Raw genomic sequence first — 56,773 nt, forward strand, 5'->3', positions numbered from 1 at the left:
CGCCGACCGCGTACCGGCTGCCGGGCCGCTCACCCCGGAGGCCGTCGCCGCGTCGTCCGCCTGTCTGGGGCTGCTGCGCTGGGACGCCGGGGAGTTCCTGCTCCAGCCGCTCGCGGTGGAGCGGACCGTGCGGAAGAAGGCGGTCGCGGTGCACGCGGGTGCGTGGGCCGGGGGTACGGCCGACAAGGCCGGGGTGCGGGCGGAGAAGGCGGCCACGGACGCCGTGACCGTGCTGCGCGAGCGGGCGGGAAGGCTGCTGCGGAAATGACCCAGGAGACCGCCCGGGACCTCACTCCCGGCACCGCCCAGGACATCACTCCCGGCACCGCCCAGGACATCACCCCCGGCACCGCCCGGGACATCACCCCCGGCACCGGCCAGGGCGCCCCCGTCGGCAGCGGCCCCGCCGCCCCCGACCCCCAGGAGAACCGCCGCCAGGTCCTCTACTGGCGCCTGCTCGCCCGCCTCTTCGACCCCGAGGAGCAACCCGGTCTCGAGTCCGCGTCCCTCGCCGTGGTCGAGGACATCGGCCTGCCGCCCGCGCTGCTCGACCCGGACGCCTCCGTGGACTCCGTCGTCCAGCGCCACCCGGAGCTGGCCGCCGAGCTCGACGGGCTGATGACGCCCGAGCCGGACCCGGACGGCACCCGCGACCGGTCCGCCGAGGTACGGCGCGCCGCGCTCGCCTCCAAGCTGCTGCTGAACGTGTTCGCCTCCCGCCCCGGCGAGGTCACCGCCGGACAGCTGGCCCGCTGGCAGGCCGACGCCGACTGGCTGGAGCGGGCGTTCGGCTGCGAGCCGGGCGAGCTGCGCGGCGGCAAGGCCGGGAGCAGGAGCGGGGGCCGTGCGGCAGGAAACTCCGGCACCGGATACGGCTCTCCCACCCCCGACCTCAGCCGCCTCATCCCTGAGATCGGTCCGGAACTCGGCGCCATCGAGGCCGGCCTCGTCCAGCGGATGCGCCTGCGCGAGGTGCTGGCCGACCCGCAACTGGCGGCCCGGCTGACGCCGAGTATGTCGCTGGTCGAGCAGTTGCTGCGCGACAAGGACAACCTCTCCGGGGTGGCCCTGGCGAACGCGAAGTCGCTGATCAAGCGGTACGTCGACGAGGTCGCGCAGGTGCTGCGCACCCAGGTCGAGAAGGCCACGGTCGGTGAACTCGACCGCTCCGTGCCGCCCAAGCGGGTGTTCCGCAACCTCGATCTGGACCGCACCATCTGGAAGAACCTCACCAACTGGAGCCCGGAGGAGGAGCGGCTCTACGTCGACCGTCTCTACTACCGGCACACCAGCCGCAAGACGATGCCCCAGCGGCTGATCGTCGTGGTGGACCAGTCGGGTTCCATGGTCGACTCGATGGTCAACTGCACCATTCTGGCGTCCATCTTCGCCGGGCTGCCGAAGGTCGACGTCCATCTGATCGCCTACGACACGCAGGCGCTGGACCTCACCCCCTGGGCGCACGACCCGTTCGAGACGCTGCTGCGCACCAAGCTCGGCGGCGGCACGGACGGCACGGTGGCCATGGCGCTCGCCCAGCCGAAGATCGCGGAGCCGCGCAACACGGTTGTGGTCTGGATATCCGACTTCTACGAGTGGCGCTGCCAGGAGCTGTACGACAGCTTCGCCGCCGTGCACCGCTCGGGCGCGAAGTTCATCCCCGTCGGCTCGGTGACCAGCTCCGGGCGCGGCAGCGTCAACCCGTGGTTCCGGGAGCGGTTCAAGGACCTGGGCACACCGGTGATCTCCGGCCACATCAAGAAGCTCGTGCACGAACTCAAGACGTTCCTGACCTGATCAGCGGGCCTGTGTGGCGACTCACGCCCTTCCCCTGCGATCCCCCTGTACCGAAAGGCACTTCACCCATGTCCGACCTGCTGCGCGCCCCCGCCGAGATCAAGTACGCCGAGGAGCTCGACTGGCTCGAGTCCATCGACGACAACCCCAAGCCGTTCTCGTGGCGGCTGTCGCCCAAGATGGTCCGGTTGTTCATCCTCGGCTCCGAGCGGGCCGACGGGCTCGACCGGGAGATCTCGCAGAAGTGGTTCGGCGACCGCAGTTTCGTGGAGCGGTCCATCGTCACCCTCGCCTCCGACCGGGGTCTGCTGCTGATCGGCGACCCGGGCACCGGCAAGAGCTGGCTGGCGGAGCTCCTGTCCGCCGCGATCTCCCGCAACTCCACGCTGGTGGTGCAGGGCACGGCCGGCACCACCGAGGACCACATCAAGTACTCCTGGAACGTGTCCATGGTGATCGCCAAGGGCCAGTCCCGGGAGTCGATGATCCCGTCCCCGATCATGACGGCGATGGAGGGCGGCGCGATCGGCCGCTTCGAGGAGCTGACCCGTTCCACCAGCGATGTGCAGGACGCGCTGATCTCGATCCTGTCGGAGAAGTACATATCGGTGCCCGAGCTGGAGAGCGACAACATCGTGTTCGCCAAGCCCGGCTTCTCGATCATCGCCACGGCCAACAGCCGCGACCGGGGCGTCAACGACCTGTCGTCCGCGCTGAAGCGCCGCTTCAACTTCGTGCGGATTCCGGTGGTGACCAACAAGAAGAGCGAGGCGGAGATCGTCCGCTTCCGCACCGAGGAGCTGCTGCGGCGGCACTCGATCGACCTGGACGTGCCGCCGACCCTGCTCGACGTGCTGCTCCAGAGCTTCGCCGACCTGCGCGCGTCCGCCGCCTCGGCCGGCAGCGACGACGAGAAGCTGGAGTCGGCGCTCTCGACGGCCGAGCAGATCGGTGTGCTGGAGGACGCCGTGCTGCACAGCAACTTCTTCGGGGAGCACACGCTCACCGCCCGTACGCTCGCCTCGTCGCTGATCGGCTCCCTCACCCGGCGCGAGCCGGAGGACCTGGCCATCCTCAACAAGTATCTGCACGGCGTGGTCGAGCCGCGCAGCAAGGAGGAGGGCGGCTCCTGGCCGGAGTTCCTCGAGGGCGGCCGCGACGCGATCGCCACCCTGTCGTGAGCGGGGCCCAGGCCGCCACGAGCGGCACCCCGGAAGGCGCGTTCGGCGCGCTGCGCGGACAACTCCAGCGTGCGGCCACCGAGTTCGCGAGCGGGCCCGACGCCCTGGAGGGCATCCTCCTCGGCATGGTGGACGACGTGGACCGTGCGGTCCGCGAACCGCTGGAGATCTTCCCGGTCTGCCACCACTCCCCCGCCTCCGCGCTCGCCATGGCCCGCAGGCTGCGCGAGAAGCAGCCCAAGGTGGTGTACCTGGAGCTGTGCGAGGACATGGCCCCGCTGCTGAGCGAGCTGCGCAACTGCCGTCTGCCGGTGGCGGTGCAGGCGTTCGCGGGCAAGGTCGACGGCTTCCCCGCCGAGTGGGCGCCGCTGTCGGTGGTCGCGCCGATCACCGAGGCGTCCGCCGAGTACCAGGCCATCGCGTACGCCCTGGACACTCCGGGGGTGGAGCTGGTCCTGGTGGACCGGTCGGCCGACCATGTGTACCAGTGGGACACGAGCCGTACGGCGCCGGAGTCCGCCACGGACGACGAGGCGCCCGAGGAGGCTCAACTCCACGGCGAGGCCGTCGGCGTGGAGATCGGCGACCTGCGCCCGCGCTTCGCCGAACTGGAGGAGCATCTGCTGCGGCACGGCCGGGTGCGGCACTGGTCGGAGTGGTGGCACCAGTACGTCGAGGTCCCGCTCGCGGGCAGCGACCACGACACCTACCGCCAGGCCATGTTCCTCATCGGCAGCCTCTTCCGGCGGCTCGCCCCCGGTGACGAGGGCCGGGTGCGGGTGGACGAGGACCGCGAGCGGTACATGTGGACCCGGATGCGCGAGCACCTGGCGGCGTCGGGGGCCGACCCGGCGGACTGCCTGTACGTGTGCGGGGCGTTCCACGCGGCCAGCCGGGTGGACGAGTTCGGCGTCGAGGGCACCGACACGTTCGCCATCTCCCCGCGTACGGCGACGACTTGGCAGTACGGACTGATCCCGTCCAGCCACGCGGCCATCGAGGCGCAGTTCGGCCTCGCCGCGGGCTCGGTGTCGATCGCCGCGACGGAGTGGGCCAAGGGCCTGAAGCGCTCGCGGATACGGCCGTACCGGCTGGCGGGGCAGAAGGGCGCCCCGAAGAAGGCGGCGGCCCCGACGAAGGCCCTCATTCCCTCGCCGGGCTCCACCCCGGACCGCCTCACCGGCTTCCTCCAACAGGCGCCCGTGCTGGACACGTTGGACGAGGCGGAGCTGCTCGGCTGGTCCGTGGACATCGTCCGCGCGGCCCGGCGCAACGGCTATCTGGCCTCCACCGCCGACGCCATCGCAGTCTTCGAGACCTCCATCCTGCTGGCCGGGATGCGCGACCGTGCGAAGCCGACGCCGTACGACTTCCAGGACGCGGCGGTCACCTGCATCGAGAAGGACGCCGTACCCGGCCGACGGGACGTACGGCACCTGGTCGAGATCATGCTGGGCGGCGACCGGATCGGCCAGGTCGGCTACGACGCCCTGCCGCCGCTGGCCCGGGACGTGCACGACCGGCTGGCACCACTGGGGCTGAAGCTCCAACAGCGCGGCGTACAGCGAGCGTTGCTCGACATCGTGTCGCATCCCGAACTGGCGGCCTGCTCGGACGTGCTGTGGGTGCTGCGCCGCCTGCTGCCGCACGGCGCGGCCCGCCCGATCATGGGTGAGCGCAAGCTCGGCGAGCGTTCCCTCCAGGAGTCCTGGGACCTCGCGATCGGCACCCACCAACGGGCCCTGATCGAGCTGGGTTACGAGGGCGTCAGCCTGGAGCAGGTCCTGGAGCAGCGGCTGCGGCGCGAGGCGTACGGTCCGCAGGCGACGGCCGCGACCGTCCTGGCGGCGGTCGAGGACGCGACGCTGTATCTGGGTGGCGGGCGTCTCGCCGACGAACTCGGCACCCACGCGCTGAAGGTGCTGGCCACCGAGCGCAGGGTGGACGGGGCGCCGGAGGTGCTGCGCCGGGTGCGGAGACTGCTGGCGTACTACCGCACCCACGCGCCGGTGCTGCCGCCCTGGATCGAGTCCTTCGCGAAGGCGGGGTACGCGCACTACTGCACGCTGCTGCCGACGGCGTTCCGCGACGAGGAGGCGACGGTCGGGCAGGTCGCGGCGATGCTCGGGTTCCTGTTCAGCATGGAGAGCCTGGCGCTGTCGCTGGGCTGCGACCGGGCCCAGCTGGAACTGGCGGTGGCCCAGTCGCACCCCGAGGACCCGGCGAAGACGGCGCTGCTGTGGGCGGCGCAGGTGCAGCTCGGCACGCTGTCTCGCGCCGAACTGCGCGCGCGGTGCGTCGAGTTGCTGGACAACCCGCTGGTGGTGCCCGCCTATCCGCGCTACCTGAGCGGCTTCGTGCACGCCCTGGAGCCGGTGCCCGGGCTCGCGGACGTGGTGGTGGAGGCGGTCTCCAACGCCTTCGGCCGGCTGCCGGACACGGTGCTGCTGCCGTGGCTGCCGCTGCTGATCACCACGCTCCGCGCCCAGGCGGGCGAGCTGGCGCCGCTGCTGATCCGGGAGGCCGCCCGTATCTTCCCGGCCCGGCTGGCGGCGCTGGACACGTGGACGCCGCCGTGGCTGGCGGAGGCGCAGGTCGCGGTACGCCCGGAACCGCGGGCCCCGCGTGGCGTGGCCCTGCTCCCCGCGCACCCCGCGACCTGCGACGCGCTCGCGGAGCTGCTGGGTTGCACGGACGGCTGGACGGACGGCTGGACGGCCACCGATGCCCCGGTCGCGCGGGGCACCGCGCTGCTGGCCGCGCATCCGGCGACCTGCGACGCCGTGGCGGAGCTGCTGGGCTGCGACGGCGACTGGGCCGAGCCGGGCGGTACGGCTTCCACGGCCGCTTCGGCCACTTCGGCCTCGGCGCTTGCCGACCGCCACCCGGCCACGGCGGCGGCCTGGGAGTCCCTGCTCGCGCACACCTGAGGGGCGGCGCTCACGTACACCTGACGGCCCCGGGCCGGGTCCGGCACTGCGGACCCGGCCCGGCGCGCGTCTCAGCCGGTGGCGAGCTTCCGGTGCGCGTCCACGATCTCCGCGTACCGCCGTCCGCTGCTCTTCACCGTCCGCCGCTGCGTCTCGTAGTCCACGTGGATGAGCCCGAACCGCTTGGCGTAGCCGTAGGCCCACTCGAAGTTGTCGAGGAGGGACCAGGCGAAGTACCCGGCGAGCGGGGCGCCCTTGCGGGCGGCGGAGGCACAGGCGGCGAGGTGGGACTCCAGGTAGGCCCGGCGCTCGGGGTCGTGGACCGTGCCGTCGGGGCCGACCCTGTCGGGAAAGGAGGAGCCGTTCTCCGTGACGTAGATGCGCCGGGCGCCGTAGTCCTCGGTGAGGCGCAGCAACAGGGCCTCGATGCCCTTGGGTTCGATCTCCCAGTCCATGCCGGTGCGGGCGATGCCCTCGCGGCGTACGGCGCGGGCGTGCGGGACGGGGCCCTGCGGGTCGTCGATGACGTACGCCGGGAAGTAGTAGTTGAGGCCGATCCAGTCGAGCGGCGCGGCGATGGTCTCCAAGTCGCCGGGCTTCTCGGGGAGTTCGACGCCGTAGAGCTCGCGCATGTCGGCGGGGAAACCCCGGCCGTGCACGGGGTCGAGCCACCAGCGGTTGACGTGGCCGTCCTGGCGGCGGGCGGCGGCCGCGTCCTCGGGGCTGTCGGTGGCGGGGTGGACGGTGGAGAGGTTGTTGACGATGCCGACCTCGGCGCCGGGCGCGGCGGCGCGTACGGCCTGGGCGGCGAGACCGTGGCCGAGGAGCAGGTGGTACGAGGCACGGACGGCGGCCGTGAGGTCGGTCAGGCCGGGGGCCATCGTGCCCTCGAGATGCCCGATCCAGGCGGAACACAGGGGCTCGTTGAGCGTGGCCCACAACTTCACGCGGTCGCCGAGGCGTTCGGCGACGACGGAGGCGTACTCGGCGAGCGCGTGCGCGGTGTCGCGCTCGGGCCAGCCGCCCCGGTCCTGGAGGGTCTGGGGCAGGTCCCAGTGGTAGAGGGTGACCGAGGGGGTGATGCCCGCCTCCAGGAGGGCGTCGACCAGCCGGTCGTAGAAGGCGAGCCCCTTGGCGTTGACGGGGCCGTCGCCGCCGGGCAGGACGCGCGGCCACGCGACGGACAACCGGTAGGAGTTGACGCCGAGTTGGCGCATCAGCGCGAGGTCCTCGGGCCAGCGGTGGTAGTGGTCGCAGGCGATGTCGCCGGTGTCGCCGCCCGCGGTCTTCCCGGGTGTGTGGGAGAAGGTGTCCCAGATCGACGGTGAGCGGCCGTCCTCGGCGACGGCGCCCTCGATCTGGTACGCCGCCGTGGCGGTGCCCCACAGGAAGTCGTTCGGGAGGGCGGCGAGGTCGATGGGTTCGGACACGGAAGTCCCTTCACGGTGGAGGGTGTTGGTCACTTGACGGCGCCCGCGGTCAGTCCGGCGACGAGGTAGCGCTGGAGCAGCAGGAAGCCCGCGACCACGGGCACGCTCACCACCAGGGAGGCCGCCATGATCTGGTTCCAGTAGACGTTGTAGAGGGTGGAGTAGCCCTGGAGGCCGACGGCGAGCGTGCGGGTGGTGTCGTTGGTCATCACGGAGGCGAAGAGGACCTCGCCCCAGGCGGTCATGAAGGCGTAGACGGCGACCGCGACGATGCCGGGCACGGCCGCCGGCACGACGACCCGCAGCAGCGCGCCAAGCGGCCCGCAGCCGTCCACCAGCGCGGCCTCGTCGAGGTCGCGGGGCACGGAGTCGAAGTACCCGATCAGCATCCAGATGGAGAACGGCAGCGAGAAGGTCAGATACGTGAGGATCAGTCCGCCGCGCGAGCCGAACAGGGCGATTCCGGTGGCGTTCCCGATGTTCACGTAGAGCAGGAACAGCGGGAGCAGGAAGAGGATGCCGGGGAACATCTGGGTGGACAGCACGGTCACCGTGAAGACGCGCTTGCCGCGGAACTCGTAGCGGCTGACGGCGTAGGCCGCGAAGACCGCGATGACGACCGAGCAGACGGTGGCCGCACCCGCCACGATCAGCGAGTTCACGAAGTAGCGGGCGAGCGGGATCGTGGACCAGATGTCGATGTACGGCCGGATTGTCAACTCGCTGGGCAGCCAGCGGAATTCACCCGTCACGTCGGCGAGCGGCTTCAGTGAGCTGGAGACCATCACATAGACGGGCAGCAGGACGAAGCCGGTGAGCAGCGTGAGGAAGATCCGGCGGGACCACAGGAACGAACGGGGCCGGGACAGCGGGGACTTGGATATTGACTTGCCCAACGGCCTGGTCATGGTCGGCGTCTCAGACATCGGCGCCCCTCCGTCCGCGCGAGGTGAACAGCAGATAGCCGCCGGTCACGACCAGCAGGAAGAGCAGCAACAGGACGGACATGGCGGAGCCGGTGCCGAAGTCCCAGGTGAGGAAGGTCGTTTGGTAGATGTGCACCGAGATCAGGTCCGCCGCCTCGGGGGCGCTCCGGCCGAACAGCACGAAGGGCGTGTTGAAGTCGTTGAACGTCCAGAGGAACAGCACCAGGACGAGTACCTGGTTGACGGGCCGCAGCGCGGGGAGCGTGATGTGGCGGATCTGCCGCCACATCCCGGCGCCGTCCAGCGCGGCGGCCTCGTACAGCTCGCCCGGGATGTTCTGGAGCCCCGCCATCACGATCAGGAAGGCGAACGGCCAGCCCTTCCACACCGAGACGGTGAGCAGGGCGTAGAAGCTGTTGTCGCCGAGCAGCCAGAAGGAGCGCTGATCGGTGAGGTGGAGCTGGTCGTGCAGGACGTGGTTCACCAGGCCGTTGTCGTGCTGGAACATGAACACCCAGGTGATGACGGCCGCGTAGACGGGCAGTGCGTACGGCACCAGGAACAGGGCGCGCAGCAGGCCGCGTCCCCGGAAGGTGTCCTGCATGAAGACGGCGGCGGCCGTGCCGATCAGCCAGCACAGGGCGACGGACAGCAGCGTGAAGCCGACGGTGACGGCGAACGAGTGGAGCAGCGCCTTGCCGATGGGCGCGTCGAAGTCCACGGACACGCGGTAGTTGTCCAGCCCCGTCCAGGGCGCGGTGGACCAGTCGCGGATGTGGAACCGGGTGAGTTCCCGGAAGCTCATCAGCGCGCCCATGACCATCGGCACGAGATGGACGAGGAGTTCGAGGACGAGCGCGGGCAGCAGGAGCAGATACGGGAGGGTCACGCGCCGGACGCGCCCGGTGCGGCGCGGGCCCCGCGCGGCACCGGGCGCGTCGCCGCGCACCGGTTCCTTCAGAACGGTGGTGGTCATGGTCGTCAGGCCGCCGGCATCTGCTGCTGGGCCTTCTCCAGCTTGGCCTTGACGGAGGCGGTGGTGACGGCGCGGCCCGCGGCGGCGTCCGCGAACAGGTCCTTGACCGCGGTGCCGACTGCGGTTTCGAACTGCGACTCGTCGGCGACCTGGGGCAGCGCGGTCGCGCTGGTGGCGAGGGTGTTCTTGAGGACGGCGGTGGCGGGCGCGTCGAACGCGGGGTCCTGCTGGGCGGCCTTGACCGGCGGGATGGAGCTGTAGGCCTTGTTGAGGATCTTCTGCTCGCTGTCGCTGGTCATGAACTTCACGAACTGCGTCGCGCCGTCGAGGTGGTGGCTGTCCTTGAAAATGGCGAGGTTGATGCCCGCGACCATGGAGTTGACCTGGGTTCCGGTGCCGGGGGTGCCGGACTGGACGGGCACGGGGGCGATTCCGTAGGCGTCGTCGCTCATGCCCTGCGACTTGAGGTTGGCGGCGGCGGACTGCCAGAGCAGCATGGCCTGCTTGCCCTTGGCGAAGTCGCTGACCGACTGGTTCTGCGCGTACTCGGCGTTGCCGGCCGGGATGGCCTTGTCCTTGGCCATCAGGTCGACGTACTGCTTGACCGCGTCGACCACCTTCGGGTTGGTGAAGTCGGGCTTGCCGTCGGCGGTGAAGAAGTCGCCACCGTGCTGCTTGGCGAAGACGAAGACGTGGTGGATGTTCTCCGAGACGTTCGAACCCTCCGCGCCCAGCGGGGACTTGCCCTTCGCCTGGATCTTCTTCCCGTCGGCGACCAGCTCGTCCCAGGTGGCCGGGGGCTTGGAGATGCCCGCGTCGGCGAAGATCTGCTTGTTGTAGTAGAGCGCGTACGCCATCGAGTACAGCGGTACGGCCGCCGGGTCCTTGCCCGCGGCGCCGGTGGAGCCGAGCGCGGAGTCCACGAACCGGTCGCGGCCGCCGATCTTCGCGAAGTTCTTCGCGTCCCAGGGCAGCAGCGCGCCGGTGGCCTGGAGGGAGGCGCTCCAGGTGTTGCCGATGTTGAGCACGTCGGGGCCCTGGCCCGAAGTGGCCGCCGTGAGAATGCGGTTGAGCAGGTCGGACCAGGGAACGACCTCGACCTTCACCTTGATGCCGGTCTGCTTCTCGAACTTGTCCAGCTCGGGCTGGAGGACCTGCTTGTCCACGGCGATGCTCGCGCCCTGGTTGGAGGCCCAGTAAGTCAGCGTCTTGGACGACCCGTTGGCGCCGTCCCCGCCCGACGTACCCCCTCCGCACGCGGTGGCCGCGAGGGCGAGAGACATGACGACGGCGCCGGTGGCCGCGGCTCGGATGCTGCGCATGGCTCCAGAAGTCCCTTTCCGGGAGTCGAGACCCCGAGGACCGCTCACGACAGCCGACACCCGTTCGACCCCCGAAGGCTCCTCATGGCTTAATTTAGGACGTGAGTTAAACCCTCGTCGGAGGTGGAGTCAAGGGATCGGGCGGCTTTTGCAGCGGGGGGAGTTGGCACCCCCGGGCGCCGACTCCGTACGGCTCTGCGATGATCGTCGCCCAGTCGGCCCGGAGGGCCGCTCATCCAGGGGGACGCCCATGCTCTCGACCACTGTCCCGTACCGCGCGCTGCCGGTGCTGCTGCCCGCGCTGCTGGCCGGTGCCCTGCTGACCGGCTGCTCCGCCGGGCACGACACCGCCTCGACGTCCCCCTCCGCACCCGCACCCGCGCCCACGTCCGCGCAGACGATCGACTCCACGCCCAAGGTCCGGGACGCGCTCGCCGTGCTCCAGGCGACGTACAACGACGGCTGCACGACGCCGGACAACTGCGAGTACTTCCTCACCCGTGTGCACGACAACCTCGAGGACCTCGACGCCTCGATGAAGGCCGACCCGCAGGGCAAGAGCCACTTCGCCACGCCTCTGGCCTGGATGGACACCCTGCACGGGACGTTGGGGAAGGACGTGTCCTTCCCCAACCTGGAAAAGCACCAGAAGCTGCTGCTGGGCACCCGGGACAAGATCAATACCTGGATGAAGTCCCACCCGGAGGACTATCGCTGAGCGGGGCCTCCGAGGGACGTGGGGTCCTCGCCGGGGGCGGGATCAGCGCCGGTGGCGGGGTTCCCGCCGGGCGCCGGGTTCCCGCCGGGCGCGGAGGTCGTCCGCCAACCCGCCGTCTCGCTCCACTCCTCGAAGCACGCCAGTAGGCGCCACGCCTCCGGGCTCCACGCGAACACCGCGTCCTGACCGAACCGGCGCCCCAGGACGCGGGCCGCGGCGTCGGTCAGTCCGGTGACGGCCACACTCTCCTCGGTGTGGGTGCCGCAGGGGCTGCCACCTGTGGCGGGCCACCATGTGTGTCCGCTACGGCCGAGTTCGGCCAACAGCGATGCGTGGGCCCGCGCGTTGTCCTCGGGGGCGACGAGACGTCCACGGGGGTTGCAGGCGGTGATGACGTGGATGGTCCGGCCGGACGGCTCGGGGTACGGCCCCTCTGTCACTCCGACGGCGAGGGGCGCGACCCTCGTAACGCGTCGCTCCCCGAATCGGATGTCCGCCACGGCCTGTCGGTAGGCCGTCCATCGCTCCCGCATGAGCCCTCCTCCGGAAAGAGAGGACCCCCTTACACAGCCTGCAGGGAGATCCGCGCCCAGCCCCGCTCGGGCTCGGCGTGATCGTTTTCATGAACGAGCGGAATGGTGCCACAGGGTGCTGCGCAAGACCAGCGGAGGCAGTGCACACACATATGTCACCCCCACACATCATCCCGTCGATGTAGTGCGCGCACACATGTTGTCCCCCTCCACAGCCCGCCTAACATGTGCGCCCACCGCAGCGACACCGCGAAAGATACGGGGGGACACACCATGGGGCGCGAACACACAGGGCCCGAGCACACCGATCGCGACCACACAGATGACCCCCCGAAGCACGCCGAAGCACCCCGCACCCGCCCCATCCCCACCGACCGCCTCACCCTCCACGTCACCGACGTACGCGACCACGGCGACCCCGTCGTCTTCCTGCACGGCAACGTCTCCTCCGCCGCCTTCTGGCGCACCGTCCTCCCCCGTCTCCCTGACCGTTACCGCCCCCTCGCCCCCGATCTGCGCGGCTTCGGCGGCACCGAGCCGCTGCCGGTCGACGCGACGCGCGGCCTGCGTGACCACGCCGACGACCTGGACGCCCTGCTGCGCGCCCTCGGGATCGAGCGGGCCCATCTGGTGGGCTGGTCCATGGGCGGCGGCGTGGCGTTGCAGTACCTGAACGACCACCCGGAGGCGGTCCGCTCGGTGACGCTGGTCAACCCCGTCTCGCCCTACGGCTTCGGCGGCACGCACGGTCTCGACGGCACCCTCAACTCCGAGGACGGCGCGGGCTCGGGCGGCGGTACGGCCAACGCGGGGTTCGTGGCGCGGCTCGCCGAGGGCGACCGCGGTGCGGACTCCCCGCTATCCCCGCGCTCGGTCCTGGCCGGCACGTACGTCAAGCCGCCATGGCGTCCGCACCCCGAGGACGAGGACGCGTACGTCGACTCCATGCTCACCACCCGCACCGGCGACGACCACTACCCCGGCGACAGCACCGCGTCCCCTGCCTGGCCCGGCACCGCCCCCGGCACCCGGGGCATCCTCAACTCCCTCTCCCCGCTGTACTTCCGCCTCGACGCCCTGCACCTGATCGACCCCAAGCCGCCCGTGCTCTGGATACGCGGCGAGGACGACGTGATCGTGTCGGACACCTCACTGTTCGACCTGGCGCACCTCGGCGCGCTCGGCGCGGTACCGGGCTGGGACGGCACCCCGGCCCAGCCGATGGTGGCCCAGACCCGTCACGTCCTGGACCGCTACGCGGCGCACGGCGGTACGGTACGGGAGGTCGCCGTACCCGACGCGGGTCACGCGGTGCACCTGGAGAAGCCCGAGGAGTTCATGACGGCGCTGCTGGAGGTCCTGTCGGCATGACGGTGTGCACGACCGAGCAAGGCGCTGTCCGGGGCCGTACCGGCGCGGACGGCGTGGTGTCCTTCCTGGGAATCCCTTACGCAGCACCGCCGTTCGGCGAACTCCGCTTCAAGTCCCCTTCCCCACCGCACCCTTGGACCGGCGTACGCGACGCCACCGCCTACGGCCCGACCGCACCCCACGCCCCGTACGCCCCGCCGTTCGACGCCCTGATCCCCGAGGACAGCATCCCGGGCGAGGAGTGTCTGAACCTCAACATCTGGACGCCCGCGCCGGGTCCGGGCGCCCGGTTGCCGGTCATGGTGTGGCTGCACGGCGGCGCGTTCTCCAACGGCTCGGGTTCGGCGCCGGGTTACGACGGCAGCGCCTTCGCGCGTGACGGCGTGGTGTGCGTGACCCTCAACTACCGCCTGGGCACGGATGGTTTCCTCCGCCTGCCCGGCGTGCCCGACAACCGCGGCCTGCTGGACCAGCTGGCGGCGCTGCGCTGGGTCCGCGCCAACATCGCCTCCTTCGGCGGCGATCCGGACCAGGTGACGGTGTTCGGGGAGTCGGCCGGCGCCATGAGCATCGGCGCGCTGCTGGCCATGGGCGAACTGCGCGGCCTGGTGCGCCGCGCCATCCTCCAGAGCGGCTCGTGCCACTACTTCCTGCGCCCCGGCACGGCCTCCCGGATCGCGGCCCACCTGGCGGCGAAGCTCGGCGTCGAACCCACCCCCGACGCGTTCGCCGCCGCCCCCCTGGACGACCTGCTCACCGCCCAGGCGGACCTGCGAGCCGAACTCAACTCCCGCCCCGATCCCACCCTTTGGGGCGAGGCCACGCTCAACATGATGCCCTTCGAGCCGGTCCTGCCCGACCTCTCCCTCCCGGGCCCGGACTGCGGCATCGACCTCCTCATCGGCACCAACCGCGAGGAGTACCGCCTCTTCCTGGCACCCACGTACCGCCTGGACGCCTTCCCCGAGTCCCGCCTCCGCACGATGACGGCGGCCTACGGCCTCGACCCCGACAAGGCCCTCCCCGTCTACCGCGCCGCCCGCCCCACCGCCACCCCGGGCGAACTCCTCGACGCCGTGGCCACGGACTGGTTCTACCGCCTCCCCGCCGTCCGCCTCGCGGAATCCGTCCCCGGCTCCCACCTGTACGAATTCGCCTGGCGCTCCCCGCAGTTCGACGGCCGCCTCGGCGCCTGCCACGCCCTGGAACTCCCCTTCGTCTTCGACCGCCTGACCGACCCGACGTACACCCCGCTCCTCGGCCCCCACCCGCCCCAGCCCCTCGCCGACACGATGCACACGGCCTGGGTGTCCTTCGCCCGCACCGGCGACCCCGGCTGGCCCGCGTACGACGAGGCCACCCGCACGACGATGGTCTTCGCGGAGGAATCGGCGCCGGGGAAGGATCTGCGGGCGGAGGAACGGGTGTTGTGGGAGGGCGTGCGGTAGCCACGCCGCAGACTCAGCCCGGCAAGGCCCGGAGGCGGGCGCGTGCTCTAGCCCGTGCTCACCACCACGATCACGACCAGCCAGCACACCGCCACGAGCGACGGGAGCAGCACCATGAGCATCCCGGTCGGGGAGGCGCGCAGCCATCCGTTGTTCGCCTCGCTGATGTCACGGCTCACTATGCGGTGGCCGCCGTGCCAGGCCAGGTGTTCCTCCAGGTCTATGACCGCCTTCTTGCGGGCCTGGAGGTAGCGGCGTCCGAACCGGAGCATCTGGGAGAAGGCCACGGACGTGCCCAGTCCGATGACGCCGATGATCACGGTGAGGTTCCGGGCCATCCGCTCGGACGCGGCCCCGTCCTTGCCGAACGCGAAGGCGATGGCGGCGGCGAGGGCCGCGGTGATGTAGAAGAAATTGTTCAGCTTCTGCCAGTTGGTGACGTCCTCGTGCTTGTAGAGGTCGACGGCGATGCCGTACTGGGCGTACAGCAGCATCTCGCGGGGCTTGCGGCGCACCCACACCACCCGCTGTCTGCCGTCCGGCGGGACCAGCCGGATCAGTTCCTCGAAGCCGAGCCGGCGGTGGAACCGGGTGGACGCCTCGTTGGCCGGCTCCGCGACCACGGCGGCGATCACCGGCTTCTCCTCGCACTGGTCCAGCACGTGGTAGTACAGCCGCGAGGCCACGCCCTGGCGGGCCGCGTCCCGCGCCACACAGATCTGCTTGATCACCAAGAAGCTGCCCAGGGCGCTTCTGATCCGCCGGTTGAGCCATTCGTCGGGCTCGAGACGCTCGTCGCTGTAGGCGAGCAGGAAGCCCAGTACGGTGGCGCCCTTGACCGCGACGTAGAAGTGCTCGGCGGTGTTCAGCCGGGCGCGGTACGTCTGCTCGGTGAAGTCCGAAACGAGGAACCCTTCGTGACGGGCCTGCAAGGGGTCCGTCCGGTCCAGGCTCCTTGACGCGGCCAGTGCCGTGATCTGCTCCAGGTGGTCCTCGCGTGCCCGGACGATCTGGAAGTCCACCGCTGCGCCGTCCACCATCGCCGCCCCCTCGGGATCCAGTTGGCCGCCTCAACCTACCGTGACGGGTGCTCAGTTGTCGGCCTCCGCTGCTTCGATTCACGCGTTCGGAAGATCCTCCCGAGTCGCCGCGCGGCCGCGCGACCCGTGATCGGCAGGACAGGTCCGACGCGACCACGACACGGCCGTGACCGGCGGCGCCGCACACTGCTAGCGTCGGGGCGAGTCTGCGAACAGGGGTGGAAAATGGGGGACGTTGAAGTGATCGACCTGGTGGCGATGGGCGACGACTTCGTCCGCGACCCGTATCCGGTGTACGCGGCGCTGCGCGAGCGCGGGCCCGTGCACCGGGTGCGGATTCCGGAGGGGGCCGAGGCGTGGCTCGTGGTCGGGTACGAAGCGGGGCGTGCCGCGCTCATGGACCCCCGGCTGTCGAAACGGTGGGACAACGCCGCGCCCTCGTTCCCGATCTCCAGCCCGGCCGCCGGGCCCCACATGCTCAACCAGGACCCACCGGACCACGGCCGGCTGCGCAAGCTGGTGGTCCGCGAGTTCACCCCGCGCCGCATCGAGCAACTCGCCCCGCGCATCCAGCAGATCACCGACGAGCTGCTCGACGCGATGTCGGCGGTGCCGGACAGCCGGACCGACCTGGTCGACGCGCTCTCGTTCCCGTTGCCGATCTCGGTGATCTGCGAGCTGCTCGGCGTACCGATGCTGGACCGGGCCGCCTTCCGCGACTGGACGAACACGGTCCTCTCCAACGCCGCCCCCGAGGTACGACAGGAGGCGACGCGCGAAACGGCCTCATATCTGGCCGAGTTGATAAAGAGCAAGCGTGATGCTCCGGGCCAGGACCTGATGAGCGACCTGGTCCGCACCACCGACGAGGACGGCGACCGCCTCTCGCACGAGGAACTCCTCGGTACCGCCTGGCTGTTGCTGGTCGCCGGGCACGAGACCACGGTCAACCTGATCTCCAACGGTGTGCTGGCCCTGCTCACCCACCCCGAGCAACTGGCCGCTCTCCGCGAGGACATGACGCTCATGCCCAACGCGGTGGAGGAGATGCTGCGTTACGACGGCCCGGTGGAGACCCCGACGTTCCGCTTCACCACGGAGCCGGTCGAGATCGGCGGCACGGTCGTCCCCGGCGGCGGTCACATGGTCCTGGTCGCCCTGGCGGACGCCAACCACGACCCTGCCCGCTTCCCCGACCCGGACGACTTCGACATCCGCCGCCCCGCGGGCGGCCACGTCGCCTTCGGCCACGGCATCCACTACTGCCTCGGCGCCCCCCTCGCCCGCCTCGAAGCCCGCATCGCCCTCACCTCCCTCCTCACCCGCTTCCCCCACCTCGCCCTCGACGCCCACCCGGCCGCCCTCTCCTGGCGCGAGGGGATGCTGATCCGGGGGCCGCGGAGTCTGCCGGTGCGCTGGGGGGCGTAGCGCTGCGGGCTGCGGGCTGCGGGCTGCGGGCTGCGACGAGGTCTCGGTGGTGCCACCCCGCCGCCGGGACCTCCGCGCCCATTGACGTCTGCCGTCGTCCTCCCGCGTCGCGGACGACGGCGATCCGCCGTCGAGTCCCGGTCCGGGCCCGGCTCAGGCCCCGGCCGCCGTCTCCGTCGCGACCGCGCCGGTGGTGGCCGGGCGGGGGCGCCGGGCCAGGGGTACGAGCGCGATCGCGCCGGCGCCCAGCACGGCGGCGAGCGCGAACGTGGTGAAGCCGAGCCCCGCGTTGCCGCCCGCGACGACCGCCCCGCCGAGCGGGGGGCCGAGCACCGCTCCCGTGCGGCCGACGCCGGTGACCCAGCCGAGCCCGGTGGCCCGTTCACCGGGCGCGTACACCGTGGACGTGGCCGCGTACACCATCACCTGGGCGCTGAAGAGCCAGATGCCGGTGATGAAGACGACGGTGTAGGCGAGGCCGAGCGGCAGGTGCGCCTTGAGCAGGAAGGTGCCGGACGCGGTCAGCAGGAACCAGATCGCCGAGACCCGGACCGGGCCGAACCTGTCGGCCGTGCGTCCCGCGATCAGCATGCCGACGATACCGCCCGCGTTGATCACCATGAGGAAGGTGATGGAGGACGAGAGCGAGTAGCCGGAGGCGCGCATCAGCTCGGGCAGCCAGGTGGAGACGCCGTACACGAGCAGCAGCCCGGCGAACGAGGCGGTCCACAACAACGGCGTCGCCCAGCGGGTGCCGGGAGCAAAGAGCGCGCCGATCGCGGACATCCGCCCCTTGGCCCCGGCCTTGGGCGCGTCGGCGGCGCCGGGGCGGTCGAGGCCGTAGCGGTCCGCGATGGCGTACGCGGACCGCGTACGCCCCTTCGCGAAGAGCACACCCGGCGATTCCGGCAGCCACTTGAGAACCAGCGGTACGGCGACGAGTGCGGGCAGCGCGCCCGCCCAGAACACCCAGCGCCAGCCGTGCTCGGGTGCGACGGCGAGGCCGATGCCCGTGGCCGCCATGCCGCCCGCGTGGTACGAGGTCATCATCAGGCCGGTGGCGAGCGCGACCCGGCGCGGTGGCGCGAACTCGGCCACGATCGCGAGCCCGATCGGCATCAGCCCGCCGAGCCCGAGGCCGGACACGAACCGCCCGGCACCGAAGACGGTGACGTCGGGTGCCAGCGCGCACAGTGCGGAGCCCAGCGAGAAGAGCACGACGCTGCCGGCGACGAGCGGCTTGCGGCCCAGCCAGTCGGTGAGCGTGCCCGCCACCAGGGCTCCGATCAGCATGCCGAAGGTGGTCCAGCTGCCCACGGTTCCGGCGAGGCCCGGGGAGAAGCCGAGGCTCTTGTCGGCGAGGAGGTGCGGAATCGTCGCGCCGTAGATGTTGACGTCCATGCCGTCGAAGAAGACGGCGAGCCAGCACAGGGCGATGGCGGGGGCGACGGATCTGAAGGAGCGGGCGGCTCGGGGAGCCCGCTGCTGGGGAGCGGTCACAGGACCTCACTCGTTCGAGAAGGTGACGGAGAAGGTGACGAAGACGGTGTGACGGGCGGCCCGGAATGCCGCACGGTTCGCCTGGTGAACTTTTCTTCAGAATCGCTCGCCGCGAGTGTGGAGTCACACCGGACCGATGTCAACGGCCGTGGCACAAGCCGCTCTTCGGCCGTCCCGCGAGCTCCTATGCGAGCGGCACCCGGGTGTACCGGCCCGCCGTGTGGAGGTCGGCCTCGATACGGGCCGCCGCCGCGAGCAGCGGCGGGAGCAGTTCCTCCCTGGCCCGCTCGGCGGTGCGGCGGCTCGCGTGCATCGAGACGTTGACGGCCGCGACGGTCCGGCCGGTCCGGTCGCGCACCGGCACGGAGATCGAGCGAAGCCCGTCTTCGAGCTCCTCGTCGACGAGGGCATGCCCGTCCTGGGCGACCTGGCCGAGGATCGTGGCGAGGCGGTCCGCCGAGGTGACGGTGTGCCGGGTGAGCGGTTCCAGCTCCGTACGCGCGAGCCGGGCGGCGCGCTCCGCCTCCGGCAGCCCGGCCAGCAGGACCCGGCCCAACGAGGTCGCGTAGGCGGGGAAGCGGGTGCCCAGGGTGATGTTGACGCTCATGATGCGCACGGTGGGGACGCGGGCCACGTACTGGATGTCGTCCTCGGCGAGGACCGCCATCGACGCCGATTCGTGCACCTGCTCCACCAGATCCGCCAGGTGCGGCTGAGCGATCTGAGGGAGCGTCAGGCCGCAGAGGGGGGCGAAGCCCAGCTCCAGGACGCGCGGGGTGAGCCGGAAGTTCCTTCCGTCCTGGGCCACATGGCCGAGGTGCTCCAGCGTGATCAGGGCGCGGCGGGCGGTGGCGCGGGCGAGCCCGGTGGCCTCGGCGACGTCGGCGAGGGAAAGCTCCGCGCGCCCCGCGCCGAAGGCGGTGAGCACGGTGAGCCCCCGGGCCAGGGACTCGACGAATTCCGGGCCGAGTTCCTCCTTCGACGCCCGTACCCAGGCGGCCGCCGATGACGGAGTGGCCGCCTGGGGCTCGGTCCGCGGCGCGGCCGCCGACAGGGTGTCCGTCATAGCGGCGACGGTCTCGCGCAGGCGCGGGAGCACGGCGTCGCGCAGCGACTCGGCGCTGTGCCGGCTGGTGTGGCTGATCACGCTCACCGCGCAGACGGGGCGCCCCTGTCCGTCCCGCACCGGCACGGCGATCGCGATGAGGCCGGGCTCGATCAGCTGGTCGTCGAGCGACCAGCCCCGCTCGCCGACGGCGGCCGTCCGCCGCTCGAAGGAGGCGGCCGCTCCCCCAGGCTCTCGGCTCCGCTCGAGCAGGGGCGACTCCCATCCGTATCCGTGCGGCAGCGCCGGGAAGCCGATGTCCTGCGGGTCGGCGGCGCGCCGCTGCCGCCACCGCTGCCAGTCCGCCTCCGTCCAGTCGGCGGCGAAGAGCGCGCCCGGGGCGCCGCGTTCGGCCGGCAGGAGGTCGCCGATGCGGAAGGTGAGGGACACGGCGCGCCGCCGGGTCGCCTGGTGGACGAAGCGCACCCCGTCCCGGTCGGGCACCGCGATCGACACCGACTCGTCGAGGGCGTCGGCGAGTGCGTCTGCCGCTGGTCCGAGGAGGTCAGGCAGGCGGCACGCGGACAGATAGGCGTTGCCCAGCTCCATCAGCCGGGGGGCGAGGACGGCGTCCCGTCCTTCGACCCGTGCGTAGCCCAGGCGCGCGAGCGTGCTGACCACGCGGTCGACGGTCGAGCGGGCCAGCCCCGTGGCGCGTACGAGATCACCCAGCGACCGCCGCCCGCCGGCCACCGCCAGCTCGCGCAGCACGGCGAGGCCCCGGATCAGGGGGCCGACGGCCTCCCTGGGCGGGGACGCGGGCGAAACGGCAAGGGGGGACATGGCGCGGCTCCTCGGTCTCCATCTCGTCGGAACCGTACCGGCTCGGCCCGTTGACAGGGGCCGTCGGGCGGGACCAGACTCACGGATATTGTGAACCAAAGTTCACTGGGCGAACAAGCCTTGAAGGGGAGGATCGTGGCCGAGATCCGGACGCTGCGGGACGCGGTGGCGGAGCTGATCCACGACGGCGACACCGTCGCCATGGAGGGCTTCACCCATCTGATCCCGTTCGCGGCGGCGCACGAGGTGATCCGCCAGGGGATCACCGACCTGACGCTGGTGCGGATGACCCCCGACGTGATCTACGACCAGCTGATCGGGGCGGGACTGGTGGCGCGGCTCGTCTTCTCCTGGGGCGGCAACCCCGGGGTGGGCTCCCTGCACCGCTTCCGGGACGCGGTGGAGAACGGCTGGCCCCGGCCGCTGGAGGTCGAGGAGCACAGCCACGCGGGCATGGCCAACCGCTATGTCGCCGGAGCCTCCGGACTCCCCTTCGCGGTGCTGCGCGGCTACCGCGGCACCGGTCTTGAGCGGCGGACCGCGACCGTCTCCACGGTGACCTGCCCCTTCACCGGCGAGGAGCTGGCCGCCGTCGCCGCCCTCAACCCGGACGTCACCGTCATCCACGCCCAGCAGGCCGACCGCGCGGGAAACGTGCAGTTCTGGAGTCTGACCGGGGTGCAGAAGGAGGCCGTGCTCGCCGCCCGGCGGTCCCTCGTGACCGTCGAGGAGATCGTCGACGAGCTGGAACCCCGGCCCGGTGGCGTGGTCCTGCCGGGCTGGGCGGTGACCGCGGTCGCCGAGGTGCCCGGCGGCGCCCACCCCTCGTACGCGGCGGGCTACTCGGTCCGCGACAACGACTTCTACCAGGCCTGGGACCAAGTCTCCCGGGACCGCGCGCTGTTCACCGCCTGGATCGAGGAACACGTGAAGCGGACCGGCGCAGCCGCTCGACGACCGCGGACCGGAGGAGCGGATCAATGACCACCGACTGGACCCCCGACGAGCTGATGGAGGTCAACGCCGCCCGCGCCCTCGCGTCGGCGAGGACCTGCTTCGTCGGCATCGGGCTGCCGAGCACCGCCGCCAACCTCGCCCGGCGCACGGCGAACCCCGGTCTCGTCCTGATCTACGAGTCGGGCACCATCGGTTCCAAGCCCGGCCGGCTGCCGCTGTCGATCGGCGACGGCGAGCTGGCCGAGACCGCCGACGCGGTCGTCTCCGTCCCGGAGATGTTCAACTACTGGCTGCAGGCCGGGCGGATCGACGTCGGCTTCCTCGGCGCCGCGCAGCTCGACCGCCACGCCAACATCAACACCACGGTCGTCGACCGGGGCCCGGACAAGCCGGAGGGCCGTCTCCCCGGCGCCGGTGGCGCCCCGGAGATCGCCGCCAACTGCGGTGAGGTGCTGGTCGTTCTGCGCCACCGCCTCCGCAACTTCGTCGCCGAGCTGGACTTCGTCACCTCCGTCGGCCACGGCTCCGGCCCCGGGGACCGCGAGAAGCTCGGCCTGCGCGGCAAGGGACCCACCGCCGTCATCACCGACCTCGGCGTCCTGCGTCCCGACCCGGCCACCGCCGAGCTGGTCCTGACCGGCCTTCACCCCGGTGTCACCGTCGACCGGGTACGCGCGGCGACCGGCTGGGAACTGAGGACCGCTCCCACCATCGACGTCACCGCCGAGCCCACCCATGAGGAACTGACCGCGCTGCGCGCCCTCAAGACCCATCCCGGAAAGGCAGGAGACTCCGCATGACGACCACCCCGACCCAGGGTGACATCGGCGCCGGGATCGCCGAGGCGCACGCCGCCTACGTCAAGGACCTGGCGGACGGCGCGCCCGTACGGAACCACCCCGACCGCGGCTACGCCCCGTACCGCAGCAGCGCCCTGCGCCACCCCAAACGGCCGCTCGTCGCGCCGCACGACCCGGAGGCGGTCGAGTTGTCCGGACCGGTCTTCGGCGTCACCGACGTCACCGCGCTGGACAACGACCTGACCCGGCAGCACCAGGGCGAGCCGCTCGGCGAGCGCATCACGGTCACGGGCCGCGTCCTCGACCGCTCCGGACGCCCCGTGCGCGGCCAGCTGGTGGAGATATGGCAGGCCAACGCCTCGGGCCGCTACGCTCACCAGCGCGACCAGCACCCCGCCCCGCTCGACCCCAACTTCACCGGCGCGGGCCGCTGCCTGACGGATGATCGGGGCGCGTACGAGTTCACCACCGTCAAGCCCGGCGCCTATCCGTGGCGCAACCACACCAACGCCTGGCGCCCCGCACACATCCACTTCTCGCTCTTCGGAACGGCGTTCGCCCAGCGACTGGTCACCCAGTTGTACTTCCCGGGTGATCCGCTCTTCCCCTACGACCCCATCCTGCAGTCCGTCACCGACGACGCCGCCCGGCAGCGCCTCGTCGCGACGTACGACCACGATCTGTCCGTACCCGAACGGTCGCTCGGCTACCGCTGGGACATCGTCCTCGACGGCCCGGCCGCCACCTGGACCGAGGAGGGCCACTGACCATGACCTCCCTGGCACCCACCCCGTCGCAGACCGTCGGCCCGTTCTACGGCTACGCCCTGCCCTTCGCCCTCGGCGGCGAGATCGCCCCGGTCGGCCACCCCGACACGATCACCCTGCATGGATACGTCTACGACGGCGCCGGACAGCCCGTACCCGACGCCCTCGTCGAGCTCTGGCAGCCCGGCCCCGACGGCGCGCGCGGCGGCGCGCCCGGGTCGATGCGCCGCGACCCGGTCACGGGCGAGGTCGTCGGCCGCGACGGCGTCGCCTTCACCGGCTTCGGGAGGGTCGCGACCGACGCGGACGGCCACTACGCGGTCCGTACGCTGCCGCCCGGCGGAGTCCCGTACCTCTCGCTGATCGTCTTCGCACGCGGGCTGCTGCACCACCTCCACACCCGGGCCTATCTGTCCGCTCCGGCCGGCACCGCGGCCGATCCCCTGCTCGCCGCCCTCGAACCGGAGCGCAGGGACACCCTGTTGACCGTCCCGGAACGCGCGGGGGTCCACCGCTTCGACATCCGTCTGCAGGGCGACGGAACGCACGAGGAGACGGTCTTCCTTGACTTCGCCTGACGACATCGCGGACGCCGGTCTGCTCTCCCCCATGCGCGTCGGCTCCGACGCCGAGTCGGCGACAAGCGACGCCGCCTACGTGCGGGCCATGCTCGACGCCGAGGCGGCGCTGACCCGCGCCCAGGCCGCGCTCGGGCTCGCCCCCGCCCCGGCCGCCGCCGCGGTGACGGCGGCCGCTGCCGACACCGCGCGCTACGACGCGCGTGACCTCGCGCTGCGCGCCCGCTCCGGCGGCAACCCGGTCATCCCCCTCGTCGCGGACCTCACCGCGGCCGTCGCCGAGCGCACCCCGGAGGCGACCGCGTATGTGCACCGCGGCGCCACCAGCCAGGACATCCTCGACACGGCCACGATGCTCGTCGCCGTACGCGCCCTGGAACCGGTCCTCGCCGACCTCGACCGCACGGCTGCCGCCCTGGCCCGGCTGGCGGCCGAGCACCGCGACACCCCCATGGCCGGACGCACGCTCACACAGCACGCGGTGCCCACCACCTTCGGGCTGAAGGCGGCGGGCTGGCGTGCGCTCGTGCTGGACGCCCGCGACCGTCTCGCGGCCGTACGAGCCACCCTGCCCGCGCAGTTGGGCGGTGCTGCCGGCACGCTGGCCGCGTTCCACGCCTTCGCCGAGGCGGACGGGACCGCCGATACGGAACCCGGCCTGGGAGTACGGCTCCTCGCCTCGTACGCCGCCGAGACCGGGCTCGCCGAGCCCGCGCTGCCCTGGCACACCCTGCGCACGCCGATCGCCGACCTCGCCTCGGCGCTGGCCTTCACCGCCGGGGCGCTCGGCAAACCGGCCGCCGACGTCCTCATGCTGTCCCGCACGGAGACCGGAGAGGTCGCGGAGGGCAGCGGTGGCGGCTCCTCCGCCATGCCGCACAAGTCCAACCCGGTCCGCGCGGCCTTCATCGCGGCCACGGCCCGCCAGGTCCCCGCCCTCGCCTCGGTCCTGTACGGCTCGCTCGCCGCCGAGGACGAGCGGGCGGCGGGCGCGTGGCATGCCGAGTGGCAGCCATTGCGCGAGGCGCTGCGGCTGGTCGGCGGCGCCGCCCGCGACGCGGCCGAACTCGCGGAAGGACTGCGGGTCGACACACAGCGGATGCGCGACAACCTCGACGTGACCCGTGGTCTGATCACCACCGAGCACCTGGCCGCAGCTCTGTCCGCCCTGATCGGCCGTGACGAGGCCAGGCAGGCCGTGTCGCGCGCCGCGCACCGCGCGACACGGGAAGGCCGCGCACTGGAGGAGTCCCTCATGGAGGACCCGGCCCTGTCCGGCGTCCTCCCCAAGGAGCGGCTCCTCGAACTCATCGACCCGGCGCACTACTTGGGCGCGGCCGGCGCCCTCGTGGACCGCGCCCTGCGCCGCCCGGCGGTGGGGAAAGAGGAGACCTCATGAGCACTGCCACCGGAATGACCACCCCCGCCGGATCACAGTCGCTGCTCCATCACCGCGTGGACGGCCCCGACGGTCTGCCACCGCTGCTCCTCGGGCCCTCGCTCGGCACCTCGCTCGCGGTGTGGCAGCCTCAGGTCCCGGCCCTGGCCCGGGTGCGCCGGGTCGTGCGCTGGGACCTGCCGGGGCACGGCGGATCGTCCACCGCGCCGCTTCCCGAGAACGGGGCGACCGTCGCCGGTCTCGGGCGGCTCGTCCTCCAACTCGCCGACGCTCTCGGCATCGACCGCTTCGCCTACGCGGGCATCTCGCTCGGCGGTGCCGTCGGCACCTGGCTGGCCGTCCACCACCCCGAGCGGGTGGAGTCCCTGGCCGTGGTGTGCTCCGCCGCACGGTTCGGGGAGCCGGAGGGCTGGCGGGAGCGCGCGGCGCTCGTACGGGCCAAGGGCACCGGCCCGGTCGCGGACACGGCCGCGCGACGCTGGTTCACCCCTGAATTCGCGGGCGCCCCGGCCGCACGCGCGCTCGTGGACGACCTCCGCGCCACGGACCCCACCGCGTACGCCGCGCTGTGCGACGCACTCGCGGACCACGACCTGCGCGACCGACTCCCGCACATCACCGCGCCGACCCTGATCGTCGCGGGCCGCGAGGACCCGGCCACTCCGGTCGCCCAGGCCCGGGAACTCGCCGACGGCATCCCCGGCGCGAGCCTCACCGAGGTCGCTCATGCCGCGCACCTCGCGAACGTCGAGCGACCGGGCCCCGTGCTGGCGGCGCTGCTCGGTCATCTCGCCACGTCCGCCGACGAGTTGACCGGCGAGCCGACCGACGACGCCTCGCGGCACGCCGTCGGCACGTCGGTGCGCCGGGCGGTACTCGGCGACGCCCATGTGGATCGGGCGACCGCCCGTACGACGCCGTTCACCGCGGTCTTCCAGGACTTCATCACCCGCTACGCCTGGGGCGAGATCTGGACCCGGCCGGGCCTGAGCCGGAAGAACCGCAGCTGCGTCACGCTCACCGCGCTGGTGGCCCACGGCCACCACGAGGAACTGGCCATGCACGTCCGGGCCGCGCTCCGCAATGGCCTCACGCCCGACGAGATCCAGGAAGTCCTGCTCCAGTCGGCCGTCTACTGCGGCGTGCCGGCCGCGAACTCCGCCTTCGCCGTCGCGAACCGGGTCCTCGAAGAACTCGGAGAAACCGAAGAAGAGGGGCAGTGATGCCGAAGACGCACACCACCGTCGGAATCATCGGCGGCGGCCCCGCGGGCCTGCTCCTCGCTCGCCTCCTGCACAACTCCGGCATCGACTGCGTGCTGTTGGAGAGCCGCGACCGCGCATACGTCGAGCAGCGCCAGCGCGCCGGGATCCTCGAACAGGGCACCGTCGACGCGCTGCGGGAGAGCGGCGCCGCCGAGCGGCTGGACCGCGAGGGCCTGGTCCACGACGGCATCGAACTCCGCTGGAACCGCCGCGCCCACCGCATCGACTTCCCCGCCCTGACCGGCGGCCGCCGGGTCTGGGTCTACGCCCAGACCGAGATCGTCAAGGACCTCATAGCGCTGCAACTGACGTACGGCGCGCCCTTGTTGTTCGAGGCGGCGGTGCACGCGGTCGAGGGAGCCGACACGGAGGAACCGCTGATCCGCTACACCCACGAGGGCCGGGACAAGACCCTCACCTGCGACTACGTGGTGGGCTGCGACGGCTTCCACGGCGTGGCGCGCACCGCGATCCCCGACGGCGTGAAGCGCACGTACGAACACGCCTACCCCTACTCCTGGTTGGGGATTCTCGCCGATGTCCCGCCGTCCTGCGACGAGTTGATCTACGCCCACTCCCCGCGCGGCTTCGCGCTGCACAGCATGCGCTCCCCCACGGTGAGCCGGCTGTACCTTCAGGTCCCCAACGGGACCGATCCCGCCAACTGGTCCGACGAGCGGATCTGGGACGAGCTGGAGGCGCGGTTCGCCGTCGACGGCGACTGGAAGCTGCGGCGCGGGCCCGTCACCGCCAAGTCGGTGCTGCCGATGCGCAGTTCGGTCACCGAGCCCATGCGGTACGGCAGGGTCTTCCTGGCCGGGGACGCCGCACACATCGTGCCGCCCACCGGCGCCAAGGGGCTCAACCTGGCGGCCGCCGACGTCATCGTGCTCGCCCGGGCCTTCGCCCGCCTCAAGGACACCGGCTCGGCCGAGCTGCTGGACGCCTACTCGGACACCTGCCTGCGCCGTGTGTGGCGCGCGGAGCACTTCTCGTACTTCATGACCACGGCCCTGCACACCGACCCCGGACAGAGCCCCTTCGCCACCCGGCTGCAACTCTCCCGGCTGGACCGCATCGCCGCCTCACCCCACGCGGCGGCCGAGCTGGCAGAGAACTACGCGGGCCTGCCCACCGTCTGAGATGCCCGGGCAACACAAAGTGCCGGCCGGGATCGCTCCCGGCCGGCACTTTGTGTTGTTGTGTCCGAGGGGGGACTTGAACCCCCACGCCCGATAAAGGGCACTAGCACCTCAAGCTAGCGCGTCTGCCATTCCGCCACCCGGACTAGGTGTCTGTCGCCTTCGGGGTGTGTTCCCCTCGGCGACATGGACAACAATACCAAGGTTTCGGAGTGGGTTTCACCTGCGTATTCGTGACGCGGGAGGGGGGTGGACCTGGAGGTACGGAGAGTTACCCGGCCGTTGCCACGCGTGAGCGGGAGCGCTCACGGGCAGCGGATCACCTGGCCCGCGTACGAGAGGTTGCCGCCGAAGCCGAAGAGGAGGATGGGGTCGCCGGTGCGGACGGCGCCCTGTTCGATGAGCTTGGAGAGGGCGAGGGGGATGCTGGCGGCGGAGGTGTTGCCGGACTCGGTGACGTCGCGGGCGACGACGGCGTTCACGGCGCCGATCTTGTGGGCCAGGGGCTCGATGATGCGCAGGTTGGCCTGGTGGAGGACGACGGCGGCGAGGTCGGCGGGCTCGATGCCGGACTTCTCGCAGGCCCGGCGGGCGATGGGCGGCAACTGGGTGGTGGCCCAGCGGTAGACGCTCTGGCCCTCCTGGGCGAACCTCGGCGGCATGCCCTCGATACGCACGGCGTTGCCCATCTCCGGCACCGAGCCCCACAGCACCGGGCCGATGCCGGGTTCCTGACCGGGCGTACACGCCTCGACCACGGCCGCGCCCGCCCCGTCGCCGACCAGGACGCACGTCGTACGGTCGGTCCAGTCGGTGATCTCCGACATCTTGTCCGCGCCGATGACCAGCGCACGGGTCGCGGCACCGGCCCGTACCGTGTGGTCGGCGGTCGCCAGCGCGTGGGTGAACCCGGCGCAGACCACGTTCACGTCCATCGCGGCCGGCTGCGGGATGCCGAGGCGGGCCGCGACGCGGGCGGCGGTGTTCGGGGAGCGGTCGACGGCCGTGGAGGTGGCGACCAGGACCAGGTCGATGTCCTCGGGGGCGAGGCCCGCCGCCGCGAGGGCCTTGGCGGCGGCGTGCGCGGCCAGCTCGTCCACCGGCTCGTCGGGGCCCGCGATGTGCCGCGTACGGATGCCGACCCGGCTGGTGATCCATTCGTCGCTGGTGTCGACCATGCCCGCCAGGTCCTCGTTGGTGAGCACCTTGGCGGGCTGGTAGTGCCCGATCGCGGTGATGCGCGAGCCGATCATGTCGAGGTCCCCTTGTTCGCCGTGAGTAGCGGGACCGTCCAGTCTGATCAGTGACTCACGGGTACGCGGACACGTGAAGCCACAGGAAACGGGCATCCGAGTTGTCGGCTTCCCGCAGACCCTCGGATGTCCGAATACTCAGCGTTTCCAAGCCCGCCGGGCTCAGGCCCACGCCTGCCCCGCATCACCCCGTGAACAGCTGCGTCGCCTTCCGTACGAGTTCGTAGACCCCGTAGGCCAGCGGCGCCGACACCCACAGCCAGGCGAAGACGATCAGGCCCCTCAGGTCTCGCGGGCCGCTCTCGGGTTCACGCGGGCTGCTCTCGCTGGACATCGGGTGCCTCCTTCGGGTCGGGGACGTGGTGGCGGGCGTGGACGGGGCGGACGAGTTCGTTGGCGGCGAAGCCGACGACGAGCAGGCCGATCATGATGGCGAAGGAGAGCCCGTACAGGGCGGGGCCGTCCTTGCCCGCCGCCTCCTGGCGGTCGGCGATCCAGTTGACGATCAGCGGGCCGAGGACGCCCGCCGTGGACCAGGCGGTGAGCAGGCGGCCGTGGATGGCGCCGACCTCGTACGTGCCGAAGAGGTCCTTCAGGTAGGCGGGGATCGTGGCGAAGCCGCCGCCGTAGAAGGAGAGGATCACCAGGGCGCAGAGCACGAAGAGGGGCTTGGCGGTGTCTCCGAACAGGGCGAGCAGGAGGTACATCAGGGCGCCGACGCCGAGGTAGACGCGGTAGATGTTCTTCCGGCCGATCAGGTCGGAGGTGGACGACCAGCCGATCCGGCCCGCCATGTTCGCCGCCGACAGCAGCGCGACGAAGCCCGCCGCAGCCGAGACGGAGACCGGGGTGGAGCTGTCCGCGAAGAAGTCCGTGATCATCGGGGCGGCCTTCTCCAGGATGCCGATGCCCGCCGTGACGTTCGTGCACAGGACGACCCACAGGCACCAGAACTGCGGGGTGCGCACGGCGCTGCGGGCCGAGACCTGGACCCCGAGGGGCGCGGCGGCCACCGTCCCGCCCGTCGTCCGTCCGGGGGCGCGCGGGACGCGGATCAGCAGGACACCGAGGGTCATGAAGACGGCGTACGACAGCCCGTGGACGAGGAACGCGAGGGCGATGCCGTTCGGGCCGGTACCGAAGGACTCGAGCATCTGGGCCGACCACGGCGAGGCGATCAGGGCGCCGCCGCCGAAGCCCATGATGGCGATGCCGGTGGCCATGCCGGGGCGGTCCGGGAACCACTTCATCAGGGTGGAGACGGGCGAGATGTAGCCGATGCCGAGGCCGATGCCCCCGACGAAGCCGTAGCCGAGGACGATCAGCCAGTACTGCTCGGTACGGGCGCCCAGCGCGGAGATCAGGAAGCCGGAGGAGAAGCAGACGAGGGCGACGGTCATCGCCCAGCGCGGGCCGTTGCGTTCGACGAGCGTGCCGCCGAACGCTGCGGACAGCCCGAGCATCACGATCGCCAGCTGGAACGGCAGCGCGCTCTGCGTGCCGTCCAGGTGCAGCGCGGACTCCAGGGGCGGCTTGAACACGCTCCAGGCGTAGGCCTGGCCGATGGACAGATGGACGGAGAGGGCGGCGGGCGGGACCAGCCACCGGCTCCAGCCCGCGGATGCGACAGGGGGGCTGCTCATGGGGCCGGACGGTAGGACGGGGCGCGGGAGTTGAGAAGGTGGCGGGGCTACGGCATGCGGTGAGCGGTAGGCGTCGTGCGTCCAGCGGTCGGTACGGGCCCGGCCTCCGGGCGCCGCGACGGCTCCGGCCGGCCTCGGAGTAGGCGCCGACCAGCCTCCGCATCAGCGCCCCCGGCCTCCGCGTCGGCGCCGCCCGGCCTCGAAGTTCGGCTCCGCCCGGCCCCCGCGTCACCGCCGCTCACCCCGTTCGGCGGCTGCCCTCAGCCGTCCGTCCCGAACCGCACCTCCGCCGCCCGCACCACCGTCCCCAGCCTCGGGAAGTCCAGCCGTACCGACGCCTCGTGCTCGGCGGCCGTGAACGCGGCCATCGCGTCCTCGGCGAAGACCAGGTCGTAGCCGAGGTCGGCGGCGGCGCGGGCGGTGGATTCGACGCCGAGGTTGGTGGTGATGCCGCCGAGGACGAGGGTGGTGATGCCCTGCTCGCGCAGCCGTGTGTCGAGGTCGGTGCCCTGGAAGGCGCCGATGGTCCGCTTGACCACCTCGGCGTCGCCGTCGCGCCGCAGTCCGGCGACCAGTCCGCTGCCCGGCGGCTGCTCGGCGACGGCGGGGCGCTCGGTCCGGACGAGGACGACCGGGGCCCCGGCGGAGCGGAAGGCGGACGCCAACTCCCCGGCGGTGGCGTGGGCTTCGATGCCCTTACGGGGTTCCAGGGGCAGCGCGACGATACGTTCCATCAGGTCGACGAGAACGAGGGCGGTGCGCTGCGGGTCGAGTACGGGAGCTGCGGTCATGACGGAACGTTAGCCGTCGCCCGCGGTCCGTGGCGCCAATCCCGGTCAACGGGCCGGTGAACTGAACGCGTTCGGCGGTGGGGCAGGAGAAGATTCCGGCCACTTTGTGTCACCGCGCGTGCGGCCGTACGCCCGGACGGTCCGGCTCCGACGCCCGCTCCCGCCCCCGCTCCTCGTCCGGCTCCCCCGCCGCCCCGTCTCCCGGTCCCCCGTCTCCCGCCGCCTCATCTCCCGCCCGCCGCTTGGCGATCACCGCGCACACCATCAGCTGCATCTGGTGGAACAGCATCAGCGGCAGCACCGCGAGCGAGGCGTGCGCGCCGAACAGCACGCTCGCCATGGGCAGCCCCGAGGCGAGGGACTTCTTCGAGCCCGCGAACTGGATGGCGACCCGGTCCGCGCGGCCGAAGCCGAGCGCCCGGGCGCCGTACCAGCTCACGCAGAGCATCGCGGCGAGCAGCGCCGCCTCCACGCCGAGCAGCGCGCCGAGCCGCAGCGGGCTCACCTGGTGCCAGATGCCCTGGGCCATGCCCTCGCTGAAGGCGGTGTAGACGACCAGCAGGATCGAGCCGCGGTCGACCAGGCCGAGCACCTTCTTGTGGCGCGTGACGAAGCCGCCGATCCAGCGCCGGAGCACCTGCCCGGCGAGGAACGGCACCAGCAGCTGGAGCACGATCTTCAGGAGCGAGTCGGCGGAGAAGCCCCCGCTGCCGCCGAGCAGCGCGGCCGCGAGCAGGGGGGTGAGGACGATGCCGACGAGGGAGGAGAAGGAGCCCGCGCAGATGGCGGCGGGGACGTTTCCGCGCGCCATGGAGGTGAAGGCGATGGACGACTGGATGGTGGAGGGGACCAGGGTGAGGAACAGCAGGCCCTGGTAGAGCGGCTGGGTCAGGACGTACGGCACCAGGCCCCGCGCGGCCAGGCCGAGCACCGGGAAGACGAGGAAGGTGCAGGCCAGCACGGTGAGGTGGAGCCGCCAGTGGCGCAGCCCGTCGAGCGCCTCGCGGGTGGAGAGGCGGGCGCCGTAGAGGAAGAAGAGGAAGGCGATGGCCGCCGTGGAGGCGCCGGAGGCCACGGCCGCGCCGGTCCCGCTCGCCGGGAGCAGCGCCGCGACGCCCACCGTCGCGAGCAGCAACAGGATGTACGGGTCGACGGGCAGCCGACGGGGCAGGTGCGGGCGTTTCACGGTGCTCCGGGTGCTGGACGGCAGGGGCGGGCGGACCGGCTTCCATCATGCCCCCTGGCCGGACCGCCGGTCCGGGGCCCCCGGGCCGGCGACTCCCGGTCGGCGGCTCCCGGTCGGCGGCCCCGGCTCAGCGGCTCCGGCTCAGCGGCCCCCGCGATACGTCAGCTGCTTGACCCGGCGCAGGAACGGGGTCGTCTCCACGTGGCGCACCCCGTCCAGGCGGCCGAGCGGCCCGCTGAGGTAGGCGTACAGGCTCGCGGTGTCGCGGACGACGACGGTGGCGACGATGTGGGAGGGGCCGGTGGTGGCCGCGGCGAAGGCGACCTCGCCGTGTCCGGACAGGGCCTCGCCGACGGAGTGCAGGGCGGCGGGCTCGGTGGTGATCCACAGGGCGGCCGTGCGGGCCTGCCCGGAGAGTTCGTAGTCGTACTCGGTGTCGATGTAGATCGCCCCCGAGGCGAGCAGCGCGGCGAGGCGGCGTTTGACGGCGGACTCGGAACGGCCGGTGGCGCGCGCGAGTTCCTGGTGTCCTGCGCGGCCGTCCCGGCGCAACACGGAGAGGAGCGGTTCGTCCTCGGGCTCGATGCGGGCCTCTGCCGCCGGGTGGGCCGGGTGGCGGGGCCGTAGTGCGGCGGCCTGCTCCGCGTCCAGGGCACCCGACTTGACGATCCAGCCGCTCGGGCCGCCGTCGAAGCGGTGCAGGAGCTGCTGGGCATGGACCTCCATCACGCTGGGCGTGCGCGGGAGTTTGCCGAGCAGGAGGTCGTCGTGGTCGCCGGGGCTGCGCGGGTGGGTCATGCAGACGATCTCGGTGCCGCCGGAGGCCAGCCCGATCCAGGAGGTGTCGGGGCGCTTGGCGAGGGCGTCCGCGATGACGGGGGTGCTGTCCGGGGCGCAGCGCAGCCGGAGCATCCACTGGTCCTGGCCGAGGACGAAGGCGTCGCGCCGGGCGACGACCCGGAGACCGGCCTCGGCGGTGAGGCGGCGGTAGCGGCGGGCGACGGTCTGGTCGGACACGCCGAGGACCTGCCCGATCCGGGCGAAGGAGGCGCGGGCGTCGACCTCCAGGGCGGAGAGGATCAGGACGTCCAGCTCGTCGAACGTGTCGGATTTCGACATCTGCACAAGCTCCCCCGTCGGTTTTCACCGGCCCGAGGGCCGTGGCCGGGGTGTTCGGCCCGGCCCGCCGCATCGTACGGGCGAGGGCGCGGTCGCGCGTCACGGCGTACGGAAACGGAAATGGTGGGAGGCGGGGACATGCGGACATGGGGGACGCTCACGGCGGTGTGCCTGGGCACGTTCATGTTGCTGCTCGATGTGACGATCGTGGTGGTGGCGCTGCCGGACATGAGTCACGCGCTGCACGCATCGCTGGGCGATCTCCAGTGGGTGGTGGACGGCTACGCGCTCGCGCTCGCCGCCCTGCTGCTGGGGGCGGGCGCGGCGGCGGACGTGCTGGGGCGGCGGCGTACGTACGTCGCGGGTGTGGTGCTGTTCGCGGCGGCCTCGCTGCTGTGCGGGCTCGCGTCCGGGCCCGGGACGCTGGTGGCGGCGCGGGTGGTGCAGGGTGTGGGCGCGGCCGCGATGTTCGCGACGACGCTGCCGCTGCTCGGCTCGGTGTACCAGGGCAGGCAGCGGTCGGTGGCGCTCGGTGTGTGGGGCGCGGTGAGCGGGGGCGCGGCGGCGGTCGGGCCGGTGCTGGGCGGGCTGCTGGCCGAGGGTCCCGGCTGGCGGTGGATCTTCTTCGTGAACCTTCCGGTGAGCGTGGCGGCGGTGTGGCTGACGCTGCGGGTGGTGCCGGAGTCGCGGGGCGGCGGTGCGGGGAGCGCCTGGCAGCGGGTGGACTGGGCGGGTACGGCCGCCTTCGCCGCGTTCGCGGGCGGGCTGACGTATGCCGTCGTACGGGCCGGGGAGGACGGCTGGGCCGCGCCCGCGACGCTCACGGCGTTCGGCTGCGCGCTGCTGGCGCTGGTGGTGTTCGTGCTGGTGGAGCGGCGGGTGGCGCATCCGCTGCTCGACCTCTCGCTGCTGCGCAACCGCACGTTCGTGGGTGTGATGGCGGGTGCCTTCGCCTTCAACGCGGTGGCGTTCGGCGTGACGCCGTATCTGTCGCTGTGGATGCAGACGCTGCTGGGCATGAGCCCGGTGCGCAGCGGTCTGACGCTGCTGCCGATGACGGTCGCGGCGATGGTCGTCGCGGTGCTGGTGGGGCGGCTGCTCCACGGGGCGCCGTCCCGGCTCACCATCGGTGGCGGGCTGTTGCTGATCGGCGCGGGGTGCCTGTGCCAGGCGGTCCTGTCCGCGGGCTCCGACTGGACGGCCCTGATCCCCGGCTTCGTGCTGGTGGGCGCGGGTACGGGCCTGGTCTCCCCCACCGTCGCCGGGGCCGCGCTCGCCTCGGTCCAGCCGCACCGGGCGGGCATGGCGGGCGGCGCGGTCAACACCGTGCGCCAGCTGGGCTACGCCCTCGGCGTCGCCGTCTTCGGCACGATCCTGACGACCCGTATGGAGTCCACCCTCCCCCATGGGGCGGCCCACGCCCTGGCGGGCGGCGCGGCGGGCGCCCTGCGGGCGAGCTTCCCGGACGAGGTCCTGCACGCGGCCTTCGCCTCCGGCCTGAACCGGGCTCTGCTGACGGCGGGCATCGCCGGACTCGCGGCGGGGGTACTGGTCCTGGCGGTGGTCCGTACACCGCGCCCGGCCGGGGAACAGCCGAAGGCGGGCGGGGTGCCGGTGGAACCGACGGCGGCGCGCCAACCGTAGGTGTGGACGTACGGCCCCGCAGGGGTGGGCAGGTGCGGGTGCACGAGGGGTGGTTCGGGCCGGTGGCCGGAACCACCCCTCGGACGTGCGGGGCTTCTTGTCGACCCCGCCTGCCGAACCGCCGGACGGCACCTCGTGACCAGGCCGTACAGATTCGGTGGAGATTGGGGTGGGTTCGGCTGAGCGGTCGCCCCCGTCGTGTCCGTACCTTCCCCTTGTGCGGGTATTTTCCGGGCAACGGCGGGCGCGAATGCGCGGGTTGCCCGGATTCGGGACGGCTCCCATCCGGCCAACGGGTGGGGTAGCGTCACGGCGCTGTGAGGAACGGAGGGCGGAAACTTGCAGGGCTTCACCAATCCTCCGACGACAACGACGTCGGCACCGGCGCCGGCCGGCGGGCTGGCCGACACCGTCTTCGAGTACGCCCGGGTCGACCCGCAGCACATCGCGCTCGGCCGCAAGGACGGGGCGGGCCAGTGGCGGGACGTGACCGCCGCCGAGTTCCGTGACGAGGTGCTGGCGCTGGCCAAGGGGCTGCTCGCGAACGGGATCCGCTTCGGCGACCGCGTCGCGATCATGTCCCGTACCCGCTACGAGTGGACGCTGTTCGACTTCGCGCTGTGGACGATCGGCGCCCAGGTGGTGCCGGTCTATCCGACGTCCTCGGCCGAGCAGTGCTTCTGGATGCTGTACGACGCCGAGGTGACCGCGGCGATCGTCGAGCACGAGGACCACGCGATGACGATCGCCACCGTCATCGACCGCCTCCCCCGGCTGGGCCGCCTGTGGCAGCTGGACGACGGCTGCGTACGGGAGTTGTACGAGGCGGGCGCGCACCTGGACGACGAGCTGGTGCACCGGCACCGCCGCGCGGTCACCCCCGAGGCCATCGCCACGGTCATCTACACCTCGGGCACCACGGGCAGACCCAAGGGCTGTGTCCTCACCCACGGGAACTTCATGTTCGAGGCGGACGCGATCATCGACCGCTGGGAGCGGGTGTTCCACTCCAAGAAGGGCGACGAGGCGTCCACGCTGCTGTTCCTGCCGCTGGCCCATGTCTTCGGGCGGATGGTGGAGGTCGCCGCGTTCCGGGGCCGGGTCCGCTTCGGGCATCAGCCGGAGCTGCACGCGTCCGCGCTGCTGCCGGACCTGGCCGCGTTCCGGCCGACGTTCATCACCGCCGTGCCGTACATCTTCGAGAAGATGTACGCGGCGGCCCGCCGCAAGGCGGAGAAGGACGGCAAGGAGGGGCCGTTCCTCAAGGCGGTCGACGTGGCGGTGCGCTACGCCGAGGCGCTGGAGGCGAAGGCGTGGGGCACGGGGTCGGGGCCCTCACCGGCGCTGCGGATGCAGCACCAGCTGTTCGACAAGCTCGTCTACTCCAAGGTGCGCGCGGCGATGGGCGGCCGGATCCGCAACGCGATGTCCGGCGGCTCGGCGATGGACCGCCGCCTGGGGCTGTTCTTCGCGGGCGCGGGCGTGCAGATCTACGAGGGCTACGGCCTGACCGAGTCGACGGCCGCCGCGACCGCGAACCCGCCCGACCGCACCCGTTACGGCACGGTCGGCCAGGCCGTTCCCGGGGTCGCCGTGCACGTCGCCGAGGACGGCGAGGTCTGGCTGCGCGGCGGCAACGTCTTCCAGGGCTATCTCAACAACCCCAAGGCGACCGACGAGTCCCTGCACGAGGGCTGGCTGGCCACCGGTGACCTGGGGACGCTGGACGAGGACGGCTATCTGACGATCACCGGCCGCAAGAAGGAGATCCTGGTGACCTCCGGCGGCAAGAGCGTCTCGCCGGGGGTGCTGGAGGAGCGGGTGCGCGACCATCCGCTGGTCCACCAGTGCATCGTCGTCGGCAACGACCGTCCGTACGTCGCCGCGCTGATCACGCTCGACCAGGACGCGGTCGAGCACTGGCTCCAGATGCAGGGCAGGCCGGGCCGGGACATCTCCCGGCTGGTGCGCGATCCGGCGGTGGAGACGGAGGTGCGGCGGGCGGTGGTGGCCGCCAACACGCTGGTGTCGCAGGCGGAGTCGATCCGGACGTTCCGTGTCCTCGTGCAACCGTTCACCGAGGAGCACGGGCTGCTGACGCCGTCGCTGAAGCTGAAGCGGAAGGCCATCGAGAAGGCGTACGAGCAGGAGATCGACGCGCTGTACCAGGGCTGACGCCGGACGGAGTGCCCGGCCGGGGCCGGACGGATCGCCGGTACGGATCGCCGGTCAGGAATGCATTCGGGCCCGTGATCGTTGACGATGGTGTACGACCCTGTCCACAACCGAAGGATCAAGAGCTCGTGAGCAGCAAGGTCCCCCCGATCGTCCTCAACAACGGTGTCGAGATGCCCCAGCTGGGGTTCGGCGTCTGGCAGGTGCCGGACACCGAGGCCGAGCGCGCGGTCAGCACGGCGCTGGAGGCCGGGTACCGCAGCATCGACACAGCGGCGATCTACGGCAACGAAACCGGCACCGGCAAGGCCATCGCCGCCTCCGGTCTGCCCCGCGAGGACATTTTCGTCACCACCAAGCTCTGGAACAGCGACCACGGGTACGACGCGACGCTGCGCGCCTTCGACGCGTCCCTGGAGAAGCTGGGCCTCGACTATCTCGACCTGTACCTGATCCACTGGCCGACGCCCGCGCGTGGCCTCTACGTCGACTCGTACAAGGCGTTCGAGAAGCTGTACTCCGACGGTCGCATCCGCGCGATCGGTGTGTCCAACTTCCTTCCCGAGCACCTGGAGCGGCTGATCTCGGAGACCTCCGTCGTCCCGGCGGTCGACCAGATCGAGCTGCACCCGCACCTCCAGCAGCGCGCGGCACGGGAGTTCAACGCCGAGCAGGGCATCGCGACCGAGGCGTGGTCGCCGCTCGGCCAGGGCAAGGGCCTCCTGGAGGTCCCGGCGATCGTCGCCATTGCGCGGAAGCACGGTCGTACGCCCGCGCAGGTCGTGCTGCGCTGGCACGTCCAGCTCGGCAACATCGTGATCCCCAAGTCCGTGACGCCGTCGCGGATCAGGGAGAACATCGAGGTGTTCGACTTCAGCCTGGACGACGAGGACCTCGCGGCGATCAGCGCGCTGAACGAGGACAAGCGGCTCGGTCCGAACCCGGCCGAGTTCGAAGTGGTCTGAACCCCGGTCCGGGATGTCCTGGTCTCCGACTCGGCCTGAACTCCCGTACGCCACACGGCCGTCCGCCCCGCCATCACCGGGGCGGACGGCTTTGTGCGCGTGGCGGGACCGGCTCCGCCTCCTCCTCCGCGACTTGAAGCTCATCGACGTGAAGGATCACTCATGCGCCCCCGCCCCCTGGGCCTGGCCACCGCGGCCGGCGTCGTCCTGCTCGCCTCGGCGACGTTCTATGCCGTCATGGACCGCTCCACCGGCTCGGCCCGCGAGGGCTCGGTGTCCGCGTCCGACCTGCTGGCCAAGGTGACGTCCTGCGAGCGGATCTCCGACGGGCTGTACCGCACCGACGAGGAGAAACCGGCCACCGTCCCCGTCTGCGGCACCAAGGGCGCGGTCTTCTGGAAGGCGGACATGGACGTCGACTGCGACGGCCGGCGCACCGACAAGTGCAACAAGGACCGCGATCCCTGGTACCAGGACGACACCGCGTTCCACCAGTCCGACGGCAAACCGCTGCGCGCCGACGCGCTCCCCTACATCGTGGTCCCCGGCTCCAGTGCCCTGTGGGACTACACCAAGTCCGGTGTGAAGGGCGGCGGCGTGGTGGCCGTCGTCCACGGCGACAAGGTCGAGTACGCGGTCGTCGGCGACACCGGCCCGTCCCGCATCATCGGCGAGGCCTCGTACGCCGCCGCCGAGGGCCTGGGCATCGACCCCGACCCGGCGACGGGCGGCGCGGAGTCGGGTGTGACGTACATCCTCTTCACGGGCGCCGGGTCCAAGGTCTCCCCGCTCGAGAGTCATGAGGCCGCGGTGGAGCTGGGTGACCGGCTGGCGCGGAAGTTCGTCGGGCGGGACTGAGCCGTCGGCGCCTTGCTTGTCGGGTCACTTGTGGGCGCGGAGGAAGGCGGGGATGTCCGCGCGCTTCGGGTAGTCGGGGAGCGGTGCCGGTTCGTCCCGGACGAACGCGGTGATCACCGCGGCGGCGCGGCGGTTGTTGTCGTCCAGGCCGTTCCACAGGTGGTGGCCGACGCCGGGCAGGTACTGCGTGCGCCGGATGCCGGGGTCGGCGGCCAGAACGGCGGTCGCCCACTGGCGCACCTGGGAGGAGCACTCGGCGATCATCAGCATGGCCGGGGTGCGGGAGTGTTTCAGGCGCGGGGCGAGGGACGGCGAGTCCTTCACCGTCCGCTGGACGCGGAGGCTCGCGGCGGGGCTGAAGGAGAAGTTCCGCGCGGAGTCCTCGGCGGGAATGCGGTGCGCGTCGCGGGCGCAGTAGGCGGACGCGGTGTCGCCGCCCAGGTCGGCGGCGGTGAACGCGTTGTCCCCCTCGGCCTGTCCGATCAGACCGGTGTCCGGGGCGAGGAGCCCGAGGCGCATGAGCCCGAACGCCACCGCGTACCGGGGGACGTGCGTCGAGCGGGGTCCGGTCATGGCGGGGGCGAGGCCGCGCGCGGAGGGTCGGCCGCGCTGTCCGTCGATGCGTGCGGTGGGGCCGTCCATGGGGCCGGGCTCCGCGATGATCGCGCGATGTATGTGGGCGGCGACCATGGGGGTGGCGAGGGCGCGGGTGAGGACGACGGCGCCGGAGGAGAAGCCGAGGATGTCGGCCTTGGCCGCGGCCCGGGGTTCCGTGGCGGCCAAGTGGTCGAGGACGGCGGCGAGATCGCGGACCGAGCGGGACAGGGAGTACTGGTCCATCGGCAGCAGACCGCTGCGTCCGGCGCCTGCCGGTTCGTAGGCGTACACGTCGTGCCCCTGGCTCGCCAGCAGTTGTAGGAAGCGGTGGTCGAGCAGTGAAATGCCGCGTACGGGGCCGCCGTTGAGGTAGACGAGCGGGACGGCCGAGCGGGGTGCGGAGCCCGTCGGCGGATAGTGGTAGACCGCGACCCGGCTGCCGGTGGACAGGTGCCAGTGTCGCATCGCCACGGAGGGCAGGGCGGGCGGATACCGGCGGGCGGTGGGCGCGGTGGGGACGCAGACCGACGCGGTGAGCGCGGCCGCGAGGACGACGGGCGTGAACAGGGCGAGGCGGGCCGTACGGGACGCCTTGGTTCGGCGCCTGCCCCGCCGGAGTGCGACTGCTGCGGCGAGTCCGGTGGTGGCGCACCAGGCGACGAGCCCGGAGCCCGCGCCGTCGGTGAGGACGATCAGCAGGAGGAAGGCGACAGCCAGCGCAACGACGACACCAACTGCTTTGGCGACGTGTGCGGTTGCGCGGGCGAGACGTAAGGCGAACGCGGACATGACGGACCCCCCAGGGTTTCCGAACGCTGTTTCAAAACGACGTTACCAGAGGGGCTAGGCTGCTCGGCATGGGCAGGCCGAGAACGAATGACGAGGGTGTCGCGGAGCGACTGGTGGCGTGCGCGACGGAGCTGCTGGCCACGCGGCCCCGGGAGTCGGTCACGGTGCGCGTCGTGGCGGCGGACGCCGGGACCTCGACGGCTGCGGTGTACTCCCTGTTCGGCGGCAAGGACGGGCTGATCGCGGCGGTGCGCGACCGGGCGGTGGCCGGACTCTTCGCGGACCTGTCGGCGGTACCGGCCACCGACGACCCGCTCACCGATCTGCACGCCCTCGCCGTCGCGTACCGGCGCTGGGGGCACGGTCACCGTCATCTGTACACGGTGCTGTTCGGCGGGGTGCAGTCCTTCGAGCCGTCGGGGGAGGTCGGGACGGCCGACCCGGTGGGGCCGCTCGTCGCGGCGATCGAGCGGGCGCTGGCGCGGGGCGTTCTCGACGGCGACGCCACCGCGATCGCGCTCTCGCTCTGGGTGGCGCTGCACGGGCTCGTGACACTCGAACTGGCCGGGGCGCTGGACCTGTTGGCGGCCGATGCGGCGTTCGGGGCGGCGGTGGGGGCGACGTTGCGGGGGTGGGCGACGACCGAGGCGTCCCCGGGCCTGCGGCGGGAGCCCTGACGGAGGCGGGACCTCCGTCAGGGTTCATGGGGCCGGGCTCTGACTCTGGCGGCTCGGGCTCGGGCGGCTCAGGCTCGGCTCGGGCTACGCGGGCCGTACCGCCGTGTAGACGGTGTACGCGTCCAGAAGGAACACGTCCGGCCGCTGGTGGACGCTCGCCGGGTCGGCGGGGTCGACGAGGCGGCCCAGGGTAGTGCGGTCCTCGGGGGTGAGGTCGTCGGGTGCGGCGTCGCGCAGGCGGGTGAGGGTGGTGGCGACGTGGGCGCGGGCCTGCTCGGTGGCGGGGGCGGGCACGTCGAGGAGGAAGCTGCGGGTGCGGGTGGGGCGCAGCCCGGCGGAGGTCAGGAGGGCGGGCCAGTCCTCGGTCTCGGGGACGGCGCCGGGGAGTCCGGAGCGCATCCGGGCGAACCACTCCTCCTCCAGCGCGGTCAGCCGGGACTGGAGTCCGGGGCGGCCGATGCCGATGTCGCGGGGGAGGAAGCGGGCGGGCAGTCCGCCCTCCAGGAGGGCCAACGTGCCGCCGGGCGCGAGGTGTTCACCGAAGGCGGTGAGCGCGGCCCGCTGGTCGCCGAGGTGATGCAGACTGCGGCTGGCCCAGAGGAGGTCGACGGGACGGTCCAACTTCTCCAGCACTTCGGGGAGTTCACCGGTCAGGGTGCTGAACCGGTCCCCCAGCCCATGCTGTTCGGCACGGGCCTGCGCGCGCTCCAGGAGCGGGGCGGCGCCGTCGACCGCCACGACGTGGGCCTGCGGGAACGCCCGCGCGAACAGGCACGCCACGACACCGGGGCCGCTGCCCGCGTCCACGATCAGCTTCGGCGCGGGCACCTGTTCGGCGAGCCAGGCGATGGCCTGCTCGTACGCGGGGGTGTACAGCTCCGCCTGCGCCTCCAGCATGGGGCCCTGCTCGGCCCAGTCGAGGTCGGTGTGATTGTGTCCGTGCGCCTTGTGGTGCTCGTGGTGCTGGTGGTGGTCGTGCGCCATGGTGGCCCGCCTCTCTTCCGGATGGGCCCAGCGTGCGACGGCGGGGCGGGCGCGGGCCAGTTCTGTTGCCGTTACGGCAAGTGCGGATGCCGTGCGAGCGGCGGGCGGGATGGCGGAACGATTCGGCGCCCGGGCGCGTCGTCCCTCTTCAGGGTGCGAGGGCCGCGCCCGGGGAGGGGATCAGGGTGCGCGGGAGCGATTTCGCGGAGTGGACGCGGCGGTTCGAGGAGGAACGCGCACGGCGGGCCGCCCTGGGCGACCCGGACTGGCGGCGGAACGCCGTGGAGCACCCGGCGGTGTGGGCGAGCGTCCAGCGCTTCCAGGTCGGAGAGGACGGCGACGGCACCAGCCTCCTCGCCAAGGCCGACCGCGCGGGCGACCCCGACTACGCACGGGCGGCCCGCCTCTTCGTCGCCGAGGAACAGAACCACGCCCGACTCCTCGCCCGGCTTCTCGCCTCGGCCGGGCTCCCGACCCTCTCCGGCCACTGGAGCGACACGGTCTTCGTACGCCTGCGCCGACTCCTCGGCCTGCGGCTGGAGCTGCTGGTCCTCATGGTCGCGGAGCTGGTCGCCCTCCGTTACTACCGCGCCCTCCGCGACGGCACCACGGACCCCCTCACCAAGGAGGTCGCGGCCCGCATCCTCGCCGACGAGGAACGCCACATCCCCTTCCACTGCGCCCGTCTCCACACCTCGTTCGCCCGGCTCCCCCGCCCCCTCCGCCACCCCCTCCTCCTTCTCTGGCGCCTGCCCCTGCTCGGCGCCTCCCTGCTCGTCGCCACCGACCACGGCCGCGCCCTCGGCGTCCTCGGCGTCGGCCGGGCACGCTTCGTGGCGGACGTGATGGGGACGAGCGGGGACGTGATCGCGGCGATCCTGTCACCCGGGACGGACGGACCGGCTCAGGGCGACGGCGGTCGGCTCACTCCGGCTTCCGATAGGCCCGCAGCCTGAACACCGGGTCCGCGCGCGGCCGGTCCTGATCCGGGAGGCGGGACAGAAGCTCCGCGAAGTGGGCCGTTTCCGGGGCACCGGGCGGAAGGGTGCTGAACCAGCCGCGGCCGAGGTCGGTGATGGTCCGGCGGGGGCTGCGTCCCTGACCGACGCCCACGAAGTGGCCTTCGCCCGCCGGGGTGAGACCGGCCTCGCCGGCGTGGGCGGTGATGATGCCGGGGGCGTCGGCGGCGGGTGGGCGGGTGCGGGCGGCGAGGACGGCGTCGATGTCGCTGCCCACGTTGTGGGAGCGGGCCTTGTCGACGGTGGTGACGTAGGTGCCGCCGGGGCGCAGGACGCGGGCGACCTCGGTGAGGACCGCGCGCCGGTCGGCGGGGTCGGCCAGCAGGTGGAGGAGCCAGACGCTGGTGACGGCGTCGAAGGTGCTGTCGGGGAAGGGGAGTTGACGGCAGTCGGCACGCAGGATCGCGCCGGGCACGAGGGCCGCCGAGCGTCGGATCATGGCGCGGGCGCGGTCCACGCCGGTCACGCGCAGGCCCGGGCGGGCGGCCGCCAGGCGCCGGGTGACCGTGCCGGTGCCGCAGCCGAGGTCCAGGAGGCGGCCGGTGCGGACGGGGATCAGGGCGAGGACGGCCTCGGTGGCGGCCTCGGCGCGGGCCTCGCCGCCACGGTAGGCGTCGTAGATGGCGGCTTCCTTCTCGTAGTCGAGCACGGGGCCAGTGTGCGGTCACCGTGATCGCCATGTCCCGCTATTTGTAAAGGAGTTGACAGATCGTCAGGTATGCGTTCCCGATCTTTCTTACCTTCGGGCACGTGTGCGGGAGCCCTGCTCGTGACAGACTGGCGGCACGACTTCGGCACGCAGGGAGGGGCGGGCGTGAGTGAGCGGCGGGCCGCGCCCACCGTGGGCCAGGTGGTCCTGGGCAAGCGGTTGCAGGAGCTGCGCGAGGCGGCCGGTCTCGGCCGGGACGCGGCCGCGCAGGTGCTCCACGTGAACGCCGCGACCGTACGGCGCATGGAGATGGCCGAGGTCGCCCTCAAAATCCCTTACGTGCAGGCGCTGTTGGCCGCGTACGGCGTGACCGGCGACGAGGCGGCCGCGTTCATCCAGCTGGCCGAGGACGCGAACCGACCGGACTGGTGGCAGCGCTTCCACGACGTGCTGCCCGAGTGGTTCAGCCTCTACATCAGCCTGGAGGGCGCCGCCCGGCTCATCCGCTCCTACGAACCCCACTTCGTCCCGGGCCTGTTGCAGACCGAGGCGTACGCGCGCGCCGTACTGGAGGCCGGGACCATCGGCCAGCACGACCCCGACTCGGTCGAGCGACATGTGGCCCTGCGCATGGAGCGGCAGCACCTGCTGGAGCGGGACGACCCGCCGCATCTGTGGATCGTCATGGACGAGACGGTGCTGCGCCGCCCCGTGAGCACCCGCTCCGAGGTCATGCGCGACCAGCTGGACAAGCTCCTCGAATACACCGAGCGGGACCGCGTCACCCTCCAGCTCGCCGAGTTCGCCGCAGGCCCGCACCCGGGGACGTACGCCCCGTTCACCCTCTTCCGCTTCCCCCAGCGGGAGTTGCCCGACATGGTCTTCACCGAGTACCTCACCGGCGCGCTGTACCTGGACTCCCGCGAGGAGGTGGCCACACACCTGGAGGTGCTGGACCACATGACGGCGCGCGCGGCGTCCGCCCAGCGCACGCAGAAGCTGCTGCGCGAGTTCCGCGAGAGCCTTTAGGGCTGTTCACACGGAGCTGTTCAGGCCCGTAGATAGGCAAGGACCGCCAGTACCCTGCGGTGTGTCGCGGCCGTCGGGGGCAGGTCCAGCTTGGCGAGGATGCTGCCGACGTGCTTGCCGATCGCGGCTTCGGAGACCACCAGTTCCCCGGCGATCGCGCTGTTGGACCTGCCCTCGGCGACGAGGGCCAGCACCTCGCGTTCGCGCGGGGTGAGCCGCTCCAGCGGGTCACGGCGGCGGCGCAGCAACTGGCGTACCACCTCGGGGTCGACCACCGTCCCGCCGTCCGCGACCTTGCGCAGCGCCTCCATGAACTCCTCGATCTGGCCGACCCGGTCCTTGAGCAGATAGCCGACGCCCGTTCCGTCGCCGGAGTCCAGGAGGTCCGCGGCGTACGTCCGTTGCACGTACTGGCTGAGGACCAGGACCGGGAGCGCGGGGTTCCGTCGGCGCAGCCGCACCGCCGCGTGCAGGCCCTCGTCCTGGAAGCCGGGCGGCATGCGCACGTCCGTCACCACGATGTCGGGGGCGTGCTCCTCGACCGCGGTGATCAGTGCCCGCGCGTCCCCGACGGCCGCCACCACCTCGTGGCCGCAGCGGCCCAGCAGCCCGACGAGCCCTTCCCGCAGCAGGACGCCGTCCTCGGCCAGCACTATGCGAAGCGGTCGGTCGCCTCGGTCAACTCGCAAGGAAACTCCACACGCAACAGAGTCGGTCCACCCGGCGGACTGGTCAGCGCAAGTCTGCCATCGAGCGCCCACACCCGGTCGGCGAGACCGGTGAGGCCGCTGCCGGTTGAGGGGTCGGCACCGCCGCGGCCGTCGTCGCACACCTCGACGAACAGGCGTCCGTCGCGATGGCCGCCGCTCACCCGCGCCCGGTCGGCCCCGCTGTGCCGGGCGACGTTGGCCAGCGCCTCGCGGACCACGAAGTACGCCGCGGACTCGACGGCTTGCTCCGGGCGGCCGGGCAGTTCGAGGTCGACGTCGACGGGGACCACGCAGCGGTCGGCGGCGTCGGCGACCGCTGCCCCGAGGCCGTAGTCGGTGAGCACCTTGGGGTGGATGCCGTGGATGAGTTCGCGCAGCTCCGCGAGCGCGCTCCCCGCCTCCTCCTGGGCCTTGGCGAGCCGGTCGGCGAGCGGGCCGGGCGGAGCGTCGAGACGGGCCAGCCCGAGGGTCATCGTCAGGGCCACCAGGCGCTGTTGGGCGCCGTCGTGCAGATCGCGCTCGATGCGGCGGCGCTCGGTCTCGAAGGCGTCGACCAACCGGGCACGGGATCGCGCCAGTTCGACCACTTCGGCGCTCAACTCCCCGTCTCGGGAAGCGATCAGGAGCCGGGTCAGCGCGGCACGGGCACCGGCCGTGACACCGAGCGCGTAGGCGCACAGACCCAGCAGGAGCAGCCCGAGTACGGCGACGCCGATCGCGGCCGGCCAGGTGGTGACCGTCCACTGCTTGAGCACCTTCGCCTCATGGCCGTCGCCGATCGTGGCCATGAGCGGCGGAGTCGCGACCAGGGACAGCGGCGCAAGGGCGACCACGACCGCCAGGGCGTCGACCGGCCACAGCAGCCCGGCGAAGAGCAACGCGTACCCGAGCTCCCGCCAGGTGGCCTGCTCGCGAAGCCGCGTGGTCAGCCATGCCCACGGTCCCGGCGCGGTCGGCACCCGGTGTCGGCCGGTCACCGCGTCGCCGTCGACCAGGCGCAGCCTGTGCCGCTCCACCCAGGCCACCGGGATGCCGCCGAGGGCGAGTACGACGCACAGCGGCAGCCCCACCAGGACGACGGCGAGCGCACCGCAGACCGCCGCCGCCGTCACGGCCGCCGCCAGGACGGCGACGCCGGTCACCGCGCCGGTGAGGAGATACGCGGCGGAGCGCCAGGGCCAGGCGGACAGCAGAAAGCCCGGCCGGGACATGGCCTGCCACACATTCCGAGGGTGCATGGCCATGACCGTAAGCGGCCTCGTCGGCCGGAGGCCATCGGTCCGGGGCCCGTATCGGGGGTATGCCTGGCCCTACCCCCATTCTCGTTCTGGCCGTACTGCGTCACCGGGGGCCGCCGCGGTTTCGTGGAGACACCGACGAGCCGAGGAACAGGTGCCGATGAGGGAAGACATGACCGAGGACGCGATCCGACTGCGCTCCGTGACCCGGCGGTACGGCTCGGGCGGCACGTCCGTCACCGCCCTCGACGAGGTGTCGCTCGCCTTTCCCCGGGGGACCTTCACCGCCGTGATGGGGCCGTCCGGGTCCGGCAAGTCGACGCTGCTCCAGTGCGCGGCGGGTCTGGACCGGCCCACGTCGGGCTCGGTCACCCTGGGCGACACGGAGCTGACCACGCTGAACGAGACCGGGCTGACCCTGCTGCGCCGTCGACGCATCGGCTTCGTGTTCCAGGCGTTCAACCTGCTGCCCTCGCTGACCGCCGAACAGAATGTGGCGCTGCCGCTGCGGCTGGCCGGCCGCCGACCGAGGAAGGCCGAGGTGCGCGAGGTGCTTGAGCAGGTCGGACTCGGCGACCGGGCGCGGCACCGGCCGGCCGAACTGTCCGGCGGCCAGCAGCAACGGGTCGCGCTCGCCCGCGCCCTGATCACCCGGCCCGACGTGCTGTTCGGCGACGAGCCGACCGGCGCGCTGGACTCGCGGACCGGCCGCGAGGTGCTGGACCTGCTGCGCGGCATGGTCGACGCAGACGGCCAGACGATCGTCATGGTCACCCACGACCCCGTCGCCGCCGCCCGCGCCGACCGCGTTGTCCTCCTCGTCGACGGCCGCGTCGACGGCGAGCTGACCGGCGCCGGTGCCGAGGACATCGCGGCTCGGATGGCCAAGCTGGAGGCGGCGCCGTGCTGAGCACCGCTCTGCGCACCCTGCGCACCCGCTGGATCACGTTCGTCGGCAGCTTCGTCGCCCTCTCCCTGGGGGTGGCGCTGATCGCCGTCATGGGCCTGGCACTGGCGTCCTCGCTGGACGCTCCCGCCCGGGGGCCGGAGCGGTTCGCCGCCGCGCCGGTCGTCGTGAAGGGGCAGGACACCCTTCGTGTGACCACCCCGAACGGCGTCCGCACGCGGAAACTCGCGCAGCCTCGTGCCGTGCCCGCCGACGCGACGACCAGGCTGCGTGCTCTCGGGACCGTCGTCGAGGACCGGTCGTTCGCAGTACGGGCCGAGGGCGCCCCCGCCGATCTGGTGGGCCACCCCTGGTCCACCACAGCCTTCGCGCCGTACGCACTCGACGCGGGACGCCCGCCCGAGTCCGCCGACGAGGTCGTCGTGAGCGGTGACTGGGCCCGTCCGGGGAGCGACGTGCGGACCGGCGGCGGCACCGTGCGCGTCGTCGGCACCGTGACCGGGCTCGGTTTCGAGAACGCCGTGTTCTACACCGACGCCCGCGCCGCCGAACTGTCGCCGCACAGCCCGCAACTTGTAGTCGACGCCGATGCGACGGCTGTGCGCCAGGCGCTGCGCGGCAGCGAGGGTGTCCAGGTCCTCACCGGGGACGCACGCCGGTACGCCGACGCCGATCCCGACCGGGACAGCGAGGCCCTGACCACGATGAACGCCATGTTCGGCACGGCCGGTGGCGTCACCGGGTTCGTGTCGGTGTTCGTGGTGGCCTCGACCTTCGCGTTCGCGGTGGCCCAGCGGCGCCGCGAGTTCGGGCTGCTGCGCACCGCCGGGGCGACCCCGGGGCAGCTCCGCCGCATGGTCGTGTCCGAGGCGCTCGTGGTCGGCGTGCTCGCCTCGGCCGTCGGCTGTGTGCTCGGTTCCCACGGGGCTCCGAGGCTTGCCGCGTGGGCGGTCGACGAGAGCCTCGCGCCGCGCTGGTTCACCATCGGCGACTACACCTGGCCCTGCCAACTCGCTTTCTGGACGGGTCTGTTCGTGGCGGTGTGCGGTGCGCTGGGCGCGTCCTGGCGGGCGGGGCGCACCGGTCCCGCCGAGGCGCTGCGCGAGGTGTCCGTGGACACCGGGGCGATGACCCGGGGCCGACGGCTGTTCGGCGCGGCCCTGCTGATCACCGCCGCCGTGACGCTCGCCGTGGCCCTGCTGACGCACCCGGGCGAGCTGTTGCAGCGCAAGGTCTACGTGAGCCGCCCGATGCTGCTGATCAGCGCGGTCGCACTGCTCGCGCCGGTGCTGGTGGGGCCACTGGTCCGGCTGATCGCTTGGCTGCCGGCCCGGCTGCCCGGCGCCGTGGGGATGCTGGTGCGGGAGAACGCCGCCGCCGGGGTGCGCCGCACCGCCGCCGTCGCGGCGCCCGTACTGGTCACGGTCGCGCTGGCGGGCTCACTGCTGGGCGCCACCGCCACCCTCGATCAGGCGAAGGCCACCGAGGTGCGCGAGCGGACGGCCGCCGACTTCGTGGTCGTTCCGGCGGATGACTCCGGCTTCGACCGGGCGACGCTGCGGCGGCTTCGGGCCGTGTCCGGTGCCGAGGTCTCGACGAGTGCGTCGAGTGCCGTCTACGTCCTGGAGGACGGCGTGGCGCTCATCAGCTCCGACGCCAGGGCCGCCGAGCCGGAGCCGCTCGCGGCGACCGCGCACCTCCCGCTCGCCGCCGGGAAGGTGAGTGACCTGGACGACGACTCGATCATCGTCAACGAGGAGTGGCAGAAGCACGCCGTGGGCGAGCGGGTGGACGTGTGGCTCGGCGACGGCACGAGGAAGTCCCTGCGGATCGCCGCGGTCATGACGACCGGCACCGGCGGCAACGGTGTCTACGTCACCCCGCGCAACGCCCCTGCGGCACCCGTCGACCGGGTCGACGTACACCTCGCGGACGGCTCCGACCAGGACACCGTGGCCGCCGGTCTGCGCCGGGCGGTGCGGGCGTCGGGCGGGGAGGTCCTCACCGGGGACGCCTGGGTGCGTGCTCAGTACCCCGAGACCAACCGGACGACCGGGGCGGGCTTCCTCCTGGTCCTCGGGATCGCCCTCCTCTACACCGGCATCTCCCTGGCCAACACGATGGTCATGGCGACCTCCGACCGGGTCCGCGAGCTGGCCGTGCTGCGGCTGACCGGCGCCACCAAGTGGCAGGTGCTGCGGCTGGTGGGCGCCGAGGCGCTGATGGTCGTCATGGTCGGCGGAGTGCTGGGAGCGCTGGTCGCCGGGCTCAACCTGGCGGGCATGTGGGCCGCGTTGGGCCTGCTCTCGGTGTGGACGACCATCGAGATCCCGTGGACGGCGCTCGCCGGGGTCCTGGGTGCCTGCGCGGTGCTCGCGGTGATCGCGGCCGTCGTTCCGGCGGGTCTGCTCCTGCGACGCGGGGCGGTGGAGTCGGTGGGCGTACGCGAGTGACGCGGTGATGACGAGGGCACTCAACGCCCTTCCGTGGGGCGCGTGTTCGCTCGCTGTCGCAGGCGGGGTCCAACTGGAGACGGGCGGTGCCCCCGGCTCGGCCGGGGGCACCGCCCGCCCGCCTCAGACCAGTTCGGCCGTCAGGGTGATCGGGGCGCCGGTCAGGGCCTGGCTGACCGGGCAGTTCTTCTTGGCGTCCTCGGCGGCGGAGACGAATGCCTGCTCGTCCAGGCCGGGGACCTCGCCGCGGACGGTGAGGTGGATGCCGGTGATGCCCTCGCCGGGCTGGAAGGTGACGTCGGCCTTGGTCTCGAGGCGGGTGGGGGGAGTCCCGGCGCCGGTCAGGCCGTGCGAGAGCGCCATGGAGAAGCAGCTGGAGTGGGCGGCCGCGATCAGCTCCTCGGGGCTGGTACGGCCGTTCGCCTGCTCGGCGCGCGACGGCCACGAGACCGGCTGGGAGCCGATGCCGGAGGAGTCGAACGTGACGGTGCCGTTGCCCGTCAGGAGTTCGCCCTCCCAGACGGTGTGTGCGGTGCGCGTGGTGGCCACGGTGGTTCCTTTCGCATGTGATCCCGTTTCCGGGCTCTGTGTCACCCATCCGATCACATTCGGCGGCGCGGCGGTGTGAGGACCCGTCCGCGCTCAGGCGGCGCGCCGGTCGCCGTCGGTGTCGAGCGGCACCTCGGGACCGCTCAACTCCCCCAGCCAGCGCCGCAGTACGGCGTGTACGTGCTCGGCACCCACAAGCTCCCCGCCTGGTGCGGAAAGGGCCAGCGGGGAGAGCAGGAAGGGCCGGGACTGGGCGCCGCCGAGGCCGCCGTGCGAACCGATCTGCTCCTCGAAGGCGAGGACTTCGCCGGTCTGAGGGTCGTAACACGAGTTGACCATGATGTCGGCGGTGTGCGGGAAGGCGTGTGTGCGGCGTACGGCCTCCGCCGCTCCGGGGCCGAAGGGGGCGAGCGGGCCCAGGTGTTCACCGAGGCCCGGGTGTTCACCGAGGCCGGCGAGCGGGATCTCGGTGCCCGCGGGGCCGAGCACCACACCGCCGTGCTCCTCGCTGCGCACCAGCAGGAAGCCGACGCCGGGGTGGTTGGCGAGGGTGGCGAGCAGGGCGGGGTGACGGAGGTCGATCTCCTCCTTGGTCAGCCGGTGCGGCGTGTCCGGGAAGGAGATCAGGCCGAGGTTGCCGGAGGCGAGGACGACCGGTTCGAGGCGGCGGGCGGGGCGCGGCGGTGCCTCGTCGGGCTCGTCGGGGCGGCCGAGGGCGGCGCGTACGGCGGCGCGGGCCTCGGCCCCGCTGTGAGTACGCTCGGCGCGGCGCGGCACGGGCAGCCCGCAGCCCGCGCGGACGAGGTCGGCGAGGGTGAGGCCGTAGCGGGCGCGGAAGGTCTCGCCGGGGCTCTGGCCGTGGTCGGAGAGGATCACCAAGTGGTAGGGGCGGGGCGCGTGTTCGGCGGCCTTCTCGATGAGGGCGACGGAGCGGTCGAGGCGCCGCAGCACCTGCTCCACGTCCCGGCTGTGCGGTCCGGAGTGGTGGGCGACCTCGTCGTAGGCCACGAGGTCGGCGTAGACGACGCTGCGCCCGGCGAGCAGGTCGCCCATGACGGCGGCGACCACGACGTCCCGTTCCACGACGGTGGCGAAGGCGCGGATGAAGGGGTAGAGGCCGCCCCGGCTCACCCGGGGCCGCTCCTGGCGCAGCCGGGCGCGCACGGACTGGACGGTCTCGCGGCCGATCTCGGCGGCGAAGGACAGGGCGGTGCGCACAGCGTTGGCGGGGTCGCTGAAGTAGGCGAAGTACCCGGCGCGGGAACGGTTCTCCCGGCCCCGGCGACGGGTCGCGATGGACAGCACGAGCGCCTGTTCCCCGGCCCCGCCGCTGAACAGGTTGCCCCGGCTGGCGCCGTCCATCGCGAGCAGTCCGCGCTCACCGGTGCGGATCATGGCGCGGCGCTGGAGTTCGGCGGCGGAGGTGGGCCGGTTGCAGACCATGACCTCGCCGCGCTCCTTCTCGTACCAGCGGAAGGCGGGCACGTCGAAGGTGCTGCCGTGCAGGATGCCGAGCTGGCTGGCGCCGGTCTGGCTGGACCAGTCGGTGCGCCAGGGGGTGAGCCGGTGGGTGGGGCCCGTGCCGTCGGCGCCGGTCAGCAGGCGGGCGAGGGTCGGCAGCTGCCCGGCGCGGACGGCGGCGGTGAGCACGTCGTGCCCCACGCCGTCGAGCTGGACGCAGACCAGTCCCGGTCCGGCCGGACAGGGCGGGGTGCCCCGGCGGCGGCGGTCGGCCAGGCGCAGCAGTCGGCGCCGGTAGGCGTCGTCGTCGCGCACGGCGAGGGCACCGCCGGTCGCGGAGGCGACGGCGGACATCACGGCGGCGACGATGACGGCGGTCTCGGGCGCGGCCTCGCCCTGCCCGGTGGGGTTGAGCCGCAGCGCGAGCAGCAGCAGGGAGCCGTTGAGCGCGAAGACGAGCAGGCCGAGGAAGAGCGCGGGCACGAGCAGCAACAGCCGTACCAGGAGCGGCCAGACGAGGGCGGAGAGCAGACCGAAGGCGCCCGCTCCGCAGGCGGCGGTGATCGCGATCCGGGTCGCGCTGTCGCCGTCGGCGGACTGCAGCCGGAAGTCGGGCAGCAGCGCGGCGAGCGCGAGCATGGTGAGCGTCGAGACCGCCCACACCGTGACGCTCCGCCCGAGCTGACCGGCGATCCGCCGCCACCGTACGCCCCGTACGCCCCCCACGCCCCGTGCACCTCGCCTCCCGGCCCGTACGGCACCGGGCCCCGCTCCACCTTGCCACACCGGGGCGCGGAGCCCCGGGCGGTCGTCCTGGACGGTCCGGGGCGGGGGCCGAGCGGTCCGGGGCGGGGCCGTGCGGTCAGAGGCCGAGCGGTCAGAGGCCGTCGTAACCGGCCGTCGGCATCGAGAGCCTGCGGTGCACCCGCGCCTTCATCGCCGCGTCGTACGACGGCTCGGCCCGCCCCACGGTCTCCACGCGCACCCCGCGCCGGGCGCACTCGGCGGTGAACTCCTCCACCGAGGAGAGGGCGCGTTCGAGGACGCGTCGGCTGGGAGCGACGAAGACGTCCACTCCGGAGCGCACGCCGTCCCACAGGGCGCCGTGGTCGAAGCGCAGGCCGCCGACGAGGAGTTCCCGTGTGACGACGTAGCCCTGCTCGGCGGCCCAGCGGGCGCACATGGCGTGCTGGCTGCGGGAGTCGACGAGGAACGGGTCCTCCTCCAGCTCCTCCAGCGGAGTCAGGCTGGCGATGGCGGTGACCCGCACCGGCGCGATCCCGTCGGCGGCACCCCGAAACGGTCTCATGGCGTCCCCTCACCTCCGGGCTCGCCGCAGACCCTACCGCTGCCCGTAGGCTTCGGGGGAGTCGCGCGAAGGAGGTGCGGGGGTGCCGGTGGAGGTCACCTGGTGGGGACACGCGACCTGTGCGATCCAGGATTCGGGCACACGGGTGCTCACCGATCCCCTGTTCGCCGTGCGCCTCGCACATCTGCGCCGCCGCCGGGGCGCGTTGCCCCCGGCGCGCGCCCGGCGCGCGGATCTGGCGCTGGTCTCCCATCTGCACTCCGATCACCTGCACCTGCCGTCGCTGGCCGAACTGGAGCCGGGTACCCGGCTGCTGGTGCCCCGGGGCACCCCGCGCGCGGTGCCCGGGCTGCGACGGCTGCGCGATCTGGACATCACCGAGGTCGAGCCCGGGGACGAGGTCCGGGTCGGTCCCCTACGGGTACACGTGGTCTCCGCCCGGCACGACGGACGGCGGCTGCCGTTCGGCCCGCACCGCTCCCCCGCGCTCGGGTACGTGGTCGAGGGCGAGGGGCGGACCTACTTCGCCGGGGACACCGGCCTGTTCGACTCCATGGCCGAGGAGGTCGGTCCGGTGGACGTGGCGCTGCTGCCGGTGGGCGGCTGGGGGCCGTTCCTCGGCGAGGGGCATCTGGACGCGGGGCGGGCGGCGCGGGCGCTGGCCGGACTCGGGCCGCGCTGTGCGGTGCCGGTGCACTACGGCACGTACTGGCCGATCGGCATGGACGCGGTCCGCCCGCACGAATTCCACTCCCCCGGCGACGAGTTCGCGCGCCTCGCGGCCGAGGCCGCGCCCGGGGTCGCGGTGCACCGGCTCGGGCACGGGGAGAGCGTACGGCTGGAGGTCGCCCGGTGAGATGCCCGGCGGGCCTGGCCCTGCTGGCGGCGGCCGCCCCTCAGGTCGTACCGCCCGAGTCCACGCAACAGGCTCTGGGATACCCGTCGTTGTTCCTCCTCGTGCTCATCGGGGCGCTGGTGCCGGTGGTGCCGACGGGGGCGCTGGTCAGCTCGGCGGCGGTGGTCGCCTTCCATCAAACGGCTCCGTACTCCCTCGCGTTGGTCTTCGTGACCGCCTCGCTCGCGGCCTTTCTCGGGGACGCGGCGCTGTACTGGCTGGGGCTGCGCGGGCTGCGTTCGCAGAGCGGCTCGCGCTGGCTCGAGGCGATACGCGACCGGGCGCCGGAGGAGAAACTCTCCGGTGCCCAGGAGAAGCTGGCGGACCACGGGGTCGCGGTGCTGGTGCTCTCCCGTCTGGTCCCGGCGGGCCGGATACCCGTGATGCTCGCCTGTCTGCTGGCGAAGTGGCCGCTCAGACGCTTCGCCCGGGGGAATCTGCCGGCCTGTCTGGCGTGGGCGGTGACGTATCAGCTGATCGGCATCCTGGGGGGTTCGCTGTTCCCCGAGCCGTGGGAGGGCGTGGTGGCGGCGGTCGCGCTGACGGTGCTGGTCAGCGCGGTGCCGGGGGTGGTACGGCGGGTGCGGGGGCGGTGAGGGGGCTCGCGCGTACGGGGCGCGGTCCCGGGTCAGTCCAGTACCCGTGAGGCCCCGATCGGCAGGTCCCACAGGTCTTCGCGGTCGTACCCGGCCTTCTCCCAGGCGGTGCGCACGCGCGTGAGCGGTTCCAGGACCGGTTCCGCCGAGAGGACGAAGGTGCCCCAGTGCATCGGCGCCATCCGCCGGGCGCCGAGATCCTGGACGGCCCGGACGGCCTCCTCGGGGTCGCAGTGCACATCGCTGAGCCACCAGCGCGGGTCGTAGGCGCCGATCGGCATCAGGGCCAGGTCGATGCCGGGGTAGCGGCGGCCGATGCGGCCGAACCAGTGGCCGTATCCGGTGTCCCCGGCGAAGTACACGCGCTGTCCGTCGGGCGCGGTGAGCACCCAGCCGCCCCACAGGCTGTGACAGGTGTCGGTGAGGGTGCGCTTGGACCAGTGGTGCGCGGGCACGAAGTCGAAGCGGACACCGTCGAGTTCGGCACCCTCCCACCAGTCCAGCTCGGTCACCCGGGTGAACCTCCGTCTGCGGAACCAGCTTCCGAGCGCGGCGGGCACGAACAGCGGTGTGTCACGCGGGAGTCGGTCCAGCGTGGGCGCGTCCAGGTGGTCGTAGTGATTGTGGCTGACGACCACCGCGTCCACCGGGGGGAGCGCCTCCCAGGGGATGCCGACCGGCGTGACGCGGGCGGGCGTGCCGAGGATGCGGCGCGACCACACCGGGTCGGTGAGCACGGTCAGACCGCCCACCTGGACGACCCAACTGGCGTGCCCCACCCAGGAGGCGGCGACGGTACGGGAACCCACATGGGGCAACGGGCCGGGTTCGTAAGGGAGTCGGGGAATGTCGGCGAGGCCCTGCGGGTCGGGGCGTATGGAACCCTCGCGGGCGAAGCGGGCCATGGCCTTCAGGCCGGGCAGCGGCGTGGTGAGCCGGTCGTGGAAGGTGCGCGGCCACACCCGGCGCTCCCCGAGCGGGCGCGGCTCGGCGAGCGGCGGAAACGCGGGCGGGAGCGGGGACTTGGGCGTTCCGCCCGCGGGAACGGTGGTGGTCGTGCCGACGGTCGCGCTGGTCGCTTCGGGGGTGGTGGCGGTGGACCCGGGCTCGTGCGTCTGCTGCGTCATCGAGGATGCTCCCATCGCTGAGCGTCGTCACGGAGATCGTCGAAGACGGACCCCAAGGACATCAACGCGCGTTGCACATGCGGCAGTTCCATCGGTGTGGGTGAGGTGAGGCTTTCGGTGCGTTCCGCGTCGGTCGTGCCCGTCAGGGGGCCGGTGACGAGCCGTACCCGCAGCGCGCCGAGGTCGTCGCCGAAGCGGTGGCCGCCGGGGGCGGGCACCGGGAGCCGGGCGGTGAGGTAGTCCTCCAGTTCCTGGGCGTCGCCGACACCCCGCGCGGCGAGCGCCTCGCGCAGCGGGCCGAGGTCGGCGTACAGCTGGCGGCCCGCCTGCGGCGGCCGGGCGAGCGCGCCGCCCGCGACGACCGCGTGGCGCACGGCGGCGGCCAGCCGCGCGTGCAGCCGTACGGCGGCCTCGCGGCGGTCGGTGACGGGCCCGGGTTCGTCGAGCGCGTACCGCGCGGCGTCCGCCACGGGCGCGGCGACCCGGGCGCCGAGCGCGGTGAGCGCGTCCAGCACCCGCGCGTGCAGCCCCTCCCCCGCCGGACCGGCCGGGAAGCGGGCGACGGCGGCGGGCCAGCCGGGCGGGAGCAGGGCACCGGCCAGGTCGCTGACGACGGTCACCCGGTCGGGCAGCATCTCGGCGGGACTGAGCAGCACGGTCTCGTGCGGGGTGTGCAGGGTGTCGCGCCAGGTCTCGTCGCTGACCAGGTGCAGCCCCTCGGCGGCCGCCGCCTCGACCGTCTCGTACAGCGGCT

50 protein-coding genes and 1 tRNA gene (2 of these 51 cut by a window edge) are annotated in these 56,773 nt (G+C 72.5%); 26 read left to right on the forward strand and 25 right to left on the reverse strand.

Annotation, left to right across the window (positions count from 1 at the left end; translation table 11 throughout):
- The 4 genes from AB0E91_RS02100 to AB0E91_RS02115 all read left to right on the forward strand — a co-directional run.
- Positions 1–268 carry the final stretch of a hypothetical protein gene (locus tag AB0E91_RS02100; protein WP_361773734.1) on the forward strand. The gene continues 1,118 nt to the left of window position 1, outside the view, so 268 of the gene's 1,386 nt are visible here — the last part of the coding sequence; its start codon lies off the left edge, out of view; it ends in the stop codon at positions 266–268.
- Positions 265–1,797: a VWA domain-containing protein gene (locus tag AB0E91_RS02105; protein ID WP_361773737.1), complete on the forward strand. Its 1,533-nt coding sequence runs from the start codon at positions 265–267 to the stop codon at positions 1,795–1,797. The genes AB0E91_RS02100 and AB0E91_RS02105 overlap by 4 nt, the downstream gene beginning before the upstream one ends.
- 68 nt (positions 1,798–1,865) lie before the next feature.
- Positions 1,866–2,978: an AAA family ATPase gene (locus AB0E91_RS02110; RefSeq protein ID WP_361773740.1), complete on the forward strand. Its 1,113-nt coding sequence runs from the start codon at positions 1,866–1,868 to the stop codon at positions 2,976–2,978.
- Entirely contained in the window at positions 2,975–5,908 is a 2,934-nt protein-coding gene (locus AB0E91_RS02115) for a hypothetical protein (protein ID WP_361773743.1), read from the forward strand. The genes AB0E91_RS02110 and AB0E91_RS02115 overlap by 4 nt, the downstream gene beginning before the upstream one ends.
- Before the next feature lie 71 nt (positions 5,909–5,979).
- Here AB0E91_RS02115 and AB0E91_RS02120 read toward each other — a convergent pair whose 3' ends face one another.
- From AB0E91_RS02120 to AB0E91_RS02135, 4 genes are read right to left on the reverse strand one after another with little or no spacing between them, the layout of a single operon-like run.
- The gene (locus AB0E91_RS02120) at positions 5,980–7,338 is read right to left on the reverse strand and encodes a GH1 family beta-glucosidase (protein ID WP_361773746.1); all 1,359 of its coding nucleotides are present in this window, start codon (positions 7,336–7,338) and stop codon (positions 5,980–5,982) included.
- Positions 7,339–7,367: 29 nt separating this feature from the next.
- Positions 7,368–8,207 (reverse strand): carbohydrate ABC transporter permease, encoded by an 840-nt coding sequence (locus AB0E91_RS02125; protein WP_361775118.1) that lies wholly within the window; start codon positions 8,205–8,207, stop codon positions 7,368–7,370.
- Positions 8,208–8,256: 49 nt separating this feature from the next.
- On the reverse strand, positions 8,257–9,240 hold the full coding sequence (locus AB0E91_RS02130; protein WP_361773749.1) for a sugar ABC transporter permease: 984 nt from the start codon (positions 9,238–9,240) through the stop codon (positions 8,257–8,259).
- 5 nt (positions 9,241–9,245) lie between these two features.
- On the reverse strand, positions 9,246–10,562 hold the full coding sequence (locus AB0E91_RS02135) for a sugar ABC transporter substrate-binding protein (RefSeq protein WP_361773752.1): 1,317 nt from the start codon (positions 10,560–10,562) through the stop codon (positions 9,246–9,248).
- 250 nt (positions 10,563–10,812) lie between these two features.
- Between AB0E91_RS02135 and AB0E91_RS02140 the strand changes: the two genes are divergently transcribed.
- A complete protein-coding gene (locus tag AB0E91_RS02140; protein ID WP_361773755.1) occupies positions 10,813–11,280 on the forward strand; it encodes a hypothetical protein in 468 nt (155 codons plus the stop codon).
- Here AB0E91_RS02140 and AB0E91_RS02145 read toward each other — a convergent pair.
- Positions 11,271–11,780 (reverse strand): DUF3293 domain-containing protein, encoded by a 510-nt coding sequence (locus tag AB0E91_RS02145; protein WP_361773758.1) that lies wholly within the window; start codon positions 11,778–11,780, stop codon positions 11,271–11,273. The two genes, AB0E91_RS02140 and AB0E91_RS02145, sit on opposite strands and share 10 nt — an antisense overlap.
- A 306-nt stretch (positions 11,781–12,086) precedes the next feature.
- Between AB0E91_RS02145 and AB0E91_RS02150 the strand changes: the two genes are divergently transcribed.
- On the forward strand, positions 12,087–13,184 hold the full coding sequence (locus AB0E91_RS02150; RefSeq protein WP_361773760.1) for an alpha/beta hydrolase: 1,098 nt from the start codon (positions 12,087–12,089) through the stop codon (positions 13,182–13,184).
- Positions 13,181–14,632 (forward strand): carboxylesterase/lipase family protein, encoded by a 1,452-nt coding sequence (locus AB0E91_RS02155; RefSeq protein WP_361773763.1) that lies wholly within the window; start codon positions 13,181–13,183, stop codon positions 14,630–14,632. The genes AB0E91_RS02150 and AB0E91_RS02155 overlap by 4 nt, the downstream gene beginning before the upstream one ends.
- 47 nt (positions 14,633–14,679) lie before the next feature.
- Here AB0E91_RS02155 and AB0E91_RS02160 read toward each other — a convergent pair whose 3' ends face one another.
- On the reverse strand, positions 14,680–15,672 hold the full coding sequence (locus tag AB0E91_RS02160; RefSeq protein WP_161180479.1) for a GNAT family N-acetyltransferase: 993 nt from the start codon (positions 15,670–15,672) through the stop codon (positions 14,680–14,682).
- 225 nt (positions 15,673–15,897) lie between these two features.
- Here AB0E91_RS02160 and AB0E91_RS02165 point away from each other — a divergent pair, with 225 nt between their 5' ends.
- Positions 15,898–17,100 carry a cytochrome P450 gene (locus AB0E91_RS02165; RefSeq protein ID WP_361773766.1) on the forward strand — a complete coding sequence of 401 codons (1,203 nt, stop codon included), beginning with the start codon at positions 15,898–15,900 and terminating at the stop codon, positions 17,098–17,100.
- A gap of 153 nt (positions 17,101–17,253) precedes the next feature.
- Here the strand turns inward: AB0E91_RS02165 and AB0E91_RS02170 are convergent, their stop codons facing one another.
- The gene (locus AB0E91_RS02170; protein WP_361773769.1) at positions 17,254–18,600 is read right to left on the reverse strand and encodes an aromatic acid/H+ symport family MFS transporter; all 1,347 of its coding nucleotides are present in this window, start codon (positions 18,598–18,600) and stop codon (positions 17,254–17,256) included.
- A gap of 184 nt (positions 18,601–18,784) precedes the next feature.
- Entirely contained in the window at positions 18,785–20,488 is a 1,704-nt protein-coding gene (locus tag AB0E91_RS02175; RefSeq protein WP_361773772.1) for an IclR family transcriptional regulator C-terminal domain-containing protein, read from the reverse strand.
- A gap of 135 nt (positions 20,489–20,623) precedes the next feature.
- On the opposite strand from AB0E91_RS02175, the gene AB0E91_RS02180 reads away from it, so the two are divergent.
- From AB0E91_RS02180 to AB0E91_RS02210, 7 genes are read left to right on the forward strand one after another with little or no spacing between them, the layout of a single operon-like run.
- A complete protein-coding gene (locus tag AB0E91_RS02180) occupies positions 20,624–21,472 on the forward strand; it encodes a CoA transferase subunit A (RefSeq protein WP_361773775.1) in 849 nt (282 codons plus the stop codon).
- On the forward strand, positions 21,469–22,245 hold the full coding sequence (locus AB0E91_RS02185) for a CoA-transferase (protein ID WP_361773778.1): 777 nt from the start codon (positions 21,469–21,471) through the stop codon (positions 22,243–22,245). The genes AB0E91_RS02180 and AB0E91_RS02185 overlap by 4 nt, the downstream gene beginning before the upstream one ends.
- Entirely contained in the window at positions 22,242–23,012 is a 771-nt protein-coding gene (gene pcaH, locus AB0E91_RS02190) for a protocatechuate 3,4-dioxygenase subunit beta (protein ID WP_361773781.1), read from the forward strand. Before AB0E91_RS02185 ends, pcaH begins: the two co-directional genes overlap by 4 nt.
- Positions 23,013–23,014: 2 nt before the next feature.
- Entirely contained in the window at positions 23,015–23,590 is a 576-nt protein-coding gene (pcaG, locus tag AB0E91_RS02195; protein WP_361773784.1) for a protocatechuate 3,4-dioxygenase subunit alpha, read from the forward strand.
- Between the two features lie 31 nt (positions 23,591–23,621).
- Positions 23,622–24,989, forward strand: a complete 1,368-nt coding sequence (pcaB, locus tag AB0E91_RS02200) for a 3-carboxy-cis,cis-muconate cycloisomerase (RefSeq protein WP_361775120.1) — start codon at positions 23,622–23,624, stop codon at positions 24,987–24,989.
- A complete protein-coding gene (pcaD, locus tag AB0E91_RS02205; RefSeq protein WP_361773787.1) occupies positions 24,986–26,212 on the forward strand; it encodes a 3-oxoadipate enol-lactonase in 1,227 nt (408 codons plus the stop codon). The genes pcaB and pcaD overlap by 4 nt, the downstream gene beginning before the upstream one ends.
- The gene (locus AB0E91_RS02210; RefSeq protein ID WP_361773789.1) at positions 26,212–27,396 is read left to right on the forward strand and encodes a 4-hydroxybenzoate 3-monooxygenase; all 1,185 of its coding nucleotides are present in this window, start codon (positions 26,212–26,214) and stop codon (positions 27,394–27,396) included. The genes pcaD and AB0E91_RS02210 overlap by 1 nt, the downstream gene beginning before the upstream one ends.
- A gap of 61 nt (positions 27,397–27,457) precedes the next feature.
- Here AB0E91_RS02210 and AB0E91_RS02215 read toward each other — a convergent pair.
- From AB0E91_RS02215 to AB0E91_RS02245, 7 genes are all read right to left on the reverse strand, one after another.
- Positions 27,458–27,542, reverse strand: a tRNA-Leu gene (locus AB0E91_RS02215).
- 159 nt (positions 27,543–27,701) lie between these two features.
- Positions 27,702–28,649: a beta-ketoacyl-ACP synthase III gene (locus AB0E91_RS02220; protein WP_161180477.1), complete on the reverse strand. Its 948-nt coding sequence runs from the start codon at positions 28,647–28,649 to the stop codon at positions 27,702–27,704.
- A 184-nt stretch (positions 28,650–28,833) separates the two neighbouring features.
- Positions 28,834–28,983, reverse strand: coding sequence for a hypothetical protein (locus AB0E91_RS02225; protein ID WP_361773793.1), 150 nt, complete (start codon positions 28,981–28,983; stop codon positions 28,834–28,836).
- Positions 28,958–30,292 (reverse strand): OFA family MFS transporter, encoded by a 1,335-nt coding sequence (locus AB0E91_RS02230; RefSeq protein WP_361773796.1) that lies wholly within the window; start codon positions 30,290–30,292, stop codon positions 28,958–28,960. The genes AB0E91_RS02225 and AB0E91_RS02230 overlap by 26 nt, the downstream gene beginning before the upstream one ends.
- 260 nt (positions 30,293–30,552) lie before the next feature.
- The gene (locus tag AB0E91_RS02235) at positions 30,553–31,083 is read right to left on the reverse strand and encodes an isochorismatase family protein (protein ID WP_361773799.1); all 531 of its coding nucleotides are present in this window, start codon (positions 31,081–31,083) and stop codon (positions 30,553–30,555) included.
- 109 nt (positions 31,084–31,192) lie between these two features.
- The gene (locus AB0E91_RS02240; protein WP_361773802.1) at positions 31,193–32,269 is read right to left on the reverse strand and encodes a bile acid:sodium symporter family protein; all 1,077 of its coding nucleotides are present in this window, start codon (positions 32,267–32,269) and stop codon (positions 31,193–31,195) included.
- A gap of 141 nt (positions 32,270–32,410) precedes the next feature.
- Positions 32,411–33,388, reverse strand: a complete 978-nt coding sequence (locus AB0E91_RS02245) for an Lrp/AsnC family transcriptional regulator (RefSeq protein WP_361773805.1) — start codon at positions 33,386–33,388, stop codon at positions 32,411–32,413.
- Between the two features lie 138 nt (positions 33,389–33,526).
- Between AB0E91_RS02245 and AB0E91_RS02250 the strand changes: the two genes are divergently transcribed.
- From AB0E91_RS02250 to AB0E91_RS02265, 4 genes are all read left to right on the forward strand, one after another.
- Positions 33,527–35,032 (forward strand): MFS transporter, encoded by a 1,506-nt coding sequence (locus AB0E91_RS02250; RefSeq protein WP_361773808.1) that lies wholly within the window; start codon positions 33,527–33,529, stop codon positions 35,030–35,032.
- Positions 35,033–35,371: 339 nt separating this feature from the next.
- Positions 35,372–37,207 (forward strand): AMP-dependent synthetase/ligase, encoded by a 1,836-nt coding sequence (locus AB0E91_RS02255; protein WP_361773811.1) that lies wholly within the window; start codon positions 35,372–35,374, stop codon positions 37,205–37,207.
- Between the two features lie 128 nt (positions 37,208–37,335).
- Entirely contained in the window at positions 37,336–38,172 is an 837-nt protein-coding gene (locus AB0E91_RS02260; RefSeq protein WP_361773814.1) for an aldo/keto reductase, read from the forward strand.
- Between the two features lie 162 nt (positions 38,173–38,334).
- On the forward strand, positions 38,335–39,030 hold the full coding sequence (locus AB0E91_RS02265) for a glycoside hydrolase family 75 protein (RefSeq protein ID WP_361773817.1): 696 nt from the start codon (positions 38,335–38,337) through the stop codon (positions 39,028–39,030).
- Between the two features lie 24 nt (positions 39,031–39,054).
- On the opposite strand, the gene AB0E91_RS02270 is transcribed toward AB0E91_RS02265, so the two are convergent.
- A complete protein-coding gene (locus tag AB0E91_RS02270; protein ID WP_361773820.1) occupies positions 39,055–40,416 on the reverse strand; it encodes an alpha/beta fold hydrolase in 1,362 nt (453 codons plus the stop codon).
- A 68-nt stretch (positions 40,417–40,484) separates the two neighbouring features.
- Here AB0E91_RS02270 and AB0E91_RS02275 point away from each other — a divergent pair, with 68 nt between their 5' ends.
- On the forward strand, positions 40,485–41,093 hold the full coding sequence (locus AB0E91_RS02275; protein ID WP_361773823.1) for a TetR/AcrR family transcriptional regulator: 609 nt from the start codon (positions 40,485–40,487) through the stop codon (positions 41,091–41,093).
- 84 nt (positions 41,094–41,177) lie between these two features.
- Here the strand turns inward: AB0E91_RS02275 and AB0E91_RS02280 are convergent, their stop codons facing one another.
- Entirely contained in the window at positions 41,178–42,077 is a 900-nt protein-coding gene (locus AB0E91_RS02280; RefSeq protein ID WP_361773826.1) for a class I SAM-dependent methyltransferase, read from the reverse strand.
- A gap of 185 nt (positions 42,078–42,262) precedes the next feature.
- On the opposite strand from AB0E91_RS02280, the gene AB0E91_RS02285 reads away from it, so the two are divergent.
- The gene (locus AB0E91_RS02285) at positions 42,263–43,033 is read left to right on the forward strand and encodes a ferritin-like domain-containing protein (protein WP_361773829.1); all 771 of its coding nucleotides are present in this window, start codon (positions 42,263–42,265) and stop codon (positions 43,031–43,033) included.
- On the opposite strand, the gene AB0E91_RS02290 is transcribed toward AB0E91_RS02285, so the two are convergent.
- Complete coding sequence (locus tag AB0E91_RS02290; RefSeq protein WP_361773832.1) at positions 43,002–43,745, reverse strand: class I SAM-dependent methyltransferase; 744 nt, start codon at positions 43,743–43,745, stop codon at positions 43,002–43,004. The genes AB0E91_RS02285 and AB0E91_RS02290 overlap by 32 nt on opposite strands.
- Before the next feature lie 165 nt (positions 43,746–43,910).
- Between AB0E91_RS02290 and AB0E91_RS02295 the strand changes: the two genes are divergently transcribed.
- On the forward strand, positions 43,911–44,774 hold the full coding sequence (locus AB0E91_RS02295) for a helix-turn-helix transcriptional regulator (protein ID WP_361773835.1): 864 nt from the start codon (positions 43,911–43,913) through the stop codon (positions 44,772–44,774).
- A 20-nt stretch (positions 44,775–44,794) separates the two neighbouring features.
- Here AB0E91_RS02295 and AB0E91_RS02300 read toward each other — a convergent pair whose 3' ends face one another.
- On the reverse strand, positions 44,795–45,427 hold the full coding sequence (locus AB0E91_RS02300) for a response regulator transcription factor (RefSeq protein ID WP_361773838.1): 633 nt from the start codon (positions 45,425–45,427) through the stop codon (positions 44,795–44,797).
- Positions 45,427–46,695 carry a sensor histidine kinase gene (locus AB0E91_RS02305; RefSeq protein ID WP_361775123.1) on the reverse strand — a complete coding sequence of 423 codons (1,269 nt, stop codon included), beginning with the start codon at positions 46,693–46,695 and terminating at the stop codon, positions 45,427–45,429. Before AB0E91_RS02305 ends, AB0E91_RS02300 begins: the two co-directional genes overlap by 1 nt.
- A gap of 199 nt (positions 46,696–46,894) precedes the next feature.
- On the opposite strand from AB0E91_RS02305, the gene AB0E91_RS02310 reads away from it, so the two are divergent.
- Together AB0E91_RS02310 and AB0E91_RS02315 are read left to right on the forward strand one after the other, a co-directional pair.
- Positions 46,895–47,632, forward strand: a complete 738-nt coding sequence (locus AB0E91_RS02310) for an ABC transporter ATP-binding protein (RefSeq protein WP_361775126.1) — start codon at positions 46,895–46,897, stop codon at positions 47,630–47,632.
- Positions 47,626–50,082 carry an FtsX-like permease family protein gene (locus AB0E91_RS02315; RefSeq protein ID WP_361773841.1) on the forward strand — a complete coding sequence of 819 codons (2,457 nt, stop codon included), beginning with the start codon at positions 47,626–47,628 and terminating at the stop codon, positions 50,080–50,082. The genes AB0E91_RS02310 and AB0E91_RS02315 overlap by 7 nt, the downstream gene beginning before the upstream one ends.
- A gap of 123 nt (positions 50,083–50,205) precedes the next feature.
- Here AB0E91_RS02315 and AB0E91_RS02320 read toward each other — a convergent pair whose 3' ends face one another.
- The 3 genes from AB0E91_RS02320 to AB0E91_RS02330 form a co-directional block, all read right to left on the reverse strand.
- Positions 50,206–50,631 (reverse strand): OsmC family protein, encoded by a 426-nt coding sequence (locus tag AB0E91_RS02320; RefSeq protein WP_361773844.1) that lies wholly within the window; start codon positions 50,629–50,631, stop codon positions 50,206–50,208.
- Between the two features lie 93 nt (positions 50,632–50,724).
- Positions 50,725–52,818, reverse strand: a complete 2,094-nt coding sequence (locus AB0E91_RS02325) for an alkaline phosphatase family protein (protein WP_361773847.1) — start codon at positions 52,816–52,818, stop codon at positions 50,725–50,727.
- A gap of 151 nt (positions 52,819–52,969) precedes the next feature.
- Entirely contained in the window at positions 52,970–53,401 is a 432-nt protein-coding gene (locus AB0E91_RS02330; protein ID WP_361773850.1) for a hypothetical protein, read from the reverse strand.
- An 82-nt stretch (positions 53,402–53,483) separates the two neighbouring features.
- On the opposite strand from AB0E91_RS02330, the gene AB0E91_RS02335 reads away from it, so the two are divergent.
- Both AB0E91_RS02335 and AB0E91_RS02340 read left to right on the forward strand, forming a co-directional pair.
- The gene (locus tag AB0E91_RS02335; RefSeq protein ID WP_361773852.1) at positions 53,484–54,257 is read left to right on the forward strand and encodes an MBL fold metallo-hydrolase; all 774 of its coding nucleotides are present in this window, start codon (positions 53,484–53,486) and stop codon (positions 54,255–54,257) included.
- A gap of 14 nt (positions 54,258–54,271) precedes the next feature.
- Entirely contained in the window at positions 54,272–54,892 is a 621-nt protein-coding gene (locus tag AB0E91_RS02340; RefSeq protein ID WP_361775129.1) for a VTT domain-containing protein, read from the forward strand.
- Between the two features lie 32 nt (positions 54,893–54,924).
- Here the strand turns inward: AB0E91_RS02340 and AB0E91_RS02345 are convergent, their stop codons facing one another.
- Together AB0E91_RS02345 and AB0E91_RS02350 are read right to left on the reverse strand one after the other, a co-directional pair.
- Complete coding sequence (locus AB0E91_RS02345; RefSeq protein ID WP_361773855.1) at positions 54,925–56,019, reverse strand: MBL fold metallo-hydrolase; 1,095 nt, start codon at positions 56,017–56,019, stop codon at positions 54,925–54,927.
- Positions 56,016–56,773, reverse strand: the 3' portion of a protein-coding gene (locus AB0E91_RS02350) for an aminotransferase class I/II-fold pyridoxal phosphate-dependent enzyme (RefSeq protein WP_361773857.1). Its footprint extends 496 nt past the window's final position; the window shows 758 of its 1,254 coding nt (coding positions 497–1,254); its start codon lies off the right edge, out of view; the stop codon is at positions 56,016–56,018. Before AB0E91_RS02350 ends, AB0E91_RS02345 begins: the two co-directional genes overlap by 4 nt.

The organism is Streptomyces sp. NPDC026659, from assembly GCF_040638245.1.
Classification (GTDB): Bacteria; Actinomycetota; Actinomycetes; order Streptomycetales; family Streptomycetaceae; genus Streptomyces.

Excerpts from the sequence above, each read along its gene's own strand:
- AB0E91_RS02105 (WP_361773737.1), top strand. The coding sequence starts at position 265 with ATGACCCAGGAGACCGCCCGGGACCTCACTCCCGGCACCGCCCAGGAC.
- AB0E91_RS02110 (WP_361773740.1), top strand. The coding sequence starts at position 1,866 with ATGTCCGACCTGCTGCGCGCCCCCGCCGAGATCAAGTACGCCGAGGAG.
- AB0E91_RS02130 (WP_361773749.1), bottom strand. The coding sequence starts at position 9,240 with ATGACCACCACCGTTCTGAAGGAACCGGTGCGCGGCGACGCGCCCGGT.
- AB0E91_RS02135 (WP_361773752.1), bottom strand. The coding sequence starts at position 10,562 with ATGCGCAGCATCCGAGCCGCGGCCACCGGCGCCGTCGTCATGTCTCTC.
- AB0E91_RS02140 (WP_361773755.1), top strand. The coding sequence starts at position 10,813 with ATGCTCTCGACCACTGTCCCGTACCGCGCGCTGCCGGTGCTGCTGCCC.
- AB0E91_RS02150 (WP_361773760.1), top strand. The coding sequence starts at position 12,087 with ATGGGGCGCGAACACACAGGGCCCGAGCACACCGATCGCGACCACACA.
- AB0E91_RS02155 (WP_361773763.1), top strand. The coding sequence starts at position 13,181 with ATGACGGTGTGCACGACCGAGCAAGGCGCTGTCCGGGGCCGTACCGGC.
- AB0E91_RS02160 (WP_161180479.1), bottom strand. The coding sequence starts at position 15,672 with ATGGTGGACGGCGCAGCGGTGGACTTCCAGATCGTCCGGGCACGCGAG.
- AB0E91_RS02165 (WP_361773766.1), top strand. The coding sequence starts at position 15,898 with ATGGGGGACGTTGAAGTGATCGACCTGGTGGCGATGGGCGACGACTTC.
- AB0E91_RS02175 (WP_361773772.1), bottom strand. The coding sequence starts at position 20,488 with ATGTCCCCCCTTGCCGTTTCGCCCGCGTCCCCGCCCAGGGAGGCCGTC.
- AB0E91_RS02185 (WP_361773778.1), top strand. The coding sequence starts at position 21,469 with ATGACCACCGACTGGACCCCCGACGAGCTGATGGAGGTCAACGCCGCC.
- pcaH (WP_361773781.1), top strand. The coding sequence starts at position 22,242 with ATGACGACCACCCCGACCCAGGGTGACATCGGCGCCGGGATCGCCGAG.
- pcaG (WP_361773784.1), top strand. The coding sequence starts at position 23,015 with ATGACCTCCCTGGCACCCACCCCGTCGCAGACCGTCGGCCCGTTCTAC.
- pcaB (WP_361775120.1), top strand. The coding sequence starts at position 23,622 with ATGCGCGTCGGCTCCGACGCCGAGTCGGCGACAAGCGACGCCGCCTAC.
- pcaD (WP_361773787.1), top strand. The coding sequence starts at position 24,986 with ATGAGCACTGCCACCGGAATGACCACCCCCGCCGGATCACAGTCGCTG.
- AB0E91_RS02210 (WP_361773789.1), top strand. The coding sequence starts at position 26,212 with ATGCCGAAGACGCACACCACCGTCGGAATCATCGGCGGCGGCCCCGCG.
- AB0E91_RS02220 (WP_161180477.1), bottom strand. The coding sequence starts at position 28,649 with ATGATCGGCTCGCGCATCACCGCGATCGGGCACTACCAGCCCGCCAAG.
- AB0E91_RS02225 (WP_361773793.1), bottom strand. The coding sequence starts at position 28,983 with ATGTCCAGCGAGAGCAGCCCGCGTGAACCCGAGAGCGGCCCGCGAGAC.
- AB0E91_RS02230 (WP_361773796.1), bottom strand. The coding sequence starts at position 30,292 with ATGAGCAGCCCCCCTGTCGCATCCGCGGGCTGGAGCCGGTGGCTGGTC.
- AB0E91_RS02235 (WP_361773799.1), bottom strand. The coding sequence starts at position 31,083 with ATGACCGCAGCTCCCGTACTCGACCCGCAGCGCACCGCCCTCGTTCTC.
- AB0E91_RS02245 (WP_361773805.1), bottom strand. The coding sequence starts at position 33,388 with ATGTCGAAATCCGACACGTTCGACGAGCTGGACGTCCTGATCCTCTCC.
- AB0E91_RS02250 (WP_361773808.1), top strand. The coding sequence starts at position 33,527 with ATGCGGACATGGGGGACGCTCACGGCGGTGTGCCTGGGCACGTTCATG.
- AB0E91_RS02265 (WP_361773817.1), top strand. The coding sequence starts at position 38,335 with ATGCGCCCCCGCCCCCTGGGCCTGGCCACCGCGGCCGGCGTCGTCCTG.
- AB0E91_RS02270 (WP_361773820.1), bottom strand. The coding sequence starts at position 40,416 with ATGTCCGCGTTCGCCTTACGTCTCGCCCGCGCAACCGCACACGTCGCC.
- AB0E91_RS02275 (WP_361773823.1), top strand. The coding sequence starts at position 40,485 with ATGGGCAGGCCGAGAACGAATGACGAGGGTGTCGCGGAGCGACTGGTG.
- AB0E91_RS02280 (WP_361773826.1), bottom strand. The coding sequence starts at position 42,077 with ATGGCGCACGACCACCACCAGCACCACGAGCACCACAAGGCGCACGGA.
- AB0E91_RS02305 (WP_361775123.1), bottom strand. The coding sequence starts at position 46,695 with ATGTCCCGGCCGGGCTTTCTGCTGTCCGCCTGGCCCTGGCGCTCCGCC.
- AB0E91_RS02310 (WP_361775126.1), top strand. The coding sequence starts at position 46,895 with ATGACCGAGGACGCGATCCGACTGCGCTCCGTGACCCGGCGGTACGGC.
- AB0E91_RS02330 (WP_361773850.1), bottom strand. The coding sequence starts at position 53,401 with ATGAGACCGTTTCGGGGTGCCGCCGACGGGATCGCGCCGGTGCGGGTC.
- AB0E91_RS02345 (WP_361773855.1), bottom strand. The coding sequence starts at position 56,019 with ATGACGCAGCAGACGCACGAGCCCGGGTCCACCGCCACCACCCCCGAA.